The organism is Paenibacillus sp. J31R122 (genome assembly GCF_056269185.1).
The window spans coordinates 115,343-173,013 of record NZ_JBWDNM010000004.1 but is presented as its reverse complement, the minus strand read 5'-3'; the positions used below and the strand labels follow the sequence as shown (position 1 = coordinate 173,013).

The window sequence follows — 57,671 nt, the reverse complement described above, 5'->3', positions numbered from 1 at the left end:
CTGACCTAGTATATATAAAATCAGAACAGGCATTACTGTTAAAATAATAATTGTAAAAATCATATTCCATTCATTAAAGTGAACTCCAAAATAATTATAAATGGAATTGATCATGCCCAATTTTTCTTGACTGTTCAACAGATATAATGGTGTAACGAAATCATTCCATGCACCAAGAAAATTCAATATAAAGCCTGTAATCGTTACTGGTTTTAAAAGTGGAAAAACAACATGGAAGAATAGTCTCCCCAATCCGCAGCCGTCAATAATCGCAGCCTCATCAAGCTCTTTGGGCACACTGCCGATAAATCCATAAAAAAGGAACATAGCAAATGGAATGCCAAGTGTAGCGAATACTAGGATAATGCCGGTAAAACTATTTTGCAGATGAACCATCTGAAGAACTTTTATTGTTGCGATATAGTTTAACGGGGCAACCAGTCCTATAAAAAAATAGTTATATATGAATTTGTTCCATTTATCTTTGTTTCTGGATATAACAAAAGCCGCCATTGCTGTAACTAAAATACTTATGGCTGCCGATACGAATGACATTAATAAGCTATTGAAAAATGACTGCAGCAAGTTGCCGTTTTGTATGGCTTCCACATAATTAGACCATTGAAACGAACTAGGAAGATTAAAATTCATCGAATTCGCTTCGTTTGATGTTTTTAAGGAATTAATAACAATGAGGTATACAGGTAAAATTACAGATAAACTTAATATCCAGGTAAAGAGCTCTTTGGTTACTAGATAAATAGAGTTTCTACTCACTCAGAATCCTCCTCCTTATCTGTAACTAGCTTCTTCATCACAAAAGCAATAACCAGCGTTAACAAAAATGCAATGACGCCCAGCGCATTCGACATCCCGTAACGGCCGACAGAAAACTCATTAAATATTTGTGTATTGATAACTTCGGTCAAGTCTCCGGGACCGCCATTGGTTAATGCATATATAATTTCAAATACTCTAAGACCATGGATCGTATTCAAAATTGTTGCGATCGTTAACGCAGGCATTAGAAACGGAATTGTTATCTTAATAAATTGCTGCCACTTACCGGCTCCATCAAGGGAAGCGGCTTCATAGTAAGACTTAGAGATCGTTAGTAGCCCCGCCAAAAGAATGACCATATTCCATCCAACCATTCTCCAGACTTCGACTCCCATTGTCGATGCCAATACAACGCTTTTGTCAGTGAGCCAACTGCGGGTTAATTGACCTAACCCCACAAACTCCAGTATTGAATTCAACGGGCCTTGAGGTGCTAATATGGAAACAAATACGATACCGATAATTAAGGGCGCCAGCGTATATGGCATAAAAAACACCGTGCGCAATAAGTTCCTCGACTTCAATCCTTCATTCAGCAAAATAGCTAGAAAAAGACCGATTAACACTTTAAAAACGACTGTAAAAAAGGTGAATGAAAAGGTATGAATAATACTATTTAAATAGGGGCCTGTCGATGAAAATACTTCCTTATAATTATCCAACCCTATAAAGGTAATGGCCGTTCTAAAGGTAGACCAATCGGTAAGTGAATAATACAGCCCCGCTGCTACAGGAACTATAAAGAAAAAGGTATATAACAGAATGGCAGGAATGATAAATGTACGACTATACAATTTTTTAATGTGCATGATCTAGTCACCCAGTCTTTCAAATTAGCTTATATAATGAAGGAAGCTTGATCGATTTAGTAAATAATCATCAAGCTCCCTGCATTTAATTATTTAAACATCTTTGCACGATCAGCATCTATCACTTCTAGTACTTGCTTTGGTGTTTTTCCACCTAAATATAAGTCTTGAACAGTCTTACCAATAACGGATTGATTCCAGAATTGAACGCCGCCTTCAAAATCCAATGCTGTCCCGTCTGGCGCATTTGCGATAATAGACGCATAAGCTGTAGTTGTCTTACCTTCGAGATCTGTAAAAGAAACAGGACCTAAATCAGGTCTTCCCGCATAATAAACCTCGAGATTTTCCTTCTTCGCTAAGAAATTGAAATACTCTTTCGCCGCATCTATAACTTTAGAATCTTTATTAATGGAACGAACAATTCCACCCGCAGAAATGGCCCAAGCTTTATTGTCAGCTAAAGGGATAGGAAACATCTCCCATTTATCTGCATTACTTTCAGGGAATTTGGCTAAAACTTCGTTCTGGAACGTAGAGTAGGTTAGCATCATAGCATATTTACCAGATCCCATTGCATCTACTGAATTTTCCCAGGTTTGTGCTAAGAAATCTTTTCCAAAATATCCTTTGTCAGCGATTTCCTTCATTTGCACAAGACCAATCTCAAGCTCCTCTTGGTCTGCGAATTTCGCTGTATTGGTATTGAACTGGTCATATATTCCCGGGTTCTTCTTGGCGATCATGGCGCTGAATGCATTCAGCCAAATCTCTTGATGCCACTCTGCTTTTCCCGGCTCATAGATCGGTGTTATCCCCTGGGATGCAAGTGCCTCGCAAACCTTCAAAAATTCATCATAATTCGTTGGAACTTGAACCCCTGCTTGTTTAAACAAGGACTTATTATAGAGTAATCCCCATCCGTCTACCGACCATGTATTTAAAGCAATCACTTTACCATCATGTGTCGTTCCCGCCTTGGCCCAATCTCTATATCTAGACACCCATGGTTCATTGGAGAGATCAAGCGCATACTTGTCTGGCAAATATTCTTTCATACCGACTCCACTTTGAGTAAGGTATACATCTGGACCTTCTCCTGTAGCAAATTTGGCCTTCAAAACATTGGCATATTGATCATCTGGTGAAATTGCAAACTCAATCGTATTGCCTGTTTCAGCTTTAAACTGCTCCGCAAGTTCTTTGTCAATGTCTTTCGTCCAGTTCGCAGAAGACGCAACCTTGATGGTTACACCCTTTTTAGGAGCAGCGGTCTCTTCTACTTTCGTACTTTCAGTAGGCTTCGAAGTCTCTATTGTCGTTGAGGTCGTAAACCCGCATCCTGCCAATACAGCTACCAACGCGATAGATGTAAACATACTGCTTAATACTTTTAATTTATTTGCTTGCTTCATGTGAACCGACTCCTCCTTTTAATGTTATGTATATTTGGGTGGCCGACCTTGTAATTATCATAAATTAACAATCTGATCAGATACATGGATAAATCAGTCTTTTTTATGTGGACATTTTTGTCTCGGTTATTCCTGAAGCTCATTTACCGATCATCCTCCCTGTATTCAGAGGGACTTTTTCCTGTTGTATTTTTAAAAATTCTACTGAAATAATGTTGGTCTGAATAACCGACAATTTCCCCGATTTTTCCGATATCATACTGAGGGTTTTCTAGAAGCAATCGCTGGGCTTCTTCTATGCGTAATTTGATTAAGTATTTTAAAGGAGTTTCCCCATAAAATTTTTTAAACGATTTTGAAAGGTATGCAGGTGTAAAATGATATTTTTGTGCAGTTTCCTCAAAATTAATGAATTCAGTAAAGTTCGATCGAATATAATCGGCGATTTGAACAATTATTTTTTTTGTATCCGATTCTTCATCTTTATTAATGCTGATCATACGATCAATCATTTCCCAGATATCTTCGAAGATGTTAGGCAAGTCTGATGAAATCGCAAGCTTTTCGTATAAGCCATGTTCGAGTCGATAAAATTCTTCTTCTGATAAAGTTTCCGTATGTATGTGTAAGTTTCTGATTAATTGACTTGTTGCTGTTTCCATTACTCTTTGTGGGTATTTCAATTGATCCCAGCTCTTAAGTAAGTTAAAAATTTCTTTTTTCAGGAGTGGTTTTTCCCCGGATTGTATAAATGAAACCATTTTGTTGCGAAATAATTGATCAATTAAGATTGGAGCTTTTTTTGCTTGCTTCTCGTTTTTCAGAGTAAAGACATTAGATATTCCTAAAACTAATTCGCTATCCAATGTGAATCGAAGAGCCTGAGCTTTCTCCCAGATGTCTGTGCGTTTAATAGAGCATCCGTTATGACAAATATTTATTGCAATTGAAGAATTATGAGATAAAATTTTTTGTTTAATATCTTCTGCAATTATCGTAATCTCGTCAGGTTGTCTATGATTCGCTGTAATCAGCAGGAATTTATGGTTTGGTGTTTTTTCGTCGATGATCCACCACTTTTCATTTTCATGTAAAAAGTTTTTGAGAATATCATTTAACGAAAATTTTGACCAGTAATCTTGGAAGATAGTACTAAGCTGTAAGGTAGTAATATGAGGACATAAGTTTCCGATACAAATTAGAAAGAGTAAAAATTCCTCATCGTCAGGAGCCAGCGACTCCGAGATTGCAGGATAACCATAAATATCTGAGGTCAAAATATTTCTTACTAAGTTTGAGTTGTTCATATCCAGGCTAATTGTAATATTACTTAAAGTTTCAATTAATGAATTTAAATTCAAAGGTTTAAGCAAGTAATCCCGAACGCCCATCTTCATCGCTGTTTTTGCATATTCAAATTCAGAATGACCGCTCAATATAACGATATGAATTTCGGGAAATTCGTTTTTTATTTGATTAATCAACTCCAATCCATCCATTTTGGGCATTCTTATATCAGTGAACACAACGTCGGTTTGAACAGACTTAATTAAGGCAATCGCTTCTACTCCGTTGGAAGCTGTACCGACTACTTCGAAATGGAGATTGGAATCATCAATTTTTTGTACAATGTTTCTACGGATCTTCGGCTCATCCTCAACAACAACAACACGATACTTAGATGTCTTCAGCAATTTATAACCCCCTAGTAGTGGATGCAAATCGTAACAACGGCCCCTCCATCGGGATGATTGCTTAGATGAAAAATCAGTTTGTTTCCGAATAAAAGTCTTAACCTGATATAAATATTCAATAGTCCCATGCCATTAATTTTTAATGTGGGTATTCTCTCTAATGGGTCTGTATTCTCGAATTGCTCCATGAAATAAGCGATATCATTCTCCTCGAAACCTTGACCATTGTCACGAATCGTCAATTCCCATTTGTCCGGGTAACATCTGCCTGATACGGTAATTATCCAAGGCGGATCTACATTAATGCCATATTTCATGCTATTTTCTACTAAAGGCTGAAGAATTAATTTTGGAAATGCGACATCCAGCAGTTTTTCAGACACTTCGATATGAAAGATAATTTGATCTTCAAACCTTAATTTCATAAGCTTCAAATAATTCAAGGTATGCTCGATCTCATCCCTTAACCTCACGGGAGCGGCATGCTCGGAAGAGATATAACGCAGCATTACAGAAAGACTTTCACATACCTCAACGATTGACTGCTGGCCATTTTCTTCCGCCATAATACTAACGTTAGTAATGGTGTTATAAAGGAAATGAGGATTCATTTGCGCCTGTAATGCGAACATGCGGGACTCAAGTTCATGAGCACGTGAAGAAATAGCTTCTTGCAAAGATTCTTGCAGCCTCAAACGCATTTCTTGAAAAGAATAGTTTAATTGCTCGATTTCATTCAGATTACTTTCAATCTTCGAAGAAAATTTGGGAGAAAGGGAAGATAAATCTAAGCTCCTTATCGATCTATGCATTTTTTTGATCGGGTTAGTCAAAGTCCTTGATACATAATAAGAAATGAGTAATGTAATTAATATGGTAAAGAAGCCAACTATGAGCATAACATTCCTAAAGGCTATAACCGGTTTAAGCATCTGATTCTTAGACTCGACAGCTATCACTGTCCACCCTGAAAAACCAGAGTAGTTGTAGGCCAACATATCCTCACTATTGGTATTTGTATTTAGAACTGAAAGAGTAGCATTATTATTTGCAGAGTTTTTAACATATTTCCAGTATATTTCAGCAGATTGATTTCTCTCGGAGGGATAAACGAATTGTGCATCCTGATTCAAAACGTAGACTTTGATTTCTTTACTTATTTTTGAAACCGGTTTGACCAAAGCATTCTCTATAATATTCGTGAAAACTCGATAGTCTTGTTGAACTTCAAGGATACTTGTTTCTTGTGAGCCCCAGGTTGGGGCAAAGGCTCTGCTTAAAGAAATGACCGCCCGCTGCTTCAAGCTCCAATCATCATTATGCGGGAGCGATATCAATTTATTTCCTTTTTTATCAAATGTATCATTTACCCATTGAACATTAGCAATTTTCTCCGGCGAAATGATCGAGAATACAGAATTATCACCAATGCTGGCAAATTCGCCGGACATTCGAAACATATTGATTCGCGAAACATTTTTGTCATAACCCATAATTGAGAACAAGATATCATTGAATTGGCGTTGTTGGTCTATGGTGGATTGGGTTAATTGGAACATATCGGAAAAGAAAAGGTGGTTAAGTGACTTTGAAAATAATATTTTTTCCGAAGAGGAGTTCATCATTTTAAGCTGTGAATCAAATTCAGCCGAAATGTGGCTTGTGATTTGATATAAAGATTCGGAAGCTTTCGCTTCTAATAGGTTTGATATGTAAATATAAAAAACTAGAACAAATGAGATTACAATACCAATGATTAATAAAGAGAAGCTAAAGAACAGTTTTGATTGAATGGTTCTGGATTTAAACATATGCAATCCCTTTCAAAACGAATGTTAATAAAGCACCTTCATTTCACCCCTATATACTTCAACGTGACCGAAGATGCAGAATGATTATAAACTTTCATACTAGAAGAAGAAACAATAAAAAATATAGAAAACTACAATTTCTTTAGCAAAACAAAAAGCAGATGGCTGGACAGGCGTATTACCTAGTCCAACCATCTGCATGTTTCGTATTAATGGACAAATCTTGGCGATTCTAATTGAAAACGAATCGATTCACGAACAAGCGCATCATCCACATATGTAATGAAGGAGTCAGCTTGTTTATTCAGTTTCCCCAATCCGTTTAATAGTACAAGGCCTGTTTGGCCTGGAACAAATTGACGATACCCCTTTTTGTTATCGTGCAACGTATATCGCACAATCTCTGAAATCCAAGAGATTGGAGGAGATGCGTTAGCACCGATAAGCTCCAAGAGCTCGTGGTGCAGATCCACTTCATTCTGCGTCAGAAGGCCCATCTGTTTGGATATTGTTGAAGCGCACAGCATACCGAAAGCGACAGACTCTCCATGGGTAAAATCCCCATTGCCAATCAACTCCACCGCATGTCCGATCGTATGGCCGTACTCTAATACAATCGCGTCATTTTTTTCATATGGATCATCCCGCATGACTGTCATCTTTGCCTCAATGCAAAACTCAATAAATTGTTGAAGCTCATCCATACTGTACATACACGACGCTCTTAGCATTTTTTTATACGTATCTATTTCATGAGGAAGAATCGCTAGTACATTTTTCACTAGTTCACAAAGTCCGGAACGGATTTCTCTTGCAGGTAATTGAATCAGAAATAAGAGCTCGACACAAACAAATTTAGGGGTGTAAAAAAAGCCGAGAACATTTTTCCCATAAGCCAAATTCACGCCTTGTTTTAACGATAATACGGAATCCGAAGCGGCAATTAACGTTGTTGGAATATGAATGAAAGGTAACCCACGGAATAACAGCCCTGCGACCATTCCTGCAACATTACCTGAAACTCCGCCTCCAAGAGCTATAATGGCCGTACGTCGATCCGCCCCTAGAGCAAGCGCCTTTCTGCATAATTCTTGGACGGTAGAAAGATTTTTATTTTTTTCTCCTCGAGGAAAGGTAAGCAGATGAGTCGTTCCCGCTTTTTCAAATGCTTGTACCGTTATGGCAGCAATTGACTCTGGAATGCCGCTATCGCTTATAATAAAATAATTATCGATCTCGAGAGGATTGAGCCAATTCTCGACTTGATTGAGTATTCCCTCGCCTATAATAAAATCATAATGATGCGTACCGAATTGAATTTGTCTCTGGTAAATGATTACCCCTCCAATCTTTATCACCCATACCTTCGATACAAGACACGATTCCCTCGACATATTGTTTAGATTTATCGATGTAAACGAATGGATCAGCTACAATCGAATCCGACTCCGACCCAATCGTTACCCATCCATCAAATCGGCGATCGATCATTTTTTTGAGAATAGGCTTGAATTGGATCCAACCGTCTCCCGGTAACGCAAATACCCTTTGCTTAACAGAAGCGGCGTAGTCAACTGATTTTTCTCTTACATCATTCAAGACGGACTGTCTAATATCTGTGAGATGTATATATCGAATACGTTCATAATGATGATTTAACAGTGCAAGCGGATCGCCTCCGCTATAATACGCATGTCCAGTGTCTAACAGTAAATGTACTAGATTTGGATCCGTCACTTCCATTAGTTTTCCGATTTCTTTTGCTTTTTCTACAACCGTACCGACATGATGCTGATAAACCAGCAGCATATTGTTCTCATTACAAATTTCGCCTGCAAGATGCAAACCCTCTGCCAAATAGCCCCATTGTTCTTCCGTTAATCGGGTAACCTCTTTCTCTCTATTTGAACGAGTCGGATCCCAATGAACGGAGCCTCCCACTTCACGAACGATAACGTATTTGCCATTCATTTCTTTTAACCAATCCACATGTTTACGGAACAATTCAAATTCGCTTTTACGCAATTCCGGCTTGGAAAAAATAACATCCAGCCTCTTGGAGGCGAGCTGTAGGCCATAATCTTTCAAAATCGCTTGTAACGGATTGGGGGACGGGGTAAAACGATGATCATCCTCAATGCCTGCAAAACCTAGCGTGGATATTCGCTGTAATACATCGGCATTAAAGAATCCTTCGTACGAATAATGGGAGTCATCCTGGATCCACGGAGATGATGTTATTCCCAGCTTAAATGGCAATCGATTCATTTCATTCATAGCTTCGTCCCCCCCTATGAATCGTGGCCTAATAGGTTAAAAATAATTGCAGGAATATCTTTTGCCTGCCATACGCGTGATTGATTGATGACATCATGAGACGGACCTATAGCAATGAGACTTACTAAATCGTCGTCTGTTACAGGAAGAACGCCATGCGAGCCTCGAATGCGTTCAGGAGTTAAAGGAATAGACTTCGTTTTAAAATCCATGAACAGCTCTACTGGATCGTATCCGGGCTTGCGATGGATATCAACGGTTGTCGCATACGGCGGAGCTGCATCCGGGTCATTCCACCAGTAATAGGTAAACCATGCATTTCGCTCGGCAATTGCTACGAGTTTACCTGCATTTGGATGGTCTAAGCTCCATTCCTCTTTACCGGAATCGCCAAGCACTTGGTCAACCCCGCTTGTTACTTGTAACACTCGATATACATCATCCATAATCGCAAGATCATTAATATAAATATGGGCTATTTGATGGTCCACTACGGCAAATGCCTGGCTATGATAAGTATCCAGATACTCTTTACCGTTAAGTTCAATTACTTTTAACCAACCTTGCTCTCGAAGAACACGGTTTAAATAAATAGGAGTCTCCACTGGATGTAGCGCATATTCAGAAAGAATGAGCACTGCCGTATCATCCAATCCTCCCATTTCATTAAGTGAATCTACAAACTGTCCGACGATCTGATCAATCTCCTTAATCGCTTGTCGTTGCTGTGTGCTGTCAGGGCCAAACCGCTGAGCTTGGTAATCCAGATTTGGCAAATAGACGTATGTTAACGTCGGTTTATGATTTTCAAAAATGTGGAGGGCAGCCTTCGAGATCCACTCGCTCGAAGCTACACCTGCCAAAGGCCCCCAAAAGGAATGCAGCTTGAAAGGACCTTGCTTCTCTGCGATTTCTTCGTATAACCCTGGAGGATTGGAGAAATACCACTCTTCCATCCCTTGTTCCAAATGCATAGGTGACGGGGTAACGATAAAATCAGCGCTGTCATACTTTATATGCTGCATGAATAAAACTGCAGTTGTCGAATCAGGATCCAGTCGCTTTAAGGTTTCCCATATGCGTTCTGCTTCTAGCGGAGCAATCGTCTGCTCCCACATCAAAACTTCTCTTGACTTTCGGTCAAAACGACCGTTACCTACAATCCCATGGCGATCTGGTTCAACGCCTGTCGTTAATGTCGCTTGCATCGATCCTGTGACTGCAGGAAAAACAGGTCTTATGTTTGATACACTGCCTCTCGCAGCAATGGCGTTTAAGTTTGGCGTTAATTCATCTTCCTTCAGGTGAGCTGGAGTTAAGCCAACCAAATCGAGCACAACTACGTGCTTTGCCTTCTTGAACATAGATGTTTTCCTTCCTTTCTGGTTTCACTAGGTCATAGATATGAATCGCGACAACAACCAAGATACAACAATTAACAAAGCTACAATTAATGCGTGAAGACCGCCATCGAAAATAGAAACGAGCGCCGCATTTAATATCAGCAGTGACAGGATTCCATACTTTACTCCACGTTTAATAAATGAAGGTTTAGGATCTCGAATGGCAGGATACAAGGCGAACACCCCAAAAAAGCAATAAAGTGCAATAAAAAACAGCTGTGTCGGCCATACAGAATCTTTAATCATCGCTAAACTGATCAACCCTACCGCAATGCCGAGTGGAATTAGCGCAATAGCTACAATGGTCTTCCTTTCATACCCGTAATTTTCACCACGGCTCAGGGCCGTTACGCCGATAATATGGAAGAAAGGAAATAACCCCACTAACGCAAAGTTCCAAAAGTATTCAGGCAAAAATGAAAATCCTAGACATAAGTTAAGCGCTCGGCATACTGCCATTACCAATGCGCCCGGAATACCGTATTTTTTAGCCCATGTATTGTAAATAACAATAAACAAAACCAGGACCAGAGCTATATAAAAACTTAATGGACTGAAAGCGTAGGAGAGGAATATACCGCCTAGAAATAACAGACAAGTCAATAAGACCGCAAAGTCCTCGCTAATTTTCTTAGATGGTATTGGCCGTTCAGGTCGTTCCATTTGATCGACAGAGGCGTCCATTACGTCATTTAGAGCAACACCTCCCGCATATAGCAGGATGGAAGAAAGCAGCAACAACCACATCCTATCGTAGAAACCAGAAGCAAGGCTGGAGACAATAAACGCCCCAGCCAATACATCACCTGCGGATGTTACTAAATTGGGAACACGAAGAAGTTGTAAATAAGCTTTCATCAAGAACCCTTAATCATGGTTTTTGCGCTGGTCAACTCTTGGATGATCGTTGAGACATACTCATATGCTTTTTTCGTGGCGGGTATCGGATCTTCTTCATACGGATAAAGCTCGATCGTAATAAATCCCTCATAATTTGTTTTCGCAATTTCGGAGAGTACGCCTCTTATATCAATCCCTCCTTCACCAGGAACCAGGTGATGATGTATTCTTGAAGTCGAAATATCTTCCAAGTGATAGTGCTTTGTATATGGCGCCAATTGGCGAACCAATTGTACAGGATCTTCCCCTGCACAGTAGAAATGACCGATATCAAAATTAAGAGCGATATAGGGTGACGATATACGTTCCATAAACTTTAGAAATTGCGTGGAAGTCTCGATCAATAATTCCGGCTCAGGTTCAATCATAACAATTACGCCTTTTTTCTCTGCGTGTTCGGCGAGTTCGTGGATCGCTTCCTCGAAAGTATCCAGCGCCCAATCTTCCTTCGCTCCGTCAAGCGGTCCTCCTGGTTCAATAGAGAGATGAGGGACCCCCCACTCTGCAGCTAGATCAATGCAGCTTAAGGTGTGGTTGATCCTTTTCCGTCTCTCGCTTGCTTCCCTTTCTATATAAGAAGGACGCCAACAATCCCCAAGGGCGTACAACATAAATGCATTCAAGTTGCATATATTCATCCCGTTTTGTTCAACTTTTGATTTGATTTCTTGTCTTCGGGACGGAGTTAGATCGGGTGGATAGGCGTGCGGGATGTCACACAGTACTTCGATACCTTCAAAACCAATGTCATGCAAGGTATCGATTGTTGTTAGTAAATCGAATCTTTTATAGGCATTGGCACTGAAACCCAGCTTCATCTAGATTCCTCCTACTGTTTCGAACCTCTGATTCTGAACCTGTAATTTCCCAGACATTTTATAGAATTGATACGGATTTTCCCAAACGACTTTTTGAATCTCTTCTTGTGAAAATCCGGCTTCTTTCATTTTTTTACAAGTACGAGGAACAGAGAGCGGATCAGCCGGTCCCCAATCACACGCACTATTTATCATCACCCGATCCGTTCCATATTGCTGCATAATGGCAATCGCTCTCTCAGGTGTAATTTTTCCTGGGTATACAGTCATACCAGCCCATGCGCCGTATTCCAAAGCAAGGTCAACGGTTTCTTCAATATTATGATCCAGCAATACCTTCTCAGGGCGTACTCCTATTTCTTCCATAATTGCAATCGTTCTTATCGTACCTTCCCGTTTATTAAAATGCGGGATATGGACCATAACAAGCATGTCTTTTTTCTTAGCCAGCTCAAGCTGTCGGCGCATTACTTCTTCTTCCGCATCCGTAATTTTGTCAAATCCGATTTCACCGATTGCCAAACATCTTGGGTGGTCTAAGAATGGCTCCATTCCTTCAACGACTTGAAGAGCAAGCTCCAAATTGTTTGCTTCTTTGGGATTCGCTGCGATACATGAATAATGCTCAATATCATACTTCTTGGCTCTTGTTGGTTCAAAGTTCAGAATATGGTTGAAATAGTCATAGTACGTATGAACCGATGTCCGTTCGCTTCCAAGCCAGAATGCAGGCTCAACGACCATTTCAATTCCACTTATTGACATTCTTTCATAATCATCTACCGTTCTTGAATACATATGGACATGTGGATCAATAATTTGCATACTCTTATCTCCCCTTAGTGTGTAATATAATAATTTTGCATGTAAGCAAGTGCACGTCTTGCTGCTGTATCGGGATCCTGGAAGTACGAATAAATTTCCAACGTTATAAAGCGATCATATTGAATCGATTGAAGCGCTGCCAAAACTTCCCCAAAATTAATGTCGCCCTCCCCGGGAATTAAATGATAATGTTTGCGTCCCCGGATATCTTCAAGATGAATATTGGTGATTCTCTCGCCAAAATGTTTTATTGTTCCTGCGAGCGGCTCGCCAGCAACTTCAGCATGTCCAATATCCAAATTTATGCCAAGCAAGTCACAATCGATTGCCTCAATGACTCGCTGGGCTTCATTAGCGTTTTCAATTAATAATCCCGGTTCGTATTCAATGCCGATTCGTATATTTCTTTTTTCTGCATATTGCAAAATGCGGGACAAGGAATCCACCAACAAAACATTTGCCTGATCCGGATGATTCCCGGCCAGACTCTTGCCGGATGTAATGCTGACGCAAGACGCCCCCCATTCCACGGCAAGGTCTATACATCTTTCGGTATACCGAATTCTTTGAAGACGCACTTCTTCTTTTTGATTGCATAAAGAAGGCTCAAATATGGTCTCTCCGCAGTTCAGAGCCGCTTGATTTACGCAAACCGCAGTATTAGCATTTATATTGCTTACAGACATTCCCCATTGTTCCAACTTGCGCGTTACCTGTTTCACCTCATGGTATGAAATATCTAGAGGATTAATATGAGGATAGTCGGCGAGAATCTCCAATGCCGAATACCCGCAATTATGAATACTGTCAATGGCTTCAATCAAAGAGTAGCGAGTGTAAACATTACTGCTGATCGCGTATCGCATATGAACCTCCTACATTTTATGAATCGCTTCTTTCCTTTCAATGAATCAATAGTTGGAATTCTCTTTAATGAATTGATCTACGTTTTCCGGAGTAACCGGAGTTGCTTCCAGCACGATGTGATGCGGCACTGATTGTTCCCAGAATCCTTCCAGACCTTTGTTCTCCATAATTTTAACTGCCAAGTTAACGGCAGTGCCTCCCATTGTTGGCGAGTATGTCAGAGATACGATAACCTCAGGGGATTGCTTCTCTTTCATCATTTGATAAACTTCTTTCATTCCGCCGGAACTGACGATAAACATTTCTTTATCGCGCTTCGCATCGCGAATCGCTTGAACAATTCCTATTGTCATGTCGTCATCTTGCGAATAGACGGCATCCACTTGCTTATTCGCTTGTAAAATGTTCTCTGTTGCTTTTAGCGCCTTTTCTCTTGTGAAATCACCAGGCTGTGTGGCCACAATTTCAATTTCCGGGAAATCTTTAATATAGTCGCGGAATCCTTTTGATCTGAGGTCGGTAACGGTAGACGGCACTCCGGAAATCTCGATGACTTTACCCGCAGCCTTACCATTCTTCTTCTTCAATTCCTCTACTAAATATTTGGCATCTCCATAACCTATGCCGTAATTGTCTCCTCCAACATAAGTACGATAGTTTTCCGTATTGACGGCACGGTCCACAACGATAAGCGGGATCCCTGCTTTGCCTACTTTTTCAGCTGCCGGAGTTAAAGCGGCCGATTCCATCGGCAGCATGACAATAGCGTCGACTTTTTTGGTAATCAAATCCTCGATATCGGAAGTTTGCTTGGCCGGATCTTTCGCCGTGTACATGAGGTATTTCACATTTTTGTGCTTTTCCGCTTCCGCTTTGGCGTTGGCGACCAATGCGCCCATCCATCCGTGATCCGCGGAAGGAAGGGATATCCCGATCGTATAAGTGCCCTTTGCAGCTGCCGGATTCTCATTCGTATTCTCTGCATTGTTCGCACCTGCTGGCTTGCTTGCGTTCTCCACCGTACAACCTGTAATCAAAGCTCCGAAAACAAGCATTATAGCCATTGGCAATACCCATAATTTTTTCAACATCGATTGACCCTCCAATTAATATAATAGTTAATGAGATTTTTGTTTTCTTGAAATATAGGAAAGTATAACATTTCGCCATACTTTCTCTATATTTCTCCGGAATGAAACGCGCCACCGCCGTAAGGACGGCGACAGCCGTTTCACCTTGTTAGTCTCTCTTTTGCAGTAAGACAGCCGCAACAATAATTAAGCCTTTAACTACTCCCTGCAAGTACGGTGAAATATTTAACAAATTCATAATATTACTTAAAACTCCCAATATAAGAACGCCAAACAAGGTGCCAAGAATGCGTCCTTTTCCCCCGGCCAAGCTGGCGCCGCCAATAATAACAGCAGCAATGGCATCCAATTCATACATATTTCCTGAGGTTGAAGTAGAAATCGAGTTAAGACGGGAAGTTTCAATAATCGAACCGATAGCTGCTGTCAAACCGCAAATCATATACGATATGATGGTGACTCGGAATACCGAAATGGCGGATAGACGCGCTGCTTGCGAATTGCCTCCAACAGCATAAATGTGTCTTCCAAGCACCGTTTTCTCAAGCACGATGTAAGATAGAATGACCATCCCCGCAAAAATGATAACGGGAATCGGAATGCCTAATACATAGCTGTTTCCGATTTTGGCATAAGTGGAATTCATACCCGAAATGGCGCCTGCATCCGCATAATAAAGAGCTAAAGATCTCGCGATCGTCATCATGGCCAAAGTAGCAATGAATGCCGTTATTTTTCCGTATGTCACCATCAAACCGTTAATTAGACCGATGAATAGGCCGCACAATAAACCCAGCAAAATCGACACGATAATTGAGGAATCGAAATTTACCTGAGCAGTCATGACGACGGTACCGGATAAAGCTAAAATGGAACCAACCGATAAGTCAATCCCTCCCAGTATGATCACAAACGTCATGCCTAGTGATAAGATCCCGATAATGGAAACCTGCCTCAATATGTTCGTAATGTTGGCAACGCTCAAAAAGTGTTCACTTAATATGGAAGCAAAAACAACTAACACAATAAGTGCGAAAAACACGCTGTATTGATCCCATACATATTTAATCCAGCTTTGATCTTGCTTTACTTCTTCTTTTGTTGTTACTGCGGTTGGCATGCATTATACTCCTTTTCCTGTTATTTCTTTAAAGTCCTGTAGCTAATGCCATAACATTTTGTTCATTAGCCACGTTATGATCGAGTTCTCCTTTAATTTTGCCGTGGTGCATAACAAGAATGCGGTTACATAATCCCAAAATTTCTGGCAGCTCCGATGATATAACGATCACAGCCTTCCCATCATCCGCCAAACTGGAAATCATCTCGTAGATCTCCTTTCTAGCTCCTACATCAATTCCCCGGGTCGGTTCATCCAGAATAAAAAATTCGCTGTCAGAAGCGATCCACTTCGCGAGCACTACCTTTTGTTGATTTCCACCACTTAAATTTTTGACAGGTCTCGTTAGCTTATTTACTTTGACGTTTAGTTCATTTACCTTTTGCTCTACTAATTTCTTTTCCAGCTTTCGACGGATAAAACCCCATCTACTTACTTTATCCGAGCAGGTTACCGATACATTCTGCATCACCCCCAGCTCCAGAAAAAGTCCTGTCCGTTTCCGATCCTCGGTAGCGAACCCAATACCTGCTTTTACTGCATGTAATGGACTCTTAAAAGTTGATTTCTTGCCTTTCCAATAAACGGTGCCTTCATCCGGACGCCAATCGCCAAATATGGTTCTTATGAGCTCTGTACGACCGGCGCCGATTAATCCAGCGAAGCCGACAATTTCGCCTTTCTTCACCGAGAAGCTGATATTTTCAAAATGTGGTTTTCGCGTAAGCTGCTCGACCCTTAATATCTCGTCTCCGAATCGATTTCTTTTATCCGGGTAAAGATCGCTTAGTTCACGACCTACCATTAAATTCGCGATCTCTCTCTCCGATAACCCTTCCATTGGAAGTCTGGTCACGAATTGTCCATCGCGCAGCACGGTGATCCCGTCACAAAATTGCTTCAACTCGTTTAAACGATGGGAAATATAGATGATGGCTACCCCTTTGCTTTTAAACTGACGAATCAGCTCAAACAGCTTTTGCGCTTCGTTCTCCTCAAGAACAGCGGTCGGTTCATCCATGATCAATATTTCCGCATTTATGGACATCGCTTTGGCAATCTCCACGATCTGCTGTTCACCAATGCTCAAGCTGCTAATAAGCGCACGAGGGTCTAGTTGCAAATTAAACCTTTCCAATAAAACCTTCGTTTCGCGCACCATCGATTTGAAATCGAAAAAAACGCCGCCTCTCCTTGGCTCTCGCCCAAGAAATATATTTTCCGCCACGCTCATCTGAGGGATGAGATTCAATTCTTGATGAATAATGGAAATTCCAAGCCGTTTTGAAACATTAGGCGAGGCGATCGTCACCGGCTTACCGCGCAAATAGATTTCGCCTTCATCCGGCTGATAAATGCCAGCAAGTATTTTCATCAAAGTAGATTTGCCGGCGCCGTTTTCCCCTACTATTGCATGGACCTCTCCCTTATCAAGTCGCAGTTGCACTTGATTAAGCGCATTCACTCTGAAAAAGCTCTTCGATATCCCCTTCATTTCCAGCAGCATCTCTCTACCTGCTTCCTGATGATTTAATATGTTATAAACCAATCGTAAATGAATGGGTTGGTTCGAACAATTAACTAAATTGAGGACAAGTTATAGATTCTTGTGATTATTAAAATTAATGAATAAAATAAAGAACAGCCCCGCAGCTGTGAAAATGACTGTAGGACTGTTCCTTATTCTTGTTACTTATTATTCATGATCCTGATGTTGCTCTTCTTCGTCATTAAAGCGAAAATGCTCAAAAAATTCATCGATTGTTTTTTCCGATTGGTCACCCTCGGCCCACGCAATCAGCCAACCATTTTTATAGTATGCGACTGCGGGAAGTTCCTTATAAAATTTTATGAGAGGGATTCCTTTTTCATTTTTTATGTCTTGGACATCCTTGTACTTATGGAGATTCAATCGCGGAAGCGTAATTCCATTTCTCTCTGCTGACGCATTTATGATCGGCTCCATCTTACTGCATAGTTTGCAATTTGGTTCGTACAAATAGATAAAAGTTTGCTCATCAGAGTTGATCGTACTCATTAGCTGGGCGGAGACTTCGCGAACCGTTCCTTGGATTTCATTAAGACCAACCTGCGATTCGTCCATCTCAGTCGTTGTCCTGTCGTTCCAAATATTACCTATTCCCAATAAAACGAATAGAAGCAGCACACCACTCAATAGCCAATAATGTCTTTTCATGCTACCTCACCTATTCCTCCCATTCATTTCAATAGTTTATATGCAACATAAACAAGGTCTACTAAGTCGATTTTCTGGTCTTTGTTCATGTCCAAATGATTGGCGAACCCGCTGTCGGCAGAAGTTGTTCCAAATGCCTGGGCTACCAGGGCAAGGTCACCGATCGACAAACCATCCCCATTAATATCGGGACTTGAAACCGCAACAGCGCTTTGGACGTCTGCGTCAAGTGGTTGGATATGACCGCTGGAGTCAAATAATTCACTCTTTTCATCAATAGCCATTACGGATACATCATTGTTCCCTACAGCCTTAAATTTCAGTATCACTAATCCGACTGTACCGCTTGCCCCCTCCTCAACGCCGATACGGTTACCCACCATTTTTATGTTTCCGTCTTGATCATCATAAGACAGGGTGGCCGTACTGTTCAAAGACCCGAAATCCTCATGAAGAATCGGTGAACCCACAAGATTGACGAGCTGCGGATTGTATTCAAAGTTTATGTCAAACCCATAGATGTCACTTGTATTCGCCTTAATGGTTATCGCAAACTCCTCCCCCGGCTCTACAATATCCGCATTCTTTTCCAGCAGCAGCATGGAATCTGAAGGTGGATTTTTAACGCTATACTCCACAATCCCGCCTTGGTTTTGCAGTTGCTTCAATACCTGATTCGATTCAGCAGAAATTGCCACTCCTCTTACATCGAGGTATTTTAATTGGGAAAATCCGCCTATAGGCGTTAGATCTTTTATCCGGTTGAAAGAAAGAGAAAGCCATTCCAGTTGGTTTAATGCATTTAGCCCGGAAATGCTGGTTACTAGATTCTCTTCTATATTGAGAGATTGCAGTTGAGTCAATGTCTGTATAGCAACGAGATCATTGATTTGATTTCCAGCCAGGTTTAACTCCTTAAGTTGAAACAAGTTTTCCAATCCGGATAAACTTCCAATTTGATTATTAGCCAAATATAAATGCTCAAGCTGAGTCAAGGAACCGATTCCACTTAGCTGGGATATTTGATTGCCTGTCAGCCAAAGCGTTTTCAACCAAGCAAGGTTGCCGAGCGCATCCAATTCCGCGATTTCATTTTGGTTAAGGATCAGAGTGTCCAGACGGGATAATGCCCCTAATTTCGTCACATCACGGATGCTGTTTTCCGCTAAATTGAGAGACTGTAAGTGAGTCGCATATTCGATACCGCTTAAGTCGTTAATCCCTCTACCGGACGCATCCATACTTGTTAATCTTTCCATGTCCGAAATCGTGATGTCTCCTGCAGGCTTATTCAATGTGTCCCGCACAGCAGCTTCCAGGTTGGCATCCGTGAAAGAGACCTTCCCCTCATTCGCGGAGGCCCCACTGGTTATCTCTATCAAAAACAAACAAACTAGAAGGAAACATAGACTTTTCCATTTCAAAGCACCCTCTTCTCCTTCCCCGTTGTTATTCGACGATCACAGTTCCCGTCATATACGGATGAACCATACAGAAGTAATCAAACGTTCCTGTTTCATTAAACGTATAGCTAAATCTCGTATTTCCATTGGGAGTGACAACGCCATCAAATAGCCCTTCGTATGAAGTAACGGTATGCATCATCGTGCTCTTCAAAACCCATGTAACCGTAGTCCCTTTTTTGACCGTAATTTGAGCCGAAGAGAATCGGTCATTCATGACATCCACCACTACTTCGGAAGCAGATTCGATGATATAGCTTTCCGTATGGACATCACTGGAATTTCCTGAAGTATCTATCCCGATAAACTTCAATATTGTATTTTGGGAGATCGGAATAGGAATTGAGTACGTAGCAGATGTCTTCGTCGGTGTAGAACCATCCAGTGTATAATAAATTACGGCATTCGGGTCATCGTCTTGAATATTTAAAGTCACGTTCTGAGTAGAACCATAGGTGCCTCCTGCCGGAGCAGCCTGAACTAACGGCGCTGTCTGATCGCGAACCGGAATATGGCACTCCTGACCGGTTTGATACTTTATCGTTATCGCGTCTGAAGTATGATCCATGTCAACTGTCGAGCATAAATAGGTCGAAATCACGCTTAATGGAACCATCACTTTTCCTTTTACTTGCAAGATGGGTGATTGCAATCGAACCTGCTGTCCGTTCATAATGCCTAACTTTTGTATTAACCATAACTGAATCTCGGAGTTTTCCGTCTTATAGATATAATTGCGATCCTTCGCATTCGTCTGTAGAGTCCCTCCGAATTTGTCAGCAATAAACTGAAATGGAACATAGGTATCCCCCTTCAACTGAAAGGGAGCGACATCGAGCATGACATGCTCACCGTTTATCGTGGCATGTGTCTCTCCGATTTTTAGGGTGATCGTTTCTTCCTCAGGATTTTCAGCCTGTTCGATATGCGTCATCGTATGCAGTCCGCCCGGATAAACTCCGTTATTCGTATTATCAACGATTTTATGGCTATGGAACGGAAAATGACCGCTTTGATCAAATGTAACGAGAATATCCTTCGTTTCCCCGGGGTCCAGATTAACGGTGTCCTTATCTACGGGAATCGGCAGCGGTACTCCATTTTCCGCGATGACCTGAAAGTGATGACCATGAAGATGCATCGGATGTTCATCCCTTCCCGGGTTTATTAAACGGACCATAATTTTTTCTCCTACTTTACCGTGGATCATCGAGGAGGGGTCGTTTTCCAAATCAGGGAAGGATTTTCCATTGATTGTCCAATAGCGGGGGTGGAACTTTTCATAATCGTATAAATTTCCGACTTCCGCAGTTTGGTGCCATTCCGGATCGACTTCATTGATGTGGAATACATATTCCTTGTCAAAATCAGGTCCGCCGGTCCATGCTTGTTTGGCCGAGCTTTTGGCTTTAACGACAAAAGGTCCATTCAACCCCATCTGGAGTCCATATTGATTGACATCATAGGAGTAATAATAGTAGGAACCGGCTTGACTCGCGTTTATTAGCCGGGTGTCACTTTGACCGACAGACAAAATCCGATCATCGGCACTCTGATCATCAAGAGCCTTGACACGGAGAGGACGGACTTGAAAATCGGCTCCGTTTTTTTTGGGACCAATATTGGTCACGGTAACTTCAACGATATCTCCTTCCTCCGCTTCAATTTTGGGTCCTGGGAATACCGCGGTTCCCGGTTCGTTTTCCAGACTGTAGCCCCAAATATAAACCTGCTTTCCATCCGCTAAGGTATAATAGCCATCTGTAGCATATAACTGGACTTTCCTAGCCTCCACAGCATTTGCATTCGCGGAAGCAACAATAAACAGCGCACAGAACGCTGCGAATAAGAGAAAAAACCATTTCATCATTGCGACACGAAACATGCCTCTCATCACCACCATAGATTCCATATAAATATATTGTTACTCTCCGTCAACCTCAACCTCATAAGCGCCCGCTTGATCAAACTTAACCATTACATCGTATCGTTCTGCCGATGCCAAGGTTATGGATTGCTTGTCAACGGCCTGCTTCAAAGGCCTGCCATCCGACGCAATCACTTTAAAAGTAAGGCCATTCATATGAAATGTACGTTTCTCATAACCGGAATTGATGAGTCTAATCAAGAAGGTCTCCCCTGCTTGCGCTTGTATTTCAGAACCCTCACTTTTGGCTTTGAATTCACTATTCACTGTCCAGTAATCCGGTATAAAAACTGTCCGGTCATACTTATTTCTGTGTTCAACTGCGTCATGCCAAGATCTATCAATCTCATTCATATGAAACACTGCTTCTTTATCATAGGACGGACCTCCTGTCCACGCCTGTTTGGCTCCCGACTTCGCCTTCACGATAAACGATCCCGTCATACCCATCTGCAAATGCTCAATGGTATCTACATGACAGTGATAGAAATAGGTACCGGCATGATCGGCTTTAAAGCTATAGGTGAAGCTTTGTCCCACTAATACCGGGGAGGAGGTGTGCGGAACCCCGTCGTTCCTTTGATCCGTGTCCAGCCCATGGAAATGAATGGTGTGAGCGACAGGAAGAATCCCCGATTTAGAGGGACCCAGATTCGTCAGCGTAATTTCGACTTGATCTCCTTCCTCAACTTCCAGGGTAGGAGCAGGATAAACCGCCGTTCCTTTTTCCTTCTCCAAAGAATATCCCCAAATATACATTTGGCTTCCGTCGGGCATCGTAACGTAACCATCTGTCGCATACAAATTGATTTTTTTTACGTTTGTTTCCTGTGCGAATATGGATTGCAGCGTGCTGTATTTGAACACCGCAGTACATACAAAGAACAGAAAGAGCGCAACAACTACCCTTTTTCTCATCTGCGATTCTCCTTTATTAAAATTCTCATTCCAAAAGAGAAGGGGGAGAATCATAGATCTCCCCCCATTTCATTACCGATCCGCCCTAAATGTCGCTAAAGTGCGGTGCTGTTTATTTCAAGATCGCTTGAGCTACGATTGCAAGGTCTAGAACGTCAACCTTGCCGTCTTTATTGACATCCGCTTTCGCATTCCAGCCATCCTGACCTGGTAGTTTACCGTATGCCCCTGCAACAATAGCCAAGTCTCCGATCGTAATACCGCCTTGTCCATTAATATCTGCGGTTATTTTCATCGTTTCGAACACTTGAATTGCCGCATCCAATGCAGCTTTAGCATCATCTACCTGCTGCTGAGTGGCATTCGGATCGTTTGCTGTCGCACGAGCCGCATCGATTGCCGATTGCAATTGCGCTTTAGATCCAACCACATACAAGCCGTCCTCATTTCCTTCCACTGCTGCATTGTGCTTAGCCTGAGCGCTTGCGATCAACGCATTCAATTGCGATTTATCTACCGCTATACTGATTTTAATCTCGCGAGAAGCTCCGTCAACTGACAGTTCATTCCCCTGTCCGTTGGCAATAACGACTTGGTCTACAGAAACTGTCGTATTGGCCGCCTGAGTTGCAGATTTAGCCTTAAATTTGAATGAGAGCAAATCGCCTTGTGCTGGCACGCCAAGCACTCCTTGATTCGCTTTCACGCTTGCAGCCACAATCCGGATTTGTCCCGGCACAGACTCCATTTTATCGATAACTTGGAATCCGTCTTTCAGCGATGCAACCGATTCGAACTGCAATTTCGCCGGATCATAGTGAAGCGTCAAATCTTGAGCGTACATTTGCTGGTGTTCGCTCTGCGTAACGTTGCTTAACCCCATCGTTATATCGAATGTTTGACCAGGAGTTACCTCCTGTGAACCTGTCAATGTAGACTGGGGTGACTGAGGTTTTGTCTCCGCCAGCACAGTTACACTGACGCTCGTTGTCAATGCCACGTTGTTCGGATTTACCACCCCTGCAGGCAAGGTTACAGTTCCATTGACATCGAAGGTTTGTGCAGTCTTTAGAGCTGGGTCATAGGATGATGTCCCTACATTCCATACCACATTGGCATTGACATTTCCTGCATTGGTCACCAATTGCACTGTTGCTGGTAACCCAAGGGCTTCCGCTGTTTTTGCTGTTCCATTAGTCAGTCCTGTAATAGCTGCAGGTGCTGTAATATTTTCCACGATTTTGCTGCCCACATCGAACTTAAACCAATTTAAGTTAGCTACATAATTTCTTGAAGTCTTAAACACAAAGTATACGTCATGAATACCTCTAACACGTGTAATTGGGGTAGTTAGCGTCTTAAAATTCGTCCATCCACCCGTATCACTGACAGTAAGCGTTCCCGCTACTGTACCTGTCGGGCTGTCCAGCCTGACTTCGATCGTACCCCCAGCAGCTTGATCTGCAGATACTCTTGCATTAAATTCCGAAGCACCACTGGCAAAATCAAGATTTTTAAATACTAAATAATTTCCGTCTTTAATAAATCCCATATGCTGTCCGCCGCCTGTATCCTGGGTGTTATTCTCGATGATAATGCTCCCTGACTTGGAATCAAAACTTTCTGCTTCGATCTGAACGGACAATGCCGAGCGCGATGCAGCAAGTACAGTTACACTGACGCTCGTTGTCAATGCCACGTTGTTCGGATTTTCCACCCCTGCTGGCAAGGTTACAGTTCCATTGACAGCGAAGGTTTGTGCAGTCTTTAGAGCTGGGTCATAGCTTGAAGCGCCAACATTCCATGTCACATTGGCATTCAAATTTCCAGAATCGGTAACTAATTCTACAGTGGAAGGCAAGCCAAGGGCTGCTGCCGTCTTTGCCGTTCCGTTGGCCACACCCGTGATTGCTGCGGGCGCTGCTATGCTCTTAAGCGTCTTAACTTTCTCAGCAGCAAATGCATACATCTCATGAATGGAAATATACCAACTAGAGCTTGATCCCTTGTTCACGATTTTAACGTAGCGCGCATCAACGGGCGCAAAGCTCTCGTCCATTTGAGATCCGCCGCTCCAGCTCGTATCTTTGCTTGCTACTTTAGTCCACGTTTGTCCGTCCGTAGAAACAAGCAAATCATAGCCGCGGAAGAAATCGGTGCTCGTTCCGTGATCGGCAAATATACGATTGATTGTTTGCACTTTCCCCATGTCGAGCTGGTACCACATATCCGGCTTTGCAACCTTGCCAGTTGTCCAACGGGTCGAATTATTGCCATCAAACGCATTGGATGCCGGTGCTCCAGAATCGCTGGCCGTTGCCGTCCAACCCGATCGGTTAATGGCGTTACTAAGGTCCGGAGGATCAATGCAGGTTACCGCGCATGCTTCTGTAGGGCGTGCATCTCCAGGGAACGCAAACTGGATCCAATTGAGGTTCATTGCACCCGTCGGGAAAATAACGTAAACATCATGAAAATCTGCATTTGCATCATCGTCTACGTCTGATGTTGGGGTTACATAGGCGCTAATTGTCGTCCATTTTTGCCATCCGCCGGTGGTTACTCCCGTAGCTGTGGCTACTTTCTCGCCAGTCAGGCTGTCCAAGCGCACATCGATATTAATTGGGGCGGAGTTGGATGCCGATCGGAAGTACATCTTCTCGATGTTTTTCATATCAATGTTTTTGAATAGGATCCAGTCATTAGCATCGATATATGCGACTGCTTTACCGCCATAAACATCAGTTGTATCCTCAAGCTGGATTCCTTTCATTTCATCGAAATCTTCAGCTTGAATGCGCTTATTCCTGAAGGTAATGGAATCGTTTGCGCTTAACGGCGCTGAACCTTCTGCTCCCTTATCGGTAACTTCCGCGATAATTTCCCAACCAATTTTTGCTTCCGGTCCGTGTCCTTCGTCTAGCAAGGTGAAATCAACTTGACAACCGGTTTCCGGAGACATCGGATGGTAATGACTGTCATGAAGCAACAACGCAGACCAATTGATATCTCCGCACGCGATCTTGCCATCTTCCTCGTCATAGGCATCTACGGAAAATGCGAACGTTTGCCCATTCGTATAGAATTGTCCGTCCACAGGCGAGGTGATTTTCACTTTAGGAGCGGTATTGCCTGCCGTGATGGTTGTGTTCCAAACGGAAGACTTATCGGTACTGTCCGTTACAGTCAATACGACGTTGAAAACCCCGTTTGCCGTAAACGTATGCGAAGGGTTTGCTTCCGTCGATGTTTGTCCGTCTCCGAAATTCCACGCATAAGTAATGACATCGCCATCTGGATCCGCGGTTCCTGTTGTATCGAAATGGACAGTTAGCGGCGTGCGTCCGGACGTCGAGTCAACCTTGGCCATGACAACCGGCTTTCTTTCCATTTTTCCATAGAAAATTTTTGTAATGGATTCGTTAGGATCAACGTTCCAAGAGCTTCCAAATTCGGCGATATAAAGCGCACCGTCCGGTCCAACCTTCATGTCAATCGGGAGAAGCAATCCAGATAAGAAATCCTCAACTTTTGAAATCTCTCCGTTATCATCTGTTGTAACGGCTTTAACCCATTGGCGGGCAAAATCGTATGCCAAGAACTTACCTTGAAGGCCTGGAATCGCATTCGGTCCCGTATAGTTATACACAGGACCTGCCATTGCCGTCCTTCCTCCGCCTCCCCAAGGCGCTTTATTGGCATATGGATAGAAAGCAATAGGCTTTTTGGTTTGGGCAAATTTTTCTGCAAATAAAGCGGTGTCGATTTTGCTATTTCCGTGTGTTTCTTTGCTATAAGCTACGTTGCCAATCCCGTATGGCCAACCGAAATTTTGGCCTGGAGCGGTTACAGCATTGAGTTCATCGAAGTCTCCGTTTGTTCCGCCGTTAAACGTTCCATCCGGGCCGACATCCCCTTCATAAATGATCATGTTTCCGTTCGACTTTGTCTCGAAGGAAATACGGTAAGGGTTACGGAATCCATATGCATAAATAAAATCTCGCGCATCCCGTTTATTGTTGTCCGTATAGAATGGATTGTCCGTCGGAGCCGATCCGTCCTTATTAATGCGAAGAATGGACCCTCGCATATCATCTAAGTTCTGGGATGTCTGTAAAGCGCCTAATTGCGGACCTGATGTTGGCAAACCATTGTCTCCGGACGTCAGATACAATTTTCCATCCGGGCCAAAAGCGACATAACCGGCTTGATGGCAACAGCCCGGATCCGAAGGAAGCTCCAATAAGAGCTGCTCTGAGGCTGCATCGAGCTTTCCGTTTTGGTAAGTAAACCGTGAAAGATGGTTAATTAGTTTGTTATCCGCTGTTTTCACAGGATCTGTATAATACAAGTACATGTAGTTATTTACATCAAATTGAGGATCAAGGGCAATTCCCATTAATCCGTGTTCACCTTCAAGTGTGGTTGGGATATTTAATATTTCTTTTGTATCTCCATCCTGTGAAACTTCATAAACTTTGCCAAGCAAGCTGATAGCAAAGACCGTGCCATTTTTGGCGATATCCAAACCAACAGGGCTTGAAATGGTGTTGGTGAGGGAAAGCTTTTGCAAGCCCACTCTCGGTGAAGGTTCGTCGCAATCCGTATCGGTTGCTTCACCCCATGCATACTGGAGACCACCTAGAAGATGTTTTTGGAAATCTTCATTAAACCAAGTTTCCGTATGATGGCCCAAGGCCGTATAGAACATTCTTCCTTCGCTGACTGGACTGCACCAAGCATTAGGATGATCCTCAAACGGACCGCCAGTAACACCATTGCTATTCATATTCAAGCTTAAGAGAACATGCTTCCCTTTGGTGCGGGGACTTTCATTAAAGTAATACACTTCTTCCAACGCTTCCCATGATGGACCCAGATGGGATGTCGCCGGATTGTTTTCATCCTCCACATTGAAGGTTACCTTTTGCGTCCAGGGATGGTTAGTGAAGTAGGCCCCTGTCAAGTCGCCGTACTCCGCCCAATCATATCCGGTATCGGTTGCGGAGTGTGTGCCCACATAACCTTTTCCAGATTTAATAAAACTCATGAAATCTTGCTTTTGCTGCTCCGTTAAACCCCAATCTTTAAAATTACCAGTCGTGCTTGCAAAAAAGACAACATCGTATTTCGCCAGATTGGCGGCATTGATGTCTGCGGTGTTCTCCGTAAAATCGACTGTAAAACCGTATTTTTCCGCCATCTGAGGCAAAACTACTTTAGCCCCCTGATCAATGGACGCATGTCGAAAACCAGTTGTTTTCGTAATCACCAGTACCTTCTTATGAAGCTCACCTTCGTGTGCGGATGCTTCTTCAGAACCAATTACAGAGCTAATTGGCAACAGGACCATAGAGAAAAACATTACAACAGACAAAAATGAAGATATAATAGAGCGTCGTTGTCTCATTCCGTTAACCTCCTTTTAATATCCACTAAACCAATGTAACGCCTCTTATTTGCATAAGTCGCTTGACCCTCTCACCTCACTTCCCAGCTTCTACATTCAGCAATTTGACTTACCGTCATCCCCCCTTTCAAGAAGATGCCACTACAAAGTAACTATTATTCCTAATTGATAGCGCCTTCATCATTGGTGAAACGTATGGTAAAATCAGCGCATAAAATTAATGTAATGGAAACCGTTAAGCCGAACAATAAACTAAGTTGAGGCAAATGTTATAGATTCTTGTGGTGTTCATATCGGAGGAATACTAATCAAGAGCGTTATACGAGCTCTGCAAGGAAACGGTATGTCTATTAAGATCTGACGGCTTCTTTCTAAACTTTCCAGGCGATACACCCGTTATTTTTTTAAACAAAAGATTAAAGTAATTGGCATTTGGATAACCAACCTTCAAAGAGATATCTTTTACAGTAAGATTGGTCCCTATAAGAAGTCTTTTTGCTTTATCGATTCTACACTTTATCAAATATTGAATAGGGGACGTTCCGATTTCACCTTTAAACAAGTGGACCAAATGATAGGGACTAACATATACAATTCCTGCTAATTCAATTAATGAAAGATCTTTTGAATAATTCATTTCGATGTAATCTCTTACAACATGAGAGATAGACATCGTTGATGTACGCTTGCAATGCCCAGTGAATCTGTAGAACAAAATGAGTAAGGTTCGAAGCATGGACGCGATGATCTCCGTAGATCCAATGGCGGAAGTATTGGCTTCTTCATAAATATCCGAAAACAAACGTTTAAAATGATCGGACCCTCTCACCATACTTAATATTGGCAGCATTTGAGGTTCAAGCAATGCCCCTTGCGGCAACCCAGAAATATGTAACCTGTTGATAGAAATGATAATTCCTTGAAGACAGCTGCCCGCAGTTGATTTCAAGCGATATTCCGTGTGCGAATGAATAACTAATAAATCTCCTTCCAAGATCGATAGCTTCTGGTTGTCGTAATAGATCTCCCCGCGCCCTTCTTGAAGAAAAAAGATACTTGTGTGTGGATTCGGAATAAATCGGTGCACAGATGAGTGATCGCATCGAACCAAACTAGCTGACAAAAAGTTAGGTGAATCTAAAAAAATGATTGGCATTTTATTTTATCCCCACCTTCGATTAGCTTGATAACAAACAGACTGCACAAACCGATTTTTTCAAACCATTTATTCGACGGAATGTCGCACGGCGGCCAATGAAACAGATTGCATGAGCATGAATGGATCAGAAGTCCATCGTCTCCTCTTCAAACTGCTCAACTGATACATTTTGTATCATTGTTGATAACATTTTGTATCTGGCAGTACGGTTGCCTCATGCCCATCTTACGATCTCTAGCGCCCGATAAAAACAACAAAAAAACGAAAAAACTACAATTTCTTTATAATCCATTCACCAAAAAATGTACATTTGCGAATGACTAAAAAACGTGTGCTATCGGAAAACTTGAACATAGAAACGGTTAAACCCCCATATAGTGGACACTCCGATGACATTTGCCGCCGGCTTCCTTCAGATTCCACCTCGCGATGGACACCCTTGCCTTAAGCTATGGCTACTACTGCCTTCACCATTCGGGACTTGAACCCTAGAGATAGCGCCCATGCTGGGCGCACAAGAAAAGGGGAAGGCATCATGCCTTCCCCTTTTCGAAATTAACCCAGTATCAATCTAGCAATAGCTGCAAGATCCTCGATGTCTATTTTTCCGTCCTGTTTCACATCCGCTTTTTCATACAGAGCCCAGTCCGCATCAGCATCAGTCTTTCCATAGCCTGCCGCGACGAGAGCGAGATCACCAATGCTGAATTTACCGTCTCCATTCAAGTCGCCAACTGCCGCTACATTTACGGAAGCTGTAAATGCTTCCAATGCTGCCTGTAATTGAGCGATCGCTTGATCTACTTGATCATGAGTAGCACCACCTTGACCCGCTACTGCCTTAGCGCTATCAATTGCCGCTTGCATTATCGCTTTCGCACCTACTGGATACTGACCTATTCCAACTCCTTCTATCGCTGCATCATGCGATGCTTGCGCGTTCGTAACCAGCGCTTGCAATGCCGCTTTATCCACTGCGATAATTTGAATCGTGTACGCGGAACCATTGCTCACCGTCGTTTCGATTCCGCCAGCACCCGCAACAGCTACGTCGGTTAAGAATATCGAGCTCGTTACGTTTTGGCTAGCCTCCTTGGCCTTGAAGTTCAGTTTCAATACAGGAGCCGTGTGCTTTATTGCACTTCCGGACCCCTCACTTGCCATCAGAATGCGAATCTCACCTTCTCCTGCTTTCTGCCCAACGATCGAAAATCCACTTTGCAAGGCATCGACTGAAAGGAATTCTACTTGGGATGGATCATAATGGATCGTTTGATCCAGTGCATACACGAATTCTGCAACATTGCTCAACGTGTAGGTCACATCAAAGGACTCGCCCGCAATGACGCTAGCGTCTCCGGTAGCCGTTAGGATGTAGCTACCTGCCTCGACATTTGCTGTAACTGTTATTGTTGCTTTAGCTCTTGCTGTTGTTCCTTCAACTGTGCCTGCAACAGTGAACACACCCGTTTTCTCTACCATGTCCAGTGTGATCGGATTCCAGTTAACATCAGCCATACCGGTAGTCCCATCGTTGTATACGGCTTCCACCTGTGCAGGCAGTGCTGGGATTTCGCCTTGCTTCGTATCCACATTGACCGATTTGTAATCTACGATAGCCTTCTCGAATGTATCCTCTGCCTCGAACACTTCAAATTCCATGAGCCCTGGATTGTAAGCAATCTTCTTGATCGTGAGCTTCATCCAGCTTGTGGTTATCGGCGTTTCAAAATCAACGATATTGTCTCCGCTGTACTTTAATCCCGACAGCTCTCTCGATCCGCCTTCCCATTCAAGCTTGGCATTCGTGAACACGTCGTTAGGTGAATTTTCCCGTTCCACGAGATTGATGCTACCGATCTTTACTTCGCGATCGAACGTCAGCTTAATCCAAGGATCGCCCAGATCGCCCTTGCTGGCCCAAGGCGTCGCCCGGTTCCCATCGATGGCATAGCTTTCTGAATAACTGCTGCTGAAAGACGAGCTTGCCGTCACGTTCGACAGCGGTGCGATATTGCTCCCCGTTATTTGTATGGGCACCGGACGGCTGTCAACGGTCACCCCGTCCAATGTAGCCTTTACCGTAACCGTTGCTCGAAATCCGTTGCGAATGCTGCCATTCACCACAATCGTATTGCTACCTTCAACGACGGATAACCTCTCATCGCTAAATAGATATTCTATGGTAGCTTTAGACAAATCACCTTTTTCTCCTGTGTTTAACAAGCCTTCAATAACAGCAACGATCGGGTCATTAGGTTTAATTGTCGTTTTATTCAGCGTAACGCTGACCTCGTCTAAATAAGAACTCATATAGAGATGGCCTGACTTATCAACATATAAATAGGCCACTTTCTCCAATGAACGTCCGCCAATCATTACCTTTATCTTCAGTTTGGCCATGCCTTCGGAAACAGCCGTTATCAGGTTGGAATGATCCACCGCAACGACATCCTGATTTTCACTTGTCACCACGACCTCGGCATTTTCACCGATTTGCTCCCCCGCGCCAGTGTAAGCCTTAATGTCATATTTCCCTGTCGTCGCGTTCACTGGTTTGAACTCGTATTCGAAGCTATCGAACAAATTGGACTTATCGATTCCGTTCACAGCCACTTCTAGAAAATCCATCGTCGATCCGTTCGAGCCGCCCTCCAATACGAATTTGACATATTGCGCCGAAGTGTTTACTGGATATTGATTATAGAATCCGAAATAAGCTTTCCCCGTCGGACCATTAACGGTACTGACATCGTTCCAGATCGTACCATCCTCGCTCGTTTGAATTTTAATCGATTTCGGCGTATTGATATAGTTTTGTTCCAACGAATTAAAGTGGATATTGATGTTTGTAATTTCGGACTTAGTCGGTAGCTTAAATTGAATCCATGCCTTTTCACCTGCAGCAACGGACCATTTTGATTGATCATAATGAATGCCGTCGATGGTTTTGCCATCTACCAAATGTTCTACCGTAGCTTGATCATGGCTTGCTGTAATTTCGGCAGACTTCGCAAGATTGTTGTAAGGAAGCACATCCATGAAGACTTTATTGGTCGTAAACGTCTTCCCCTCTAACGTAACATCCGCCCATACAACGCCCTTCATCAGTCGCTCGACATACGGCGTGATCATTCCATTTTTGTTGAAAGTAAAGGTACTTACTTCTTTGATCGAAACTGGCTTATATTTGTCCGCCGCTTGCACGTCAACGATGCCGCCGTGCCACACGATTTGTGCCGCATCCAATCCGATGGCTCCGCCTTTCGCTGACCTGCCCTCGATCTGATAGCGGAGTGTTTCTAATGTGTTGAACTCACCGTATGATTCTTTGCCATTGACGAGCAAAGTTGCCGCGATCATACTCTCGCCCACATAAATTTTCCCTTCACTTGCTGTTACTTTCAATGTATCTTGTTTAGTAACTCCCTCATAAGTACCGCTTACCATAATGGTTGTTGTTCCATTCGATACCGAAGTTACGATTCCGTTATTATCGACGGCCGCTATGTCAGCATTCCCGCTATGGTAAGTTAAACCGGAAAGCTGAGCTTTAAGGGCCGTGAATGTCATATATCCCTCGGTGTTGATTTGGAGTGACGAAGGCGATAACTGCTCGCCCGTCGCATTGACATTCGTAAGCGTATAATTGCGTTCACGATTATCCGTTACAATCTTGATGATCGTATCCACTCGGTCTTCCTGAACATTGTCAAGATGAATAGTCAAGCTATCTCCATTTTGCTCAAACGACGTTACCGGAATATCCTCGTTTAGCCATGATACAGACGTCACTTTGTCTTTAATCGGACGAATGGTTAAAGTTTTATCAGCAATGGCGTTAAATCCTTTTTTGCCGTCAGGCCCTTTTATAATATGCAGGTAAATATTATTGTCCCTGTAGGTTGCATAACCCCATTGCGGTCCTGTTGTACTGTTCGGAAAAGCGAACTTCTCATAATTCCCTTTGCCATTGTCTTCGTAGCCATAGCCCGATAAGAAATATGGCTCCGTGCCCGTCATAGACTCGTGCCTCTCCGGCTTACCCTCAGGCGCAAACCAGCTCGCAAGCCCTTCACGAAAATCTATATAATCTTGCGATTGCTTGGGATATATGGTTGCAACATCTGCCGGAGAATCCCAGTTCGTTCCACGGCCACCAATTGGCGCCTGATCGATATTAGTAACATACCCTCTGCCGACATCCATGATCATTTCTTTGGCAACCAGGAGGTAATCATCGCGTACAGCATAATACGGCGAATAATTGTTCCTTGTTGGTTGAGGCTTCCAGGATTCCACAACCGTACGCTTTGCTAGGTAATTGCTTTCCGTATTGGAAAAGAGTCCTGACTCAAAAGTTCTCAAGTCAGCATCACCGAAATCGCCGCCCCAACCTGGATTCGTATTACTATTAACGATAATGTCATCACTGTAATTGCGTATATTACTGTACATCACGTCATAATTGGCGTTGGGCATTGCCTGCGGACCATCAAAGTAAAGGTATGCTGGATCGTATCGCAAAATGAGGTCCTCCACGTTCTGCATAAATACATCCGTAGAAAAATGTTGTAAGCCCCCGCCTTCGGTTGCGTAATAGAGGCCGAATTTCATGCCATGACGTTTTACAGCTTCTTCAAACTTTTTTAATCCATCTACTACCTGGCCACTCTCATCCTTAGGGAGATATTTTTGTCGATCATGCTGCGGATCCGCAAATTTGGACGGCCAATAATAATTTTGTTGTAAAGTTTCTACTGATACTAATGAATGCCCCTGCCGTTTTGCTCTGTCTGCCCATAAATCGGCCGAGAAATTTGGATCTATAAAATAACTATATACAGGGCCGGTATGAGTTAAAGCCCCTACTCGCCCTTCTTCAAACCATTTATTAGGGCGTTCTTTGACAGTAATGGTCATATTCTTTCTCGCCGTATTTCCATCACGATCCGTTACCTGCACAGTGAAACTATAGTCTCCGGGTTTCGTGTTGATCCCAATGATACCTTTGTTGCTATTTAGGTCAACATTTCCGTTCACTAGTCCATCCGCTATGGTGCCATCTGCGTTTAATTCCAAGCCATCAGGCAATTTGCCGTCTACGAGTGTCCACGTATAACCAGGCTGTCCACCGCCCGCCATAAATTGGAATGCCGATGCTGAAACTCCATATTGTTTACTGTCCTTCGATTTATTCCATACATAAGGCCATTCCTTGTATCCAATCGGCATAGTATGAGTTGGAAGTGATTCTTCCAGCTCATCTTCGGTTGAAAGGCCTTGAGTGACAATGTTTAAAGTTTCACTTTCACCTTCAACTGAATGGATTAGACCGCTTATTTTATTTCCGTTTTGATCCGCAATTCGGCCATAAAACCCGAGATAGGCTACGTGCTGGTCTTTCCCTATCGGAACATTGTTGCTATTCACATCTTCTGTATACGTATGTTTGATTTGAACCATCAGCTTATTCCAACCCTTTTTCAGTTGGACAGCTTGTTTGGTCAAATCCTTTTGGACTTCTACTGGTACGGAAGGTGCTGTTACACATTTATCATTCACATACAGTCGGTATGAGCCACTGGCGCCAACATTGAAATAAGCCTGTTGGTCAACCGGACTATATACGTATGTATGTGCGTTTACATACTTATTTTTCGTATCGATTCCTTTTTTCACTGTATAGTAACCATACAAATCCTGATAATCGTCATAGTTTCGGTTGTAAATCCGATCATCGAAATATTCCCATTTGTGACTTTCACTGTCGCTATCAACACTTAATTCATCACCGAGTCTTGGACTAACTTGAGCAGTATTAGGATTAGACTCAGAACTAGCCCTGTTGTAAATCTCAATTTCAGAAATTCCGTGGGCATCTAGTAAAGGTGTAAACCCTTTATTGATTTCAACTTTCATTTCTACTACATTGTTTAGCACAGAGGGCATCTTATAAACAGTTGGCTCAGTAGGTTTATTCGATGTACTGTTAACTTGTCCGGATTCTATTTTGCTGCCGTCTTTAAGCGTAAAAGTAATATGATACCAACTGTTGACGAAACGGGGTTCGCCCCATTGTGCAATACTAACTTCGTTTAAGTCGATAGGATCCTCCCACTTCAGATTTACCCATGGACTTGGATCATACTGTGTTACCCATTGATTTCTCGTGCTCCCATCTACGAGATAAGATACTGGATTTACAGATAGCGTTGATGATGAAGCTGTTAAATCAGACGCTAGTGGCGCCAAGTTTATAACTTCCCTCACTTCACATGCGTAAATGTTGTCCACAACAGGTGAATCGAAAGGCCCTGACACTAGCCATGAGTTGATAAATGGGGCATTTCCCGGCACTTGTTGTGCGCTAACCTTTGTACCGGGATATGCAATGAATGATGTAACCAGCATGGTGGCTGACAGGATGATCGCAGTGAACTTACTCCATTTTTTCACTATATTTCCCCTTCTTTCTCCGTTTTCTTCAAGATCATCTTTAAAATATAGCCCCCTCATCACAATCCAAAATCACTTGTTTGATGAGGAGCTCCTTGGCTTCTGTAGCCCATGGTGCGGTTTGAATTGCATTCCGTGAATTTTTTCAGCTCCCTTCAATCTGTACGTAATTTTCCCCAGTGCCGATGTAGGTCCTATCAGAATCATGTTGTACCTCAAGATTAATTTCGTCCCAAGATAAAATAAACTATAAAATTCGTAATAACTCCATTTTATAGTTCAAACCCTCTCCAATAAGTAACAAAAACCCTATAAAATAATGATACATATATGCTGTTACGAAAATTCGTCATGAACGAGTGAAGCTGCCGTCAGTTTTCGAAGCTTTGATTGATTCATCCTATCGATAAAAAAAGAAAAGGGAGGCACTGAGCCTCCCTTGTTCCTTCTTAGCGCAATATCAATCTAGCAACAGCTGCGACGAGATTTCGTTTAAACCGGGTTAGATATTCACCTCAATGTCAGCCTATCTAGGAGGGATTACTTACTTTCTCGTTTCTCTCCAAGCATCCAATTGTTTTTGCTTCTCCGCAATGAGCGTGTCAGCGCCTGCTGTTTTCAATCTTTCCAAGAATATCGGCAAGTACTTGTCAGGATCAACGGAACCGCTGGAGAGCGCATAATACAGCTCATCGAAGACAGAGTCCACGTTTGCCTTCTCTGTCTTCACCTGCGTAAAGTCAAATACGAATCCCAGTACATTGGAAGGTACAGCATTTTTATGTAGATCGACCCACATATTCATGAACTTGTTGTCGACCTCTCCGCCTTTTGGATCTCCTTCGAATAAATACGAGAGCGACATATTGCCGAATTCCCAAGGGGCGAACATTTGGTAACCGCCTTCTTTTAACGTTTCAATCCGATTTTCTGCAACTTTCATGTAATGCTTGCCTTCCACGCCCCAAACCAGCGTATTGTAAATGTCCTTATCCGTATTTAACAGATTAAGGAACATTATCGCCCTTTCCTTATTCGGAGAGTTGGCGGAAATCGCTGTCATCGTGGAAGTGGCCTTATCAGTCGTCAGCCGCGGCTTCACTAACTGGAAGTCGTAAGACTGTGTATCTGGATTAGGACCAGACATTCTTCCGGACGCTTCCATACCGGCTCGTTCAAAGGCCAAGGTATCGATATCTATCTGGCCTAATTGAAGCGCGTACTTTCCTGCTTTTCGATCTGCAGTAGTTTCTTTTAAGGATGAGGCATCTTTCCTTAAATACCCTTTGGTGTACCAGTCTCTCATCATCGTTAGATATCCTTTAAATTCCGGAGTCTCGTACTGGTTGATCACCTTGCTGCCGTCTTTTAAGTAAATATCTCCCGGCGTCTTGGCATCACCTAGCGCTTCCAGGCCGAACATAGGCGGAGCGTACAAGAATGGATCGATTGCATGGTTATATTCCCAAGGGATGAGATTCGGCTCGTTATTTTTCACCGTTTCAAGGAAAGGCGTTAAATCTGACAATTGCTTGACAGATTTCCAGTCAAGTTTATACTTGTCTGCAACGGCTTTTTGGATTAAATAGCCGTATCCTGCTGCTGACTGCTGGAACACTGGCACACCGTACACTTTCCCCTTTACTCTAGCAGAATCCCAGAATATGTCAGGAATCCCTTTCTTCATATCAGGAGCATATTGGTCAATTAACTCATCCAGCGGCGCATATACTCCATTCGCCACATTCTGAAAATAGTTGTTAATCCCTGCAGAGGTCCAAGCCAGATCGTAGGCTTCACCGGAACCCATGACGAGTTTCATTTTCTCCTCGTATGCTCCCCAGTCAATCAGCTTTAGATGAACCGTGGCGTTAATTTTCGGCTGAACGAGCTTGTTCAAAGCATCCTCTACCGTCTGTAAATCCTTCTGTGGCGAGTTCGGGAAGTAATACGTGAGCTCTACCTGCTTCAAATCCTCATGCCCCTCTGGAATTGTGTTCGCCGGCTGCTTCGCGCTGGCACCAGGTGAAGCCGTGTTGGATACGCAACCCGAATGTATAATCGAGAATGCGGCGATGACGCTAACTACTTTTTTCATTTTCAGCATTTTTACAATGGCCTCCAGCTTTTTTTATATACTTAACGGAACAATGCCGGGTAAAGCCCGACTTTACGCTTTCACAGCTCTCAAGGTAAGTCCCTTGACGAAATACTTCTGCAGAAAGGGGGACGTAAATCTCCAATCAGTATTACTTGTCGTCTAGCATCTTTATTCAATTACCCGTTTCCTTTTAACGACTAATCCGATAAAATAAACCTGTCCTGACATGATAATTACTCAAAGTGAGGTGATCCAATTGGACTTGGTTTCCTTTAAACCCCGAGCAAGCATTTTCAATAAAATGCTTATTTCCTTCGTAGCGATTATAATTGCTTTGATATTGCTCCTGTCCTCCATACTGTACTATAACTACTCTTCTTCAACGATCGGACTGCTTAAAGAAATGAAGACCGACATATTATCTAAAACAAGCTACAGCGCCGTCTATTTGGATACGATCGCCAAACGATTCTGCCAATCGCTATCATTGAATAATGCCATCATCGCCTTCGCCAACAGCAATACGGACGACATTCTGATCACCGGCAAGGCCATTCGCACATTGAGCGCCCATGCCATCCCGAATACGTATATCCATTCCGCCTACGTCTATAATAGAAAAATCGATATGATGATTGCCACGCCAGCAGACACGTTTTACAGCAGTACAGATTTCTTTGACAAGGAAATAATTCAGTTGCTGAATAATCCACAAAATATCAAGACGCCGGGCCTTTACCCAATTCCAAGAACCATCCCCCATAGTAAGGACGAAAGCTCGAAATATACAAACGTATACACTTATATTTTGTTCGATACGAACGATAATCGGGAGAAATTCAACAACGCTATTGTGTTGAACGTGGATGCCGATTTCCTAAGGATGACGATCTCCTCTATGGACACCAAGATAAATAGCGAAGGTAATGAACTTTTAGTTGTAAATGAAAGCGGTGTTATCGTCAGCCACTCCTCAGATGACATGTTCATGAAAAACATCGCGGATGAAAACTATTTCAGAAAAATTCACTCTTCCGCGGATTCTTCTGGCACATTTTCTGACGATCTCCATTATAAAAAACACGCCATTTCCTATGTTACCTCTAAAGATTTGGGATGGACATTTATTAGTACCACACCGTATGAATCTGTCTTTGCCAGTGTTCAAAGAAATCGGACCGTAACCATTATATTTTGTTTGATTGTTCTTCTTCTAAGCTTGTTTTACGCCTTTCTTGCTTCCAAAAAGCTGTATCGTCCGATCGGTACGCTTACGAACGGCATTAAGCAAAGACTAAGCCCGGATAACAAGCCAGAAAATAATATGGACGAGGTCGGCTTTATTGCCAGCGCTTTCAACGGCATCATCGATAAAACAACTTCCCTGGAAATTACAAAGCGAAACAATACGCCTCTCTTAAGAAATGATTTTTTAAAAAACATTTTGAATGGACAGGTAGTTCTTCCTCTTGGAAAACCGGCTGCCGCTAAGAAAGAGCTTAACATCCATCTGAATTTCGATCATACCATGTTTTTGTATATTCTAAAGATCGATTTTTATAAAACTTTTGTCAATAAGTACAATGAAACGGACAGGCACTTGTACAAATATGCGATTGCGAACATTGCCAAAGAAGTTACTTCTGAACACTTTAGTAACGAAGTTATCGATACCGCCGCCGATCAACTTGCAGTTTTGGCGGATATTGGAGAGTTATCGGAAGACCCAGACGAGATACACGATTCTTTTCATTCGATCGTTACCAGAATTCAGATCTACGTCAAACAACATTTTAATATTTCATTGTCGGGTACGCTTGGTTTTACGATAGAGTCGCCTGAACATGTGAATTCTATTTACGAACAAACACTTAACCTTTCCATGTATAGGATCAAATATGGGCATTCCAGCATCATTACGTCGGACATTTTAAAGGAAGTGAACAGCGAATACTTTATGTTCCCGACGTCCAAGGAGAAACAACTTATAGATTCACTAAAGCTGGGAAGAGGTACAGCCGCGAAAGATATGTACAAGGAAATTATCAAATCAATCGCTCATTCTTCCTATGATAATATTATGAGCTCGTTCATTTACCTGTTTTTTTCCATTTATAATTCGTTAAATCAAATAATTGAAGGCAGTCCAACTAAATTCAACACTATTTCCATCGATTTTCTTCATAAAGCAACCGGGTTGGAAACACTAGAAGAGATGGATGAGACGTTTTTCGGATTAATTGATGAAATTATCCTCTTAAAGGACGGAATGAAAGACAAGAAAAAGAATGAAATTGTAACTCGTATCAGCGAACTCATCAATGAAAATTATTCAGACAAAAACCTGTCTCTAAATAGCTGTGCAGAAACCCTTTCCTTATCACCAGATTATCTTGGCAAGTTGTATAAAAATTCTACTGGCAAATCCGTAGCCGAAACCATTATAGAAGTCCGGATGGAGAAGATTAAATACTATTTGGAACAAAGCAACCTAGCGATCAACGATATAATAGAGAAATGCGGTATGGAAAAATCAAATTACTTTTACACCCTCTTTAAAAAGTATTTCGGATATTCGTTAACAGAGTACAAATTAAGGAATGTCAAGATCAATGATGAGTGATTCCTGTATGGTCCAAAAGCTTCTAGGCACTCAAAAAAGTAAAGGGGAAGGCATCATGCCTTCCCCAATTCGAAGCGGTCGAACTAATGAGACTTGTCGATTCCATTTATAGCCACTTCGAGCAAATCGATCGTTGAACCGTTTGATCCACCGTCGAAAACGAGCTTCACATACTGAGCTTCGGCAATTAACGGAAATGAGTTGTAGTATCCGAAATAAGTGACACCCGTCGGGCCATCAACCGTCCCGGCATCCTTCCATTCCATGCAGTCAATGCTCGTTTGAATTTTGATTGTTTTAGGCGTGTTGATATAACTTTGCTCTAATGAATTAAAATGGATATTCACATTGGCAATGTCAGACTTTGCCGACAGCTTGAATTGAATCCACGCATGTTCGCCAGCCGGCACCGACCACTTGGATTGATCAAAATGAATACCGTCAATCGCTTTACCATCAACCAGATGAACGACGGCATCTTGCTCGTGACTAGTCGTAATTTCAGCTGTCTTCGCAAGATTTTGGTGTGGTAACAGGTCCATAAACACTCGATTTGTCGTGAATGTTGTGCCGTCAACCGTTACATCGGCCCAAACAACTCCTCGTGCAGCTCGTTCTACATAAGGCGTTATGATTTCATCGGAATTAAACGTAAACGTATTTACTTCTTGGATCGCGACAGGCTTATATTTATCGCCCGCTATCAGATCGATAATTCCGCCATGCCATTGAATCTGTGCTGCGTGAAGCCCGATGGGTCCGCCTTTCGACGATCTACCTTCGATCTGATAGCTCAGTCCTTCTAATGTGCCGTACTCGCCATAGGCTTCTTTTCCATTAATCATTAACGTTGCACCTATCATTGTTTCACCACTATAAACTTTTCCATCTTTTACTGTTACTTTTAGCGTATCTTGTTTCGTTACCCCTTCGTAAGAACCACTTACCGTGATGGTCGTTGTTCCGTTCGATACCGGTGTCACGATACCGCTGCCATTAACCGTCGAAATCCCAGTATCCGCACTGATGTACTCGATACCGATAAGCTTTGCTTTAAGCGCAGGAAAGGTCATATACCCTTCAACATTCATTTGGAGCGACGAATCGGTTATCTGTTTCCCCGAAGCAACGACATTCGTAAGCTGGTATTTGCGATCAGCATTGTCGGTTACAATCTTGATGATCGTATCAATCGGATCCTCTTGAATAGTAGCCAGATTTATAGTCAGACTATCGCCATATTGTTCAAACGAGGTTAACGATACATCCTCATTTAGCCAAGTAACCGCTGTCACACGATCTCTAACTGGGCTGATCGTTAATACATTGCCCGCAATAGCACCAAATCCTTCTTTGCTGTCTGGGCCTTCCATAATATGCAGGTAGATATTGTTGTCCCGATAGGTTGCATAGCCCCATTGCGGGCCTGTCGTGCTGTTCGGGAAAGCAAACGAATCATAGTTTCCTTTTCCGTCATCCTCATAGCCATAGCCTGATAAGAAATAGGGCATTGTGCCGGTCGTGGACTCGTGTCTTTCTGGCTTGCCTACGGGAGCGAACCAACTTGCAAGCCCTTCTCGAACATCGATAAACTCTTGAAGCGATTTGGGGTATCTTGTTGCAACATCCTCCGGAGAATCCCAGTTCGTTCCACGGCTCATTATTGGCATTTGGTCATTGTTGTCCACATAACCTCTGCCGGCATTCATGATCATTTCTTTAGCGACCTGACGGTAATCATCGCGTTTCGCATAGTATTGCGTATAGTTGTTCTTCGTGTGAACGGACTTCCATGGCTCCATAGGAGTACGTTTCACAAGATGATTAGCTCCTGTGTTTTCATAAATATGGCTTGCTTCTTCCGTTCTTAAGTCTGGGTCGCCATACTCTTCACCCCATGCATTGGAGTTGATAAGAATTTCATCGCTATAATTGCGTATCATACTGAACATGACTTCAAAGTTGGCATCAGGCATCGCTTGGGGACCATCAAAGTAAAGGTATGCCGGATTATATCGCTGTATAAGATCCTCAACATTTTGCACAAACACATCTGTAGACCTGTGTTGCAAACCTCCACCCTCAGTTGCATAATACAAGCCAAATTTCATACCATAACGTTTTACTGCTTCTTCAAACTTTTTCAATCCATCTACCACTTGACCATGCTCATCCTTCGGAAGATATTTTTGCCGGTCATGGTTCGGATCCGAAAATTTGGACGGCCAGTAATAGTTTTGTTGCAGCGATTCAACCGATACTAATGAATGTCCTTGTCTTTTCGCTCTCTCTGCCCATAAATCGACGGAGAAATTGGGATCGACAAAATAGCTGTAGATTGGACCGGTATGTGATATTGCGCCTACTCGTCCTTCTTCGAACCATTTATTCGGACGCTCTTTAACGGTGATCGTAAAATCCTTAATCGCTGTATTTCCATTACTGTCGGTTACTTGCACCGTGAATGAGTAATCTCCCGTTGCACAATTGATGCTAATAATGCCTTTGCCGCTGTTCAGATCGACATTTCCGTTCACCAATCCATCAGCAATGGTACCGTCCGTATTTAATTCCAAACCGTCAGGCAATTCTCCACCGATAATTTGCCAAGTATAACCTGGCGCACCTCCGCCAGCCATAAACTGAAAGGCCGATGCAGAAATTCCGAATTTTTTATCTGATTTAGATTTATTCCATACGTATGGCCATTCTTTATAACCAATCGGCATATTGTTGGTTGGCAGTGGAGTTGGAACCGCATCGCCTGTTGACAGACCTTGGGTCACGATTTCCAGCGCATCGGAATCCCCCGCTACAGAATGTACAAGACCAACCAGCCTATTGCCGTCAGAATCCGCGACTCTCCCGTAAAAGCCAAGATAGGCGACATTCTGGTCTTGCCCGATCGGAACGTTGTTTGCGTTTACATCTTCCGTATATGTATGCTCGATTTGAACCATCAGCTTATTCCATCCCTGCATCAACTGGATGGGCTGCTTGGTCAAATCCTTATGTACTTCCACTGGCGTGGTCGGTTCGGTAACGCACATGTCGTTGACATACAGCCTATACGAACCGCTGGCACCGACATTGAAATACGCTTGCTGTGCTGCCGGACTGTATACATAGGTGTGAGCGTATACATATTTGTTCCGTGTATCCATGCCTTTCTTCACCGCATAATAGCCGTACAAATCCTGGTAATCGTCGTAGTTCCGGTTGTATATTCTATCGTCAAAATATTCCCATGCTTGGCTTTCGTCTCCAAAGCTTAACGGTTGGCCGATTGTCGGCGTTATCGCAGCGGCCCCCTCCACTATAGCCGACTCGAAAGGACCAGATATCAGCCATGAGTTAATAAACGGAGCCTTAGTGGATTCCTTACATTTATGAACCATTACTTTTTTTCCTCCCCTTAGCTTCAATAATTGAATTGTATTATTTCGTCAAAACAGTCCTAAACATTACATACATAACATGGTTTACCTTTAAATACAATACTACATTTTCAAGTCATGTTTAATGCCATGCTACATTTTCAGTGAATAGCGGAAGTCCGCTTAGCCTTCCACTCTTGCAATCCAAAAAAAGCCTTCAAAACCACCTGTCTAAGCGTGGAATTGAAGGCTTGAGTTACGATTGTATTACTTCCCATTGGCAATACGCCATTCGTCCAGCTGTTTCTGTTTTTCTGAGATCACCTTATGGACGCCGGCAGCTTTTAATTTGCCGATAAATTCGGGATAGGTTTTGTCAGGGTCGGCCGTCCCTGACGTCAATGCGGACAAATATTGATCGATCACGCTATGACATTGCTCCATTTCCGATTTGACGGCTTCCGGATTAAATGTGAAACCAAAGATCGGGGATACGTCGGAAGTTTTATTCAATTGATCCCACTTCTCGGTCGCATCGTCCGTATCATTCTCCGTTTCCCATAAAATCAAATTGTTCCCGAACACCCATGGAATATTCGGATTGTATCCGCTATCTTTGATGCGTTCAATGCGTGTATCAGATATTTTCTTATAATGAATGCCTTCGATCCCGAAATTCAATAAGTTGGCAACCTTCGGATCGTTGTTCAATAGCTCAAGAAACATCATTGCCCTCTCAGGATTCGGGGATGTGCTCGAGATAGCCGTAATCGCAGCCGCAGCGCGCCCCGTCGTTATGATCGGCTTGGTGAAACGCTTCCTGTACCAATCGACGCCCGTAATCGATCTTAGTACTCCGAGTACGGAAGGATCTTCCGTCGAATCGAACGTCTGATAAGCCGGCATCACGATTGCATATTTGGCCGCTTTCCGGTCGGCCGCAATCTCTTTCGTCGTGGAAGCATCTTTGCGGAAATACCCTCTCTCATACCACTTTCTAGAACGAGCGATAAACTCCTTGAATTCCATCGATTCGTACTGATTCACGACATTCAAGTTTTTATCGTTCAAGCGGACCCAGCCGGGCATTTTCTGATCCCCGATAATGTCGAAGCCGTATAGCGGCGCCGCCCCTACAAAGATGTCCCCGGTAATTGAATACTCTAACGGAAACTTGTCCGGCTCGCCTTTTTTCACGGCTTCCAGCAGAGGCTCCAGATCATCGGGAGTTTTCGCGTTTTTCCAATCGAAACGGTATTTGTCCGCTATCTCTTTCTGCACGTCAAATCCATAGCTCGTCGCCATGATTTGGTAGTTGACGACTCCGTACAGCCTGCCATCTATTTGAACCGCGTCCCAAATGTTAGCCGGCACCCCCGACTTCGTCCGGGCGCCATATCGGTTAAGCAATTCGTCAATCTCGACATAAGCACCTTTGGCCGCATTTTGAAAGTAGTTATTGATCCATGTCGACGTAAACGCCAGATCGAACGTTTTTCTCGAAGCGATAATCGAGTTCATCTTTTTATCGTAATTACCCAGATCGATCGCATTCAATTTCACGGTGGCATTGATTTGGGGCTTAATTAATCTGTTCAGCTCATCGTTGACTGCCTGCAAATCCTTCTGGGAAGGCGCGGGAAAGTAATAATCCAACTCCACATACGGAAGTTCCTTCGGGTTTGTGCTATTTGTATCTTCCGTTAACTCCGCAGGTTTGCTAGAAGCGCATCCCGAAAGCAATGAGGTTACTGTGAACATAATGGTTAATATCAATTTTGGCCGTAACCGATGATTTCGAGGAATTTTAGATCGGTGTTGACACCGGAGCTGCACGAGCTTGTGTTCGAGTGTGTTTCGCAAACCAAGACAGGCGAAGAAAGGGGAGAAACTAGATCTCTCCCCCATTTCATTACGATTCATCCTGAATATTGCTACTGCGACCTAAGAATTTAGCGCGGCGTTATATTATTGCATGATCGCTTTGGCTACGATTGCAAGGTCTTCGATGTCAATCTTGCCGTCTTTATTTACATCCGCTTTCTCATTCCAGCCCGCTTGACCTTGCTGTGTGCCGTACGCTCCTGCAACGATAGCCAAGTCTCCAATAGTGATGCCGCCTTGACCATTTACATTTAGATTAATTCTCTTGCTTTCAAACACTTTAACGGCTTCTTCCAATGTGTCTATCGCATTGTCCACCTGCTGCTGAGCGGCATTCGGATCGTTTGCTGTCGCACTGGCCGCATCGATGGCTGACTGTAATTGGGATTTGGAGCCACTTACATACTGTCCGTCGCCAGTTCCTTCCGTTGCCGCATTGCATTTGGCCTGAGCGCTTGCGATAAGAGCATTCAAAAGCGACTTGTCTACGGCTGTACTAATTTGTATCTCTCGCGAAGCTCCATTGACATTCAATTCAGCCCCTTGTCCGTTGCCAATGACAACATTGTCTACCGAAATGGTCGTAGGAACTGTCTGCGCCCCAGCTTTGACCGTAAATTTGAATGCCAACAACTCGCCTTGAGCTGGCACCCCTTGGTTCGCACCCGCGCTGGCTGCAATAATCCGGATAGTCCCCGGCGCTGCTTCCTTTTGATCAATGACTTTAAATCCGTCCTTCAGCGATGCAATCGAATCGAGCTGCAAATTCGCCGGATCATAGTGAAGAGTCAAATCTTGAGCATACATATGCTGGTATTCACTTTGCGTAATGCTGCTCAACCCCATCGCTACATCAAATGTCTGGCCAGGGCTCACATTCTGTAAACCTGTCAATGTAGACTGAGGCATTGTTGTCGCAGGCTTCACTGTCACGCTGATGCTAGTTGTCAATAAATGGTCACTGTTTTTCACAAGATCAGTTTCGATAAGAGTACCCAATACAGTATAGACTCCTACTGCATCTGCATTAAAGGTTGACAGATCCCATGTTACCCCTAATTCAGTTGTAACATCCTGCTCCAGTTTGACCTTAACTACCTTAGGAAGATCATCGAGCGTAATGGTTGTTCCAAGTACAACATCTAATTCATCTGGTTTCATAACTGATACTACCTTATTCGGGATAACGGTTATTACGCAGGTGTCGGTAAAGTTACCGTCAAGGCTCCTTGCTCGTATTGTTGTATTGCCCAAGCCATTAGCTGTTACTACACCATCCTTGTTAATCGTTGCTACTGAAATATCCGATGACGACCATGCAATCAGTTTGTTTACTGCGTTGTCTGGTGTAACCTGCGCCTTCAGTTCGACATTTCCAAACGCCTTAACCGTTGCAGTCGTCTGTACAATATCAATACCAGTCGCCGGAATGCCATGTGAGCCGTAAACCTCTAATTCACTAATCTGCAAACCAGGTTTTCCAACTTCATCATTGGCAGTGCCAATAACCTTAACAAATCTACCAGCCGAACCTTCAGGCAAAGTAACTGTTACATGGTTCGTATTTTGTACAAATTTATAGGTTGCCTTTTCTACCGCAGTTGTAAAGGTTTTACCGTCAGAGCTTAGTTGAAACTCGATCTCTTGAGTTCTGGTTCCCCAATTGGCCGGCAAGAACATTTCAAACCGCTTCAAATCATAAACCTTTTGCAAATCCAGAACGACTATATTGGGAAAGTTTTTAGAACCTCCATCAAAGAACGTGTTTTTGTCGCCATCTACAGCAGAACTGACAGATCCATAATATGACATGTTATTTATACTTACTGGTTTTTTAAGCGCCAGATTTATTCCTTCAATCCCGCCATCAGCGCTCTTGGTACCTATGACCTCAAGCTCGCCAACTTGTGCGAAGTCTTTGTCGCCCGTATTAGCATAATACTCCAGCTTGATGTGCTTTGCCGTTACCGGTTTATCTAACATTGCGGTTACGATATTGCCATTCTTGTCATTATCAAACAGATAAGCAGCCTTTGGAACTATCTCCTCAAAATCCGTGCCATTATCAGACTTTAGAACCCTGAACTCCTGAGTTCTGGGACCCCATCCACTATTAGGAAGCTTTATAGCTATAGAATAGACCGTGGAAGCTTCAACCAAGTCAACAGATAACCAGTTGGGAACTGTAGACGTAGCTGCTTTACCGGAGCGCCAGAATGTTGTTCTGTCTCCATCCACCGAGTTTCCTTTAATACCAAATCCAGCTGTCTCTGAATCTACTGTCACCGATTTGTTTTTGGAGAGATTAACGAATTGAACCCCTGACGTAGGTGTTATGCTGTCCAGCTTAAAGCCAGCGAATTTCTCCTCCTTAACAAATTTAAGTGTTTCTCCGCCATTGAATCTAGCAACGACACGAGCCTCCTGCCATAAGCCATTGGTTTCATGCAGTTCAATAACTCCCAACTTAGTATCACCATTATAAATGGCCACACTTGTATCGGAATCGGCCTGATATTTCACTACAAGCTCTTCGCTAGCAATCATGTTGCTGTATTCTGCAGTATCCCCAACTTCATTAAACTCCACAAAAACTACAGAGTTTTCCATATTCATATCCGCTCCTGATACGGAGCTGAAATGCTCTGCTGGAAACTCTACATTTAGTTGCATCTCTTTTCGAGGAGCAGGGTTGACGATAATTTCATTCCATACATTACTCTCCACTCCGTTACGTACAGCTACTACTGTTGCGTATACTTCCCCTTTCGCTGGGATGTAAGCCCTATCAGAAGTTATACCTGATTTTTCATTCGTATAATTCCCTGAAGAATCTCCGTATTTGATCGTGTATGAATCCGCACCCAAAACAGGCTGATAAATAATAATGGCTCCCCCACCAATTGGGTTTGAAACTTTTACAGTAGGTGCTGCTGGTTTAGCTGACGTTGTGAAGCTATATACACCAGATGAGCTTTCCGTCCTAACACGTTTAGTAATATCATTCTCCTTGTTTGTTGCCGAAACACGCCAATAGTAGGTCGTATCTGGCTTAAAAATATTCGACTCAAAGGTGTAGGCAGGTTGTGTTATTGTTTCACGCTTTACCACAATATTCCGAAATTCCTTATCGGTGGCTACTTCTAATTCGTAGAAGAATGCACCTGGTTTTCTCTCCCAACGTAAGTTGTCTCGCTGCTCCATGATCGCATTATTAGCAGGATAAAGGAGCTTAAAATGATCAGGAACACCATTCGCTGTAGTAGTTATAAAGCTGTGCGATTCTCCGTTCATTTTTCTTGTGCCATTAGCATTTACTGCAAACATTCTTGCATAATAGCGGGTTCTTGGCTTCAACTTTTCTTCCAGAACTATGCCGACTGTGTCTACAATGGCACCATTGGTAGGATTGCTGATTTCCTTGGTTAAAGCAATATTAGAAAAATCTGACTCAGTAGACAGCTCCAACACATATTTCTGGACATTGCGGGATTTAGACCACAAAAATTTCGGTGATAATGCAACATCATTGGCACCATTAATAACTTGTAATAAAGTGAAGCTTCCAGGAACATCCACGTTATTTTTAACAGTAAATGAATAGTACATATTGTTGAGAGGTGCTCGATCTCCATTAGCATTGTGAGCCTTAACTGTCCAATAATACATATCATCAAGGTCTAATGGTTTCTCAACCGTGTGGCTCTCACTTGTTATACCGGATTTTTCATACACAATATCGGTCATTTTCTTATCTCGTGCAACAGTTAGCGTATAAGAGATCGCCCCTTGAGATTTTTGCCACATTAGAGAAGGGTTACTCGTCACAACAGCATTGTCATCGGGTGTTTTCAGATAAAAATCGGAAGGAACACTATTGTCGGTTTTAATGACCAGCATATAAATGTCATGAGGCGCAAAATCTAAAGTAAGATTAGTTCCAGAAACGGTATCGATAAGTTTAATTCCTTCATTTTCTGGCAAGTCATTTACTCTTTCCTTAATATTTGCTCCCTGATTTGCCGCTTTTGTAACTTTATACTTATCGACCTTAACATTTCCGTTAAAAGGGAGTTTTGAAAGTACTAGATCCACTGTTTGTGTACCTGAATAGCCTATCAACACCTTGGCTTCTCCCTTTTCCTGATCTACAGAAGCTATGTATGGCTCCTTAGTATCATTAAGAATCCTTTCCCCACTCATGGAACCGTATGCGGAGGTATGCCACCATTCCGGCATTCGATAATTTGGGTTTTCTTTCGTTTGATCTGTTCTTATCATATCGCTTAGGCCATTGGGATAGTTCCAAATACCTCGTATAGCTTCATCTACACCGCTTCGGTCAAACTTGGAGATGATATCCAAGTTATTCGCTCCATGTTGCCAATCCCACGCATACTCCTCATAGTAAAACTTGGAGTTACCCACTATAGGATACTCATCCAATTTCTTCTTAAGGGTGTTGACGATGCCAGGAGCATCGTCCATAAAATGCCACGACAGTGCCTCTACTGGAATTTCCCGTTTTGCGCTATCTTCAATTAGCCTTAATGCCCGATTTACAGCGGTAGGATCCTGTAATGAAGGACCAATAAGACCTGCGTTTGGAAGAATATCTTTAATGGCATACCATGCATTTTCATGCATATTTGCATATAGTGCAGGATCTGCATAAAACCCCCAATCTTCATTCCATACATTAAACTCATCGACTGTCATGTCATTATCTTTCACATATTGAGCTATATCCTTAACCCACTGTTTCCATAGCTCCATATTTTTAGGACGCCCTTGAGCAAGACCCGTATGGGATATCCACGACGGGTTATATCCCATAATTGGATAATAGTCTATGCCGAGCTCATCTAGACGAGCCACGCCATCCTTAATCCGATCCAGACGGTTGTTCTCGTTGGGGAGATAGTCTTGTTGCTGTGCCGGGTTATTGGTATTCCCGTTATTCCCCAGTAGGTTCTGTGTCTCTATATCATCTCGCACCATTCTTGCATGTAGAGGCAGTATTCTTCCATCGGGTATGTCTTCGTTGGGAATAAGCAAAAAACCACTCTTGGGTTTCATCTCACCTACAGTCTTACTAAAATCAATATCAATCACTTTATTTGCCGCCTGGGCAGTTCCACCAAAAAAATTAATGGAAAGGCATGCTGATAATGCAATCATTAAAAAACGTTTAAACAACTTCATATTCAATCACCCTTTCTTCGAATCAAGCGTATTATCCACTTCCATGCCACCTACCACAAACAATCGTTTCTTAAATCCCCCCTTTAATACCACCTCCTTTCAGGGCAAAATGTTGTGTCGTACATTAATTCCGAATAGACCTCTAATTAACCCCAAATCCAATCCGAACAAATCCAGTTTCAAATCCGTAAGCAAACAATGTTTGGAAACGCTTGCAACATCGCTCACTTTAGGAAAAACCACCATTTTCTTGTTGGATCTAACCCACTATTTACAAGACAACAACCAGAAACGCCATATTGCAATCGATCAAGGCAGCCTGCTGAATTGACACCAGAGGCTGCGCCTTGATCTTAGTACCAGAACAATCTATTTCTATAGAAGAATCTCGCAGCGATGACCTTGCGCAATCAAGCCATGGTACCTGTGAACCGCCGCGCTATCCAACCGTTTTTATGTACAGCGGTCAAAACTTGCTGTTCCTTCTTCATTGTGTGAATGACATTCCCCGCGATCTTCACCTCATACATGGTCTGCTCCAGCGGCTCATAAAGCGAACAACTGATACCATTCTCCTGATCAACATCCGGTGCATATACGACAAAACGAATTTCCGTCCAATCAAGAAACGCGGTTGAGAGGGCGGCTTGCATATGCGGGATGACCGCACCGGATTTGACTAGTATCACGATGGGGAGTCGATTTGTCGCGATGCAGTGCCACTCTCCACCTCGATAACTTTTGCCTGTCTGGTAATCGAGCCAATCCCCTGGGGGTAAGTAAACTTGCCTACTATCTGACTCTTCGAATAACGGAGCCAGGAGCAAATCCACTCCGAACATGTACTGATCCTCGACAAGCCATGATCCGGGATCATCCGGGAACTCGAAGAATAGAGCCCGCAGCATCGGGTAACCGAACTCGGAACTGAGTTTGGCTTGCGTGTAAATATAAGGCATGAGCTCATACTTCAATTCAACGACACGACGGAACAAATCCATGAATTCGGTGCTATACGCCCATGGCTCTCTTGGCGGCGCCCCGTGGCAGCGGCTATGCGATGTCAGCAAGCCGAACGGAAGCCAGCGACGGTACAAGTCCTCCGGACTGCTATGAACAAAACCGCCGATGTCATGACTCCAGAATGTAAAGCCGCACAAGCCGAGCGACAAGCCCGCCCGCAAAGTCGCCATCATGGCACTGTTCGTATTTTCCGCATCTCCGCCCCAATGGATCGGATAACGCTGGCTGCCGGCCCAGGCGCTTCTAGCCCAAATGATCGATTGTCCGCTTACCGCTTCCGTTATTTCTGCTGCTGCGCGATTATATCGCAGTGGATACAAATTATGCTCATGAAATCCGCTTTTCCCAGAAGCGTATTGTCCGTTCAACGGTGCGCCTTCGCCGAAATCGACTTTAATCGCTCCTACACCAAGCCGGAGAAGTCCGGCCAATCGTTCCTTATACCAGGACACTGCTTCCGGATTACTGAAATCCAAAATAGCGTCATCAGTAGGGAGGCGACCATCCGTTGTCAGCACGGCATAGCCATTGTTCACTATTTCTGGGAATAGCTCATTCGTCGGGGTGAAATACGGCAACTGCCACAAGGAGATTCGATATCCTTGCTCCTTCAAATCACTGATCATGCGCTCCGGATCATCGAACCGTTCTTCAGAAAACTTTGCTCATCCAGCATGAGGGAAGATTTGATCTCACTTTTCATACCCTGACGTGAATGAATTTGAAGCCGAACCGTTCTTTCACTCAAGAACGACAGTTTGAACTCCGTTTCTGGTATATTCGGATATTCGTCGGGAAACTCCCAGGAAGGTGTTTCGGTAAACGGGAAATCGATTTGATTAAAGGAAAGTCTTGCTTTACGCATATATCGCTTCCACTCCATTGAGCCTTTGGCGCTTTCAGGATCAAATGAGATGACTCGGGAAGCAAAAAAATAAGTGTCGGCACAATCTTCAAAATTTGCGCTCATGTCAATGGGTTCGTTTAAACCGGTAGACTTATATATCATACTTATCCTATCCTTTCACGGCGCCGTTCGTCAGACCGCTGACGATGTATCGCTGAACGAATATAAACAATAAGGCGACTGGAATAATGCTGACCGTACCGAAGGCCATCGTATTATTCCAAGAGGTGCTCTGAAAGCCCAGAAAATTATAGATCCCAGCCGTAATCGGTCTAAGCTGTTCCTTGCTAATAAAGGTCATGCCATAAATTAAATCTCCCCAAGCAAACAAGAAGGAAAACACTGCGGCAACCACGATGCCTGGAACTGCTATTGGCAGCATGATGCGGAGAAATGTGGTCAATGTGTTGCATCCGTCGATTTTGGCGGATTCCTCCAGCTCCTTCGGCAGTGTGGCAAAGTAAGTTCTTAACATGATGACAGAGAAAGGAATGCCTGCAGTCGTATTAGCCAAGATCGTACTCCAGTAGCTCGGACCGATCAACCCTAATTGCTTGAACAAAATGAATAATGGCGTTAAGAGCAGCGAAGCTGGCAGCATCTGTGTGACCAGAAACAACAGCACAAACATGTGTCTGCCAGGAAAGCGGAAACGGGCAACACCATACGCAGCCGGAATGGACAACAATGTCGAGATGATTAGCGATCCAATGGATATGAACAGGCTGTTGCGGAAACCTGCCATGATGTCAAATGACGAGCCCGATAGCTGCTCCGTATACGATTTGATGTATAGGTTGTGAGGAAACCACGTCTGAGGGCTCTGGAAAATTTCCGCCTCTGATTTGAACGATGTCACAATCAGCCAATAAAGAGGGAACAAAAATACCGCGACGATGACAATACCGACTAGAGACAATAGCCATGGAGCATGTTTATGCAGCATTTTCATCCTCGTTCCTCCCGGCTCAGCAAACGCATATATAGGATGCATACGATCAACAGCACAAGAAACATCACGTTGGATACGGCAGCTCCCTGGCTGTATTGGAATTGCTCAAAAGACAGCTTGTAAGCAAACGTAGACATCATCTGGGTAGCATTAATCGGACCGCCGTGCGTGACGATCAACACCAAGTCGAACACCTTGAAGGTATATATGAATCCAAGCACCAGCAATGACATGATGGTCGGTCTCAATAACGGCAATGTAATCCGAAAAAATCTTTGAACCGCCGTCGCCCCGTCAATCGCCGCGCTTTCGTAAATATCCTTTGGAATGGTAGTCAGCGCTGTGGTCAGCAAAATCATATTAAAAGGAATACCAACCCATGTATTGGCAAGCACGAGCGTGAACATGGCTATTCCCCCGTTAAGAAGCCATTCGATCGGTGTTTCTATCAGATGTAACCTAAGCAGCGTATCATTCACGATGCCATCTAAACTAAACATAAATTTAAACATCATCGCCGTAATCGTCGCCGGCAGCAGCCAACTGATCATGACCAATCCTCTTAACTGCTGCGCTAAGTGAAATGTGAGAGAGAAAAGCATCGCGAATGCCAGCCCAACAATAAATTGCAAAATTAAACATGCTGCAGTGAAAACGAGCGTATTTATTAGAACTTGCGTCAGTGTGCCTTCACGAAATAATTCGATGTAATTCTGAAATCCGACGAATGACTGCTCACCCGAAGAGATATTCATCACGTTAACATCGAATAAACTTAATCGTATATTTTCCACAATGGGATATCCAACAAAAAAAATCATGTATGCCAGAGCTGGAATTACGAATAAATATCCGACCCCATATTTTTTCACCATAGTCATGTTGTTCACTCCTTATAAAAAGGGAGTACATGAACCCCGCACATGTACTCCAATGTCTTTATCATTTATTACCAATAATTTGATCGATCTTTTCTTGGGCTTCTTTTGTTGCAACGTCAGGTGAGGAATTTAATATAAGTACTTTGCTGAGCGCTTCGGAAATCACGTTAGATATCTCCGGCCATTGCGGATGAGGTCCGCGCGGCTGGGCATTTTCCATATTTTCAGCAAACACTTTCAGCTTCGGATTCTCCGTCCAATAAGGGTCGTTTGCCACATCTTTACGTGCAGGGAAGTAGCCAAATTGTTGTGCAAATTGCTTACTGACGTCTGGAGAAGCAGCGTATTTAATGAAATTAACGGCTTCATCTACATTTTTACCGTTGACCACGCCTAAGTTTTCTCCACCTAGTACAGAAGCATACTGCTTGTCTTTCGGCACGAAAGTGATTCCAAACTTCAAATCCGGCGCGTTCTTGGCCAAATCCGGAAGCTGCCAAGGTCCGTTCACCATCATCGCCAGCTTACCGGCTGCAAACTGTTTCATCACATCGGATTGCGTCCAGTTAATAACTTCCTTGCTCATCGACCCGTCCTTAATCAAATCGGCCAAAATGCTGTACGCTTTCGTACCGTCTCCATCAATACGATCGAAGGTAGCCCCTGTAGAAATCAGCCAAGGGAGAAATTGGAATGTGCCTTCCTCGTTCTGCGGTGCGCTAATGCCAAGTCCTTTAACGCCTTCTTTCGTCAATTTCTGGGCTGCAGTTCGCAGCTCATCCCAAGTTTGCGGCGGTTGGACTCCGGCATCTGCCAGCATCTTTTCGTTGTAGAACAGCGCTAAATTGTTGCTGCCGAGCGGGATGCCGTACTGCTTACCGTTATACGATGCGGACTTCCACGGACCTTCAAAAAATTGCTCTTTATCCGGCCAATCGTTCAGCTTATCCGTAATGTCAGCAAACAGGCCCATTGCGGAATAAGCAGCATGATCAGGGTTGTCGATAATGACGATATCTGGTAAGTCTGAAGCCGCCAATCCAACCGACAGACGTTTCTTGAAGTCTGTGAATGGAATATATACCGGTTCGACTTCGATATTCGGATTTTTCTTGGTGTAGCCATCCGTCACCGATTTAATGATGTCGAATTGCGCTTTCCCTTCAAAGTAGAACCATAGTGTTAGCTTTTTCTTTTCCTTGGCAGGATCGGATCCGGAATCCTTACTGTTGTTGTTCGTAGCTGATGGCGAATTATCTGTCGTATTCGAATTATTCCCTTGCTTTGAACTACATCCTGAAAACACGAGCATTGCAACGAGCATTGCAACGAGTATAACTGCTAAACTTGTTCGTCTCACATTACTGCCCCCTTGAATTTTGTTTGCCAACAACTTCATTCTACTTGCATGAAAGCGCTTCTAACATTCCAAATAATTAATATAGGTGGATAAATATAAGCACATTCCTCGTATCTAAATATTCATGTTTCGATATTCCGCTGGCGACAGTCCAGTCACCTCTTTAAACACCCGAGAAAAATATTTGGGATCTGAATAGCCGACCATTTGACAGATTTCGAATATTTTAAGCTGAGGTTTCAGCAGAAGTGATTTGGATTGTTTGATTCGATAATTTTTCACGTATGCGCTGAAATTACTTTTGACTTCCTTGGTGAATAAACCGCTTAAATATTCCGGTGTAATACGAAGTGAGGAGGCGATCTCCTCTAGCGTGATCCCTTCTTGAAACTGTTCATGAATAATCCGCATCGTCTTTTGTACGATGAAACTGTAAGGAATAGATGGCGATGCAAGGCCGATCTTACTCATACTCAGGGAAATCGATTCAAAAGCGTCGAGCAGTTCCACTTTTGTCTGGGCCGCCAAAATCGGATGGAGCCATTCCTTCTGGTATTGGTACACCCATTCGTCCCCATAAATTTCGCCAATCATCTGTAAGTTCGAAGATACCAGCCTTACGGAGACATCAATGATATGTCGTGGGTCGTAAAGCCTTGAAAAGCAATTTTGCAGCCAATCCTCAAAATACCGCTTAATTTGATCCAGATTTTTTTCAGAGATCGCCACTTTTACTTTATTTTCGAGTGAATGAGGAAACGGCAAAGCTTCAACCTTAAGGGAGGCGATATGTTGATCGTTCAGAATCGTATTGGCTCCATTCAGCACGATAAACCAATGCCTGGATGCAGTCAGTGAATCGAAACACTCCTTTAAATTAGCAAGCCTAGGAATCTCAGCGCTGCTAATGACAGCCCGCGGTTCGATTGCCCTAAGAGCCGGCAGAAGCCCCTGAAGTAGTAAGCAATTGACGTCAGCTCCGTTTAGGCTCCCCTGAATGATCGCGACAAGCGATTGTTCCTGTGGCACAGTAATGACCGCGTGATTTCCGATTCGTCCGAGCCATTCACTTAGATGCAGTTTAAGCATAGCCTGTGTAGTTTCATAAGCTTTTCCCAAATATACGCAGACGATATAGAAAGGAGTTTCCGAGGAAAAGTCTATGACCTGTGCAGTCAAAGTCGGCAGTAACGTAATGGCCATGTCACCATTCGTGACCAGACGATAGAGCAAGTGTTCAAATTGGGCTGTCGCATCTCCTGCAGGCATCCCTGCTATTTGCTGTATCACTAATTCTTGCTCGACTTTCTCCAGTGTCATTTTTAAATCTTGTGCCGTAATCGGCTTTTCCAGAAATTCAAATACACCCAACTGCAGCGCCTTTTTCGCATATTCGAATTCAGAGAAACCCGTTAAGATGACCGTTTTATGCCGATGTCCTTTAAGCCTAAGCAACTCTAGCATCTCGATTCCGCTTAGCTGAGGCATCTTGATATCTGCGATCACGAGGTCCGGTCTCGTGTCTTCGATCAACCGCATGCCTGTCCCTCCGTTATCCGCTTCTCCCACAATTTCGTAATGACCGCCCAGCTTGTTTATTAAATTTATAATTCCATATCTCGTGTTATCCTCGTCTTCGATCACGACAATTCTCATACTAATATGTCTCCTTTCCTAAGGATGGGTAGTACTACACTTACCGTTGTTCCTACTCCTTGCTGACTGATGATCTCATACGAAGCTTGGTCCCCATAATACATACGTAGCCTTAACAGCACATTTTGAATGCCTATTCCACCCTTAGGACCTGCATAATCTGTGATTACTGCCTGAAGAGCATGAAGTTCCGCTTCATTCATACCAACGCCATTATCTTCGATCGTCAGCATTATCGACTGCTCCAAGATGAGACGGATGCCGATGCTGATCTGCCCTCCCTGCTTGATGCCTGAAAA

At 43.1% G+C, this 57,671-nt stretch carries 34 protein-coding genes (2 of these 34 running past the window's edge); 1 reads left to right on the top strand and 33 read right to left on the bottom strand.

What is annotated here, in order from left to right; translation table 11 throughout:
• From AC0YN7_RS08850 to AC0YN7_RS08740, 23 genes are all read right to left on the bottom strand, one after another.
• A protein-coding gene (locus AC0YN7_RS08850) for a carbohydrate ABC transporter permease (protein WP_475809611.1) crosses the window boundary here: on the bottom strand, positions 1 to 777 show its 5' portion. Its footprint begins 45 nt before the window's first position; 777 of the gene's 822 nt are visible here — the first part of the coding sequence; its start codon is at positions 775 to 777; the stop codon falls past the left edge of the window.
• A complete protein-coding gene (locus AC0YN7_RS08845; protein ID WP_475809610.1) occupies positions 774 to 1,649 on the bottom strand; it encodes a carbohydrate ABC transporter permease in 876 nt (291 codons plus the stop codon). The genes AC0YN7_RS08850 and AC0YN7_RS08845 overlap by 4 nt, the downstream gene beginning before the upstream one ends.
• Before the next feature lie 89 nt (positions 1,650 to 1,738).
• Positions 1,739 to 3,064, bottom strand: coding sequence for an ABC transporter substrate-binding protein (locus tag AC0YN7_RS08840; RefSeq protein WP_475809609.1), 1,326 nt, complete (start codon positions 3,062 to 3,064; stop codon positions 1,739 to 1,741).
• A 143-nt stretch (positions 3,065 to 3,207) separates the two neighbouring features.
• The gene (locus AC0YN7_RS08835) at positions 3,208 to 4,758 is read right to left on the bottom strand and encodes a response regulator (RefSeq protein WP_475809608.1); all 1,551 of its coding nucleotides are present in this window, start codon (positions 4,756 to 4,758) and stop codon (positions 3,208 to 3,210) included.
• Between the two features lie 11 nt (positions 4,759 to 4,769).
• Complete coding sequence (locus tag AC0YN7_RS08830) at positions 4,770 to 6,569, bottom strand: sensor histidine kinase (protein ID WP_475809607.1); 1,800 nt, start codon at positions 6,567 to 6,569, stop codon at positions 4,770 to 4,772.
• A gap of 209 nt (positions 6,570 to 6,778) precedes the next feature.
• Complete coding sequence (locus AC0YN7_RS08825; RefSeq protein ID WP_475809606.1) at positions 6,779 to 7,927, bottom strand: 2-deoxy-scyllo-inosose synthase; 1,149 nt, start codon at positions 7,925 to 7,927, stop codon at positions 6,779 to 6,781.
• The gene (locus tag AC0YN7_RS08820) at positions 7,863 to 8,846 is read right to left on the bottom strand and encodes a sugar phosphate isomerase/epimerase family protein (RefSeq protein WP_475809605.1); all 984 of its coding nucleotides are present in this window, start codon (positions 8,844 to 8,846) and stop codon (positions 7,863 to 7,865) included. The genes AC0YN7_RS08825 and AC0YN7_RS08820 overlap by 65 nt, the downstream gene beginning before the upstream one ends.
• Before the next feature lie 14 nt (positions 8,847 to 8,860).
• Positions 8,861 to 10,210, bottom strand: a complete 1,350-nt coding sequence (locus AC0YN7_RS08815; protein ID WP_475809604.1) for an alkaline phosphatase family protein — start codon at positions 10,208 to 10,210, stop codon at positions 8,861 to 8,863.
• Positions 10,211 to 10,237: 27 nt separating this feature from the next.
• Entirely contained in the window at positions 10,238 to 11,107 is an 870-nt protein-coding gene (eboC, locus tag AC0YN7_RS08810; protein WP_475809603.1) for a UbiA-like protein EboC, read from the bottom strand.
• Positions 11,107 to 11,967 carry a sugar phosphate isomerase/epimerase family protein gene (locus tag AC0YN7_RS08805; RefSeq protein ID WP_475809602.1) on the bottom strand — a complete coding sequence of 287 codons (861 nt, stop codon included), beginning with the start codon at positions 11,965 to 11,967 and terminating at the stop codon, positions 11,107 to 11,109. Before AC0YN7_RS08805 ends, eboC begins: the two co-directional genes overlap by 1 nt.
• A complete protein-coding gene (locus tag AC0YN7_RS08800) occupies positions 11,968 to 12,792 on the bottom strand; it encodes a TatD family hydrolase (RefSeq protein ID WP_475809601.1) in 825 nt (274 codons plus the stop codon).
• A 14-nt stretch (positions 12,793 to 12,806) separates the two neighbouring features.
• Positions 12,807 to 13,658: a sugar phosphate isomerase/epimerase family protein gene (locus tag AC0YN7_RS08795; protein WP_475809600.1), complete on the bottom strand. Its 852-nt coding sequence runs from the start codon at positions 13,656 to 13,658 to the stop codon at positions 12,807 to 12,809.
• A gap of 45 nt (positions 13,659 to 13,703) precedes the next feature.
• Entirely contained in the window at positions 13,704 to 14,750 is a 1,047-nt protein-coding gene (locus tag AC0YN7_RS08790) for a substrate-binding domain-containing protein (RefSeq protein ID WP_475809599.1), read from the bottom strand.
• A gap of 148 nt (positions 14,751 to 14,898) precedes the next feature.
• Positions 14,899 to 15,870, bottom strand: coding sequence for an ABC transporter permease (locus AC0YN7_RS08785; RefSeq protein ID WP_475809598.1), 972 nt, complete (start codon positions 15,868 to 15,870; stop codon positions 14,899 to 14,901).
• 28 nt (positions 15,871 to 15,898) lie between these two features.
• Positions 15,899 to 17,377, bottom strand: coding sequence for a sugar ABC transporter ATP-binding protein (locus AC0YN7_RS08780; RefSeq protein WP_475809597.1), 1,479 nt, complete (start codon positions 17,375 to 17,377; stop codon positions 15,899 to 15,901).
• A gap of 189 nt (positions 17,378 to 17,566) precedes the next feature.
• Entirely contained in the window at positions 17,567 to 18,067 is a 501-nt protein-coding gene (locus tag AC0YN7_RS08775) for a hypothetical protein (protein WP_475809596.1), read from the bottom strand.
• Between the two features lie 23 nt (positions 18,068 to 18,090).
• Positions 18,091 to 19,491 carry a leucine-rich repeat protein gene (locus tag AC0YN7_RS08770; protein ID WP_475809595.1) on the bottom strand — a complete coding sequence of 467 codons (1,401 nt, stop codon included), beginning with the start codon at positions 19,489 to 19,491 and terminating at the stop codon, positions 18,091 to 18,093.
• A 25-nt stretch (positions 19,492 to 19,516) separates the two neighbouring features.
• Positions 19,517 to 21,415: a stalk domain-containing protein gene (locus tag AC0YN7_RS08765; RefSeq protein ID WP_475809594.1), complete on the bottom strand. Its 1,899-nt coding sequence runs from the start codon at positions 21,413 to 21,415 to the stop codon at positions 19,517 to 19,519.
• Positions 21,416 to 21,454: 39 nt separating this feature from the next.
• Positions 21,455 to 22,375 carry a multicopper oxidase family protein gene (locus AC0YN7_RS08760; protein WP_475809593.1) on the bottom strand — a complete coding sequence of 307 codons (921 nt, stop codon included), beginning with the start codon at positions 22,373 to 22,375 and terminating at the stop codon, positions 21,455 to 21,457.
• Between the two features lie 112 nt (positions 22,376 to 22,487).
• A complete protein-coding gene (locus AC0YN7_RS08755; RefSeq protein WP_475809592.1) occupies positions 22,488 to 27,785 on the bottom strand; it encodes a ThuA domain-containing protein in 5,298 nt (1,765 codons plus the stop codon).
• Positions 27,786 to 28,089: 304 nt separating this feature from the next.
• Entirely contained in the window at positions 28,090 to 28,941 is an 852-nt protein-coding gene (locus AC0YN7_RS08750; protein ID WP_475809591.1) for a helix-turn-helix transcriptional regulator, read from the bottom strand.
• Positions 28,942 to 29,499: 558 nt separating this feature from the next.
• Positions 29,500 to 35,403, bottom strand: coding sequence for a discoidin domain-containing protein (locus tag AC0YN7_RS08745; RefSeq protein WP_475809590.1), 5,904 nt, complete (start codon positions 35,401 to 35,403; stop codon positions 29,500 to 29,502).
• A gap of 544 nt (positions 35,404 to 35,947) precedes the next feature.
• Positions 35,948 to 37,510: an ABC transporter substrate-binding protein gene (locus AC0YN7_RS08740; RefSeq protein WP_475809589.1), complete on the bottom strand. Its 1,563-nt coding sequence runs from the start codon at positions 37,508 to 37,510 to the stop codon at positions 35,948 to 35,950.
• A 250-nt stretch (positions 37,511 to 37,760) separates the two neighbouring features.
• Between AC0YN7_RS08740 and AC0YN7_RS08735 the strand changes: the two genes are divergently transcribed.
• Positions 37,761 to 40,127 (top strand): AraC family transcriptional regulator, encoded by a 2,367-nt coding sequence (locus tag AC0YN7_RS08735; protein WP_475809588.1) that lies wholly within the window; start codon positions 37,761 to 37,763, stop codon positions 40,125 to 40,127.
• An 83-nt stretch (positions 40,128 to 40,210) separates the two neighbouring features.
• Here the strand turns inward: AC0YN7_RS08735 and AC0YN7_RS08730 are convergent, their stop codons facing one another.
• The 10 genes from AC0YN7_RS08730 to AC0YN7_RS08685 form a co-directional block, all read right to left on the bottom strand.
• On the bottom strand, positions 40,211 to 43,525 hold the full coding sequence (locus AC0YN7_RS08730) for a putative Ig domain-containing protein (protein WP_475809587.1): 3,315 nt from the start codon (positions 43,523 to 43,525) through the stop codon (positions 40,211 to 40,213).
• 246 nt (positions 43,526 to 43,771) lie between these two features.
• The gene (locus AC0YN7_RS08725) at positions 43,772 to 45,280 is read right to left on the bottom strand and encodes an ABC transporter substrate-binding protein (RefSeq protein WP_475809586.1); all 1,509 of its coding nucleotides are present in this window, start codon (positions 45,278 to 45,280) and stop codon (positions 43,772 to 43,774) included.
• 192 nt (positions 45,281 to 45,472) lie between these two features.
• Positions 45,473 to 50,593 carry a discoidin domain-containing protein gene (locus AC0YN7_RS08720; protein WP_475809585.1) on the bottom strand — a complete coding sequence of 1,707 codons (5,121 nt, stop codon included), beginning with the start codon at positions 50,591 to 50,593 and terminating at the stop codon, positions 45,473 to 45,475.
• A gap of 410 nt (positions 50,594 to 51,003) precedes the next feature.
• The gene (locus AC0YN7_RS08715) at positions 51,004 to 52,242 is read right to left on the bottom strand and encodes a TIM-barrel domain-containing protein (protein ID WP_475809584.1); all 1,239 of its coding nucleotides are present in this window, start codon (positions 52,240 to 52,242) and stop codon (positions 51,004 to 51,006) included.
• Complete coding sequence (locus AC0YN7_RS08710; protein ID WP_475809583.1) at positions 52,239 to 52,625, bottom strand: hypothetical protein; 387 nt, start codon at positions 52,623 to 52,625, stop codon at positions 52,239 to 52,241. The genes AC0YN7_RS08715 and AC0YN7_RS08710 overlap by 4 nt, the downstream gene beginning before the upstream one ends.
• Positions 52,626 to 52,632: 7 nt before the next feature.
• Entirely contained in the window at positions 52,633 to 53,475 is an 843-nt protein-coding gene (locus AC0YN7_RS08705; protein WP_475809582.1) for a carbohydrate ABC transporter permease, read from the bottom strand.
• Complete coding sequence (locus AC0YN7_RS08700; RefSeq protein ID WP_475809581.1) at positions 53,472 to 54,356, bottom strand: carbohydrate ABC transporter permease; 885 nt, start codon at positions 54,354 to 54,356, stop codon at positions 53,472 to 53,474. The genes AC0YN7_RS08705 and AC0YN7_RS08700 overlap by 4 nt, the downstream gene beginning before the upstream one ends.
• Before the next feature lie 61 nt (positions 54,357 to 54,417).
• Positions 54,418 to 55,716, bottom strand: coding sequence for an ABC transporter substrate-binding protein (locus AC0YN7_RS08695; protein WP_475809580.1), 1,299 nt, complete (start codon positions 55,714 to 55,716; stop codon positions 54,418 to 54,420).
• A gap of 114 nt (positions 55,717 to 55,830) precedes the next feature.
• Positions 55,831 to 57,372: a response regulator gene (locus AC0YN7_RS08690; RefSeq protein ID WP_475809579.1), complete on the bottom strand. Its 1,542-nt coding sequence runs from the start codon at positions 57,370 to 57,372 to the stop codon at positions 55,831 to 55,833.
• Positions 57,369 to 57,671 carry the 3' end of a cache domain-containing sensor histidine kinase gene (locus AC0YN7_RS08685; protein ID WP_475809578.1) on the bottom strand. It continues 1,470 nt past the right edge of the window, so 303 of the gene's 1,773 nt are visible here — the last part of the coding sequence; the start codon falls outside the window, past its right edge; its stop codon occupies positions 57,369 to 57,371. The genes AC0YN7_RS08690 and AC0YN7_RS08685 overlap by 4 nt, the downstream gene beginning before the upstream one ends.

Coding starts and splice junctions, on each gene's coding strand:
- AC0YN7_RS08845 (WP_475809610.1), bottom strand. CDS start 1,649: ATGCACATTAAAAAATTGTATAGTCGTACATTTATCATTCCTGCCATT.
- AC0YN7_RS08840 (WP_475809609.1), bottom strand. CDS start 3,064: ATGAAGCAAGCAAATAAATTAAAAGTATTAAGCAGTATGTTTACATCT.
- AC0YN7_RS08830 (WP_475809607.1), bottom strand. CDS start 6,569: ATGTTTAAATCCAGAACCATTCAATCAAAACTGTTCTTTAGCTTCTCT.
- AC0YN7_RS08820 (WP_475809605.1), bottom strand. CDS start 8,846: ATGAATGAAATGAATCGATTGCCATTTAAGCTGGGAATAACATCATCT.
- AC0YN7_RS08815 (WP_475809604.1), bottom strand. CDS start 10,210: ATGTTCAAGAAGGCAAAGCACGTAGTTGTGCTCGATTTGGTTGGCTTA.
- eboC (WP_475809603.1), bottom strand. CDS start 11,107: ATGAAAGCTTATTTACAACTTCTTCGTGTTCCCAATTTAGTAACATCC.
- AC0YN7_RS08805 (WP_475809602.1), bottom strand. CDS start 11,967: ATGAAGCTGGGTTTCAGTGCCAATGCCTATAAAAGATTCGATTTACTA.
- AC0YN7_RS08800 (WP_475809601.1), bottom strand. CDS start 12,792: ATGCAAATTATTGATCCACATGTCCATATGTATTCAAGAACGGTAGAT.
- AC0YN7_RS08795 (WP_475809600.1), bottom strand. CDS start 13,658: ATGCGATACGCGATCAGCAGTAATGTTTACACTCGCTACTCTTTGATT.
- AC0YN7_RS08790 (WP_475809599.1), bottom strand. CDS start 14,750: ATGTTGAAAAAATTATGGGTATTGCCAATGGCTATAATGCTTGTTTTC.
- AC0YN7_RS08785 (WP_475809598.1), bottom strand. CDS start 15,870: ATGCCAACCGCAGTAACAACAAAAGAAGAAGTAAAGCAAGATCAAAGC.
- AC0YN7_RS08780 (WP_475809597.1), bottom strand. CDS start 17,377: ATGCTGCTGGAAATGAAGGGGATATCGAAGAGCTTTTTCAGAGTGAAT.
- AC0YN7_RS08775 (WP_475809596.1), bottom strand. CDS start 18,067: ATGAAAAGACATTATTGGCTATTGAGTGGTGTGCTGCTTCTATTCGTT.
- AC0YN7_RS08765 (WP_475809594.1), bottom strand. CDS start 21,415: ATGTTTCGTGTCGCAATGATGAAATGGTTTTTTCTCTTATTCGCAGCG.
- AC0YN7_RS08760 (WP_475809593.1), bottom strand. CDS start 22,375: ATGAGAAAAAGGGTAGTTGTTGCGCTCTTTCTGTTCTTTGTATGTACT.
- AC0YN7_RS08755 (WP_475809592.1), bottom strand. CDS start 27,785: ATGAGACAACGACGCTCTATTATATCTTCATTTTTGTCTGTTGTAATG.
- AC0YN7_RS08750 (WP_475809591.1), bottom strand. CDS start 28,941: ATGCCAATCATTTTTTTAGATTCACCTAACTTTTTGTCAGCTAGTTTG.
- AC0YN7_RS08740 (WP_475809589.1), bottom strand. CDS start 37,510: ATGCTGAAAATGAAAAAAGTAGTTAGCGTCATCGCCGCATTCTCGATT.
- AC0YN7_RS08730 (WP_475809587.1), bottom strand. CDS start 43,525: ATGGTTCATAAATGTAAGGAATCCACTAAGGCTCCGTTTATTAACTCA.
- AC0YN7_RS08720 (WP_475809585.1), bottom strand. CDS start 50,593: ATGAAGTTGTTTAAACGTTTTTTAATGATTGCATTATCAGCATGCCTT.
- AC0YN7_RS08715 (WP_475809584.1), bottom strand. CDS start 52,242: ATGATCAGTGATTTGAAGGAGCAAGGATATCGAATCTCCTTGTGGCAG.
- AC0YN7_RS08710 (WP_475809583.1), bottom strand. CDS start 52,625: ATGATATATAAGTCTACCGGTTTAAACGAACCCATTGACATGAGCGCA.
- AC0YN7_RS08705 (WP_475809582.1), bottom strand. CDS start 53,475: ATGAAAATGCTGCATAAACATGCTCCATGGCTATTGTCTCTAGTCGGT.
- AC0YN7_RS08700 (WP_475809581.1), bottom strand. CDS start 54,356: ATGACTATGGTGAAAAAATATGGGGTCGGATATTTATTCGTAATTCCA.
- AC0YN7_RS08690 (WP_475809579.1), bottom strand. CDS start 57,372: ATGAGAATTGTCGTGATCGAAGACGAGGATAACACGAGATATGGAATT.